The 47,753-nt window shown below is 70.2% G+C and carries 43 protein-coding genes (1 of these 43 only partly in view); 29 read left to right on the forward strand and 14 right to left on the reverse strand.

The features are described 5' to 3' along the window. Together H7I41_RS17355 and H7I41_RS17360 are read left to right on the forward strand one after the other, a co-directional pair. Positions 1-90 carry the final stretch of a hypothetical protein gene (locus H7I41_RS17355; RefSeq protein ID WP_264013840.1) on the forward strand. 1,311 nt of this gene lie to the left of the window's left edge, so only the last 90 of its 1,401 coding nucleotides appear in the window; the start codon falls outside the window, past its left edge; the stop codon is at positions 88-90. Beyond that, on the forward strand, positions 91-1,422 hold the full coding sequence (locus H7I41_RS17360; RefSeq protein ID WP_264013841.1) for a hypothetical protein: 1,332 nt from the start codon (positions 91-93) through the stop codon (positions 1,420-1,422). Here the strand turns inward: H7I41_RS17360 and H7I41_RS17365 are convergent. Next, positions 1,397-2,665, reverse strand: coding sequence for a glycosyltransferase (locus H7I41_RS17365; protein WP_264013842.1), 1,269 nt, complete (start codon positions 2,663-2,665; stop codon positions 1,397-1,399). The genes H7I41_RS17360 and H7I41_RS17365 overlap by 26 nt on opposite strands. Before the next feature lie 123 nt (positions 2,666-2,788). Here H7I41_RS17365 and H7I41_RS17370 point away from each other — a divergent pair, with 123 nt between their 5' ends. Beyond that, positions 2,789-5,965, forward strand: a complete 3,177-nt coding sequence (locus tag H7I41_RS17370; RefSeq protein ID WP_264013843.1) for an MMPL/RND family transporter — start codon at positions 2,789-2,791, stop codon at positions 5,963-5,965. On the opposite strand, the gene H7I41_RS17375 is transcribed toward H7I41_RS17370, so the two are convergent. Genes H7I41_RS17375 through H7I41_RS17390 form a run of 4 tightly spaced genes read right to left on the reverse strand, consistent with a single transcriptional unit; the run spans position 5,962 to position 10,166 of the window. Then, positions 5,962-6,765: an ABC transporter permease gene (locus H7I41_RS17375; protein WP_264013844.1), complete on the reverse strand. Its 804-nt coding sequence runs from the start codon at positions 6,763-6,765 to the stop codon at positions 5,962-5,964. The genes H7I41_RS17370 and H7I41_RS17375 overlap by 4 nt on opposite strands. Next, positions 6,762-7,502, reverse strand: a complete 741-nt coding sequence (locus tag H7I41_RS17380; RefSeq protein ID WP_264013845.1) for an ABC transporter permease — start codon at positions 7,500-7,502, stop codon at positions 6,762-6,764. Before H7I41_RS17380 ends, H7I41_RS17375 begins: the two co-directional genes overlap by 4 nt. After that, positions 7,499-8,428, reverse strand: a complete 930-nt coding sequence (locus tag H7I41_RS17385; RefSeq protein ID WP_264013846.1) for an efflux ABC transporter ATPase subunit, DrrA-related — start codon at positions 8,426-8,428, stop codon at positions 7,499-7,501. Before H7I41_RS17385 ends, H7I41_RS17380 begins: the two co-directional genes overlap by 4 nt. A 7-nt stretch (positions 8,429-8,435) precedes the next feature. Continuing rightward, complete coding sequence (locus tag H7I41_RS17390; RefSeq protein WP_264013847.1) at positions 8,436-10,166, reverse strand: AMP-binding protein; 1,731 nt, start codon at positions 10,164-10,166, stop codon at positions 8,436-8,438. Between the two features lie 201 nt (positions 10,167-10,367). On the opposite strand from H7I41_RS17390, the gene H7I41_RS17395 reads away from it, so the two are divergent. Further along, positions 10,368-11,996, forward strand: coding sequence for an ABC-F family ATP-binding cassette domain-containing protein (locus tag H7I41_RS17395; protein WP_264013848.1), 1,629 nt, complete (start codon positions 10,368-10,370; stop codon positions 11,994-11,996). Positions 11,997-12,100: 104 nt separating this feature from the next. Then, entirely contained in the window at positions 12,101-12,295 is a 195-nt protein-coding gene (locus H7I41_RS17400; protein ID WP_264013849.1) for a helix-turn-helix domain-containing protein, read from the forward strand. Here the strand turns inward: H7I41_RS17400 and H7I41_RS17405 are convergent. After that, positions 12,288-12,854 carry a TetR/AcrR family transcriptional regulator gene (locus H7I41_RS17405; RefSeq protein WP_264013850.1) on the reverse strand — a complete coding sequence of 189 codons (567 nt, stop codon included), beginning with the start codon at positions 12,852-12,854 and terminating at the stop codon, positions 12,288-12,290. The genes H7I41_RS17400 and H7I41_RS17405 overlap by 8 nt on opposite strands. A 35-nt stretch (positions 12,855-12,889) precedes the next feature. Then, positions 12,890-15,703: an aconitate hydratase gene (locus H7I41_RS17410; protein WP_264013851.1), complete on the reverse strand. Its 2,814-nt coding sequence runs from the start codon at positions 15,701-15,703 to the stop codon at positions 12,890-12,892. A 237-nt stretch (positions 15,704-15,940) separates the two neighbouring features. Between H7I41_RS17410 and H7I41_RS17415 the strand changes: the two genes are divergently transcribed. The 9 genes from H7I41_RS17415 to H7I41_RS17455 all read left to right on the forward strand — a co-directional run bounded on the left by H7I41_RS17415 (position 15,941) and on the right by H7I41_RS17455 (position 24,962). After that, entirely contained in the window at positions 15,941-16,534 is a 594-nt protein-coding gene (locus tag H7I41_RS17415) for an Rv1476 family membrane protein (protein ID WP_264013852.1), read from the forward strand. A 229-nt stretch (positions 16,535-16,763) separates the two neighbouring features. After that, positions 16,764-18,173 (forward strand): NlpC/P60 family peptidoglycan endopeptidase RipA, encoded by a 1,410-nt coding sequence (gene ripA, locus H7I41_RS17420; protein WP_264013853.1) that lies wholly within the window; start codon positions 16,764-16,766, stop codon positions 18,171-18,173. A 53-nt stretch (positions 18,174-18,226) separates the two neighbouring features. Next, a complete protein-coding gene (gene ripB, locus H7I41_RS17425; protein WP_264013854.1) occupies positions 18,227-18,895 on the forward strand; it encodes an NlpC/P60 family peptidoglycan endopeptidase RipB in 669 nt (222 codons plus the stop codon). 156 nt (positions 18,896-19,051) lie between these two features. Next, positions 19,052-20,200, forward strand: coding sequence for a chaperone MoxR1 (moxR1, locus tag H7I41_RS17430; protein WP_264013855.1), 1,149 nt, complete (start codon positions 19,052-19,054; stop codon positions 20,198-20,200). Beyond that, complete coding sequence (locus tag H7I41_RS17435) at positions 20,197-21,144, forward strand: DUF58 domain-containing protein (RefSeq protein WP_264013856.1); 948 nt, start codon at positions 20,197-20,199, stop codon at positions 21,142-21,144. Before moxR1 ends, H7I41_RS17435 begins: the two co-directional genes overlap by 4 nt. A gap of 24 nt (positions 21,145-21,168) precedes the next feature. Beyond that, positions 21,169-22,176: a VWA domain-containing protein gene (locus H7I41_RS17440; RefSeq protein WP_264013857.1), complete on the forward strand. Its 1,008-nt coding sequence runs from the start codon at positions 21,169-21,171 to the stop codon at positions 22,174-22,176. Between the two features lie 73 nt (positions 22,177-22,249). Then, entirely contained in the window at positions 22,250-23,017 is a 768-nt protein-coding gene (gene fabG1 / locus H7I41_RS17445; protein ID WP_264013858.1) for a 3-oxoacyl-ACP reductase FabG1, read from the forward strand. 47 nt (positions 23,018-23,064) lie between these two features. Further along, positions 23,065-23,874 (forward strand): NADH-dependent enoyl-ACP reductase InhA, encoded by an 810-nt coding sequence (gene inhA / locus H7I41_RS17450; protein ID WP_264013859.1) that lies wholly within the window; start codon positions 23,065-23,067, stop codon positions 23,872-23,874. Positions 23,875-23,891: 17 nt separating this feature from the next. After that, a complete protein-coding gene (locus H7I41_RS17455) occupies positions 23,892-24,962 on the forward strand; it encodes a ferrochelatase (protein ID WP_264013886.1) in 1,071 nt (356 codons plus the stop codon). Here H7I41_RS17455 and H7I41_RS17460 read toward each other — a convergent pair. Next, positions 24,934-25,785, reverse strand: coding sequence for an Rv1486c family protein (locus H7I41_RS17460; RefSeq protein ID WP_264013860.1), 852 nt, complete (start codon positions 25,783-25,785; stop codon positions 24,934-24,936). The two genes, H7I41_RS17455 and H7I41_RS17460, sit on opposite strands and share 29 nt — an antisense overlap. Before the next feature lie 59 nt (positions 25,786-25,844). Between H7I41_RS17460 and H7I41_RS17465 the strand changes: the two genes are divergently transcribed. From H7I41_RS17465 to H7I41_RS17475, 3 genes are read left to right on the forward strand one after another with little or no spacing between them, the layout of a single operon-like run. Continuing rightward, positions 25,845-26,279, forward strand: a complete 435-nt coding sequence (locus H7I41_RS17465) for an NfeD family protein (protein WP_264013861.1) — start codon at positions 25,845-25,847, stop codon at positions 26,277-26,279. Positions 26,280-26,295: 16 nt separating this feature from the next. Further along, on the forward strand, positions 26,296-27,519 hold the full coding sequence (locus H7I41_RS17470) for an SPFH domain-containing protein (RefSeq protein WP_264013862.1): 1,224 nt from the start codon (positions 26,296-26,298) through the stop codon (positions 27,517-27,519). Further along, entirely contained in the window at positions 27,519-27,890 is a 372-nt protein-coding gene (locus H7I41_RS17475) for a DoxX family protein (RefSeq protein WP_264013887.1), read from the forward strand. The genes H7I41_RS17470 and H7I41_RS17475 overlap by 1 nt, the downstream gene beginning before the upstream one ends. 3 nt (positions 27,891-27,893) lie before the next feature. Here H7I41_RS17475 and H7I41_RS17480 read toward each other — a convergent pair whose 3' ends face one another. Beyond that, positions 27,894-28,673 carry a TVP38/TMEM64 family protein gene (locus tag H7I41_RS17480; RefSeq protein WP_264013863.1) on the reverse strand — a complete coding sequence of 260 codons (780 nt, stop codon included), beginning with the start codon at positions 28,671-28,673 and terminating at the stop codon, positions 27,894-27,896. A gap of 138 nt (positions 28,674-28,811) precedes the next feature. On the opposite strand from H7I41_RS17480, the gene mutA reads away from it, so the two are divergent. The 4 genes from mutA (at position 28,812) to lipL (ending at position 35,283) form a co-directional block, all read left to right on the forward strand. Beyond that, a complete protein-coding gene (mutA, locus tag H7I41_RS17485) occupies positions 28,812-30,668 on the forward strand; it encodes a methylmalonyl-CoA mutase small subunit (RefSeq protein WP_264013888.1) in 1,857 nt (618 codons plus the stop codon). Between the two features lie 2 nt (positions 30,669-30,670). Beyond that, on the forward strand, positions 30,671-32,944 hold the full coding sequence (gene scpA, locus H7I41_RS17490) for a methylmalonyl-CoA mutase (RefSeq protein WP_264013864.1): 2,274 nt from the start codon (positions 30,671-30,673) through the stop codon (positions 32,942-32,944). Between the two features lie 21 nt (positions 32,945-32,965). Further along, positions 32,966-33,943 carry a methylmalonyl Co-A mutase-associated GTPase MeaB gene (gene meaB / locus H7I41_RS17495; protein ID WP_264013865.1) on the forward strand — a complete coding sequence of 326 codons (978 nt, stop codon included), beginning with the start codon at positions 32,966-32,968 and terminating at the stop codon, positions 33,941-33,943. Between the two features lie 74 nt (positions 33,944-34,017). Further along, the gene (lipL, locus tag H7I41_RS17500; protein WP_264013866.1) at positions 34,018-35,283 is read left to right on the forward strand and encodes an esterase/beta-lactamase LipL; all 1,266 of its coding nucleotides are present in this window, start codon (positions 34,018-34,020) and stop codon (positions 35,281-35,283) included. A gap of 16 nt (positions 35,284-35,299) precedes the next feature. Here the strand turns inward: lipL and H7I41_RS17505 are convergent, their stop codons facing one another. Together H7I41_RS17505 and H7I41_RS17510 are read right to left on the reverse strand one after the other, a co-directional pair. Next, a complete protein-coding gene (locus tag H7I41_RS17505) occupies positions 35,300-36,034 on the reverse strand; it encodes a hypothetical protein (protein WP_264013867.1) in 735 nt (244 codons plus the stop codon). A 44-nt stretch (positions 36,035-36,078) separates the two neighbouring features. After that, positions 36,079-36,441: an XRE family transcriptional regulator gene (locus H7I41_RS17510; RefSeq protein WP_264013868.1), complete on the reverse strand. Its 363-nt coding sequence runs from the start codon at positions 36,439-36,441 to the stop codon at positions 36,079-36,081. Between the two features lie 136 nt (positions 36,442-36,577). On the opposite strand from H7I41_RS17510, the gene H7I41_RS17515 reads away from it, so the two are divergent. Both H7I41_RS17515 and ileS read left to right on the forward strand, forming a co-directional pair. Next, positions 36,578-37,237: a hypothetical protein gene (locus H7I41_RS17515; RefSeq protein WP_264013869.1), complete on the forward strand. Its 660-nt coding sequence runs from the start codon at positions 36,578-36,580 to the stop codon at positions 37,235-37,237. Between the two features lie 248 nt (positions 37,238-37,485). Next, entirely contained in the window at positions 37,486-40,632 is a 3,147-nt protein-coding gene (gene ileS / locus H7I41_RS17520) for an isoleucine--tRNA ligase (RefSeq protein ID WP_264013870.1), read from the forward strand. Between the two features lie 19 nt (positions 40,633-40,651). Here ileS and H7I41_RS17525 read toward each other — a convergent pair whose 3' ends face one another. Beyond that, positions 40,652-40,864 (reverse strand): RNA-binding S4 domain-containing protein, encoded by a 213-nt coding sequence (locus H7I41_RS17525; protein ID WP_264013871.1) that lies wholly within the window; start codon positions 40,862-40,864, stop codon positions 40,652-40,654. A 33-nt stretch (positions 40,865-40,897) separates the two neighbouring features. On the opposite strand from H7I41_RS17525, the gene H7I41_RS17530 reads away from it, so the two are divergent. Beyond that, on the forward strand, positions 40,898-42,274 hold the full coding sequence (locus H7I41_RS17530; protein ID WP_264013872.1) for a DNA polymerase IV: 1,377 nt from the start codon (positions 40,898-40,900) through the stop codon (positions 42,272-42,274). Here the strand turns inward: H7I41_RS17530 and H7I41_RS17535 are convergent. Both H7I41_RS17535 and H7I41_RS17540 read right to left on the reverse strand, forming a co-directional pair. After that, complete coding sequence (locus tag H7I41_RS17535) at positions 42,256-42,735, reverse strand: hypothetical protein (protein WP_264013873.1); 480 nt, start codon at positions 42,733-42,735, stop codon at positions 42,256-42,258. The genes H7I41_RS17530 and H7I41_RS17535 overlap by 19 nt on opposite strands. A gap of 12 nt (positions 42,736-42,747) precedes the next feature. Then, complete coding sequence (locus tag H7I41_RS17540) at positions 42,748-43,692, reverse strand: asparaginase (RefSeq protein WP_264013874.1); 945 nt, start codon at positions 43,690-43,692, stop codon at positions 42,748-42,750. A 43-nt stretch (positions 43,693-43,735) separates the two neighbouring features. Here H7I41_RS17540 and lspA point away from each other — a divergent pair, with 43 nt between their 5' ends. The 5 genes from lspA to H7I41_RS17565 form a co-directional block, all read left to right on the forward strand. Continuing rightward, positions 43,736-44,362 (forward strand): signal peptidase II, encoded by a 627-nt coding sequence (gene lspA, locus H7I41_RS17545; RefSeq protein ID WP_264013875.1) that lies wholly within the window; start codon positions 43,736-43,738, stop codon positions 44,360-44,362. After that, the gene (locus tag H7I41_RS17550; protein WP_264013876.1) at positions 44,362-45,291 is read left to right on the forward strand and encodes an RluA family pseudouridine synthase; all 930 of its coding nucleotides are present in this window, start codon (positions 44,362-44,364) and stop codon (positions 45,289-45,291) included. The genes lspA and H7I41_RS17550 overlap by 1 nt, the downstream gene beginning before the upstream one ends. Further along, on the forward strand, positions 45,288-46,220 hold the full coding sequence (gene rarD, locus H7I41_RS17555; RefSeq protein WP_264013877.1) for an EamA family transporter RarD: 933 nt from the start codon (positions 45,288-45,290) through the stop codon (positions 46,218-46,220). Before H7I41_RS17550 ends, rarD begins: the two co-directional genes overlap by 4 nt. 41 nt (positions 46,221-46,261) lie before the next feature. Then, positions 46,262-46,642, forward strand: a complete 381-nt coding sequence (locus H7I41_RS17560) for a YciI family protein (RefSeq protein ID WP_264013889.1) — start codon at positions 46,262-46,264, stop codon at positions 46,640-46,642. Then, positions 46,614-47,753 (forward strand): RNA polymerase sigma factor (locus tag H7I41_RS17565; RefSeq protein ID WP_264013878.1); only part of this gene is annotated, 1,140 nt, incomplete at its 3' end. The genes H7I41_RS17560 and H7I41_RS17565, both read left to right, overlap by 29 nt.

Raw genomic sequence — 47,753 nt, forward strand, 5'->3', positions numbered from 1 at the left:
CAGGCGGGTGCGCCGAATTCGAAGGCCGGCCTGCGCCGGCTCGTCGAGCACACGCTGTCCGAATTCGGACTCGACGGCGTGGTCTTCTAGATGACCGACCACCGGCTGGCCTACCTCGACCAGGCGACGTTCCTCTCGCAGCAGGCGACCGGCCGCGCGCAGCTCACCCAGTTGGTCTGGCTCTACGAGCATCCGGTGGACCACGCCGGGCTGAAGGCCTTCCACCAGAACTTCGGCTACGGTCTCGCGGGCCGGCGCATCGAGCGGTCGGCCCTGCCCTTCGGCAGGCACCGGTGGGTGAGCTCGACGGGACCTGCCACCGACCTCGCCATCGCCGACGGCGTCCGGCCTCGCTCCGACCTCAGCGACTGGATCGACGAACGCGCCCAGGTGCCGGTCGATCCCGAGTCGGGCCCCGGCTGGCACCTCGGCGTGCTGCCGATGTCCGACGGCTCGACCGCGGTCAGCCTGGTCGGCTCGCACTGCCTGTTCGACGGTGTCGGGGTGCTGCAGACGGTGGCGCAGGCGGCCGACGGCGCGGTGCGCGAACTCGACTACCCGCCACCGGATGCCCGTACCCGCCGGCGCCTGCGCGCGAAGGAGGTCGCGCTGACGGTGCGGGAGCTGGGGCCTGCGGGCCGCGCTCTGCTCGCCGGCGCGAAACTGGCCCTGCGGCGCCGCCGCGACAGCCCGAAGACCCCGGCGTCACCGGCCGGTGAGCATGCGGTGGGCGAGGACACCGTCGTCATCCCGGCGATCTCGGTCTTCGTCGACCTCGCCGACTGGGATCGCGCCGCCGAACAGCTTGGTGGCAACAGTTATTCGATGCTGGCCGGATACGCGGCGGTGCTGGCCGCACGGATCGAGCGCTGCCACGCCGAACATGGGACCGTGGCGCTGCTGATCGCGCTCAGCGACCGCACCGAGCACGACACCCGGGCCAACGCACTGCGATTCGCCCGCGTCGACGTCGATCCGAAGGGGGTCAGCACCGACCTCTCGGCGGCGAGAACGGCGATCCGCGGTGCGCTCGCGACGTTGCGGGAGGTGCCCGACGAGACGTTCGCGCTGCTGCCGCTGACCCCGTTCATCCCGAAACGGGCGGTGCGGGGGATGAGCACCGCGGTGTTCGGCGGCCTGCCGGTGTCGTGCTCGAACGTCGGCGACCTGGATCCGGCGGTGTCGCGCGTCGACGGCACCGACGCCGAGTACTTCCTGTTGCGGCCGGTGGACCAGAATCTCCGCAGGGCCGAGATCGAGCGCGCCGGTGGTCATCTCGTGGTCGTCGCGGGCCGGATAGGCGGCCGGATGAGCATCGGCGTGGTCGCCTACCAGCCCGGGGCGGTCAACACCAAGGCCCGGCTCTCGGCACTGGCCACCGAGGTGCTCGGCGAGTTCAGGCTCGCCGGGGTGGTCGTCTGACCGGTGTGTCACGGCGATCCGCGGCCGCCTCGAGGAGATCGGCTGCCGTGGCGACGCTCTGAGCCGGCGTGGTCATCCGGGCCGCGAAGTCACGCGCGTTGGCCGCGTGGCGAGGCGTCAGCGTGGCGCGCAGACCTTCGCGCAACGAGTCCGTGGTGACCTTCGAGAAGCGCTGAGCCGTACCGACTCCCAGGCGTTTCACCTGTGCCGCCCAGATCGGCTGCTCGGCCCCGATCCACAGGATCATCGTCGGGGCACCGGCGCGCAGGCCTGCCGCCGTCGTGCCCGCACCACCGTGATGGACGACGGCGCGGCACTTCGGGAACACGGCTGCGTGCTTGACCGTCGGCACCACCTTGACGTGATCGGCAGTTGCGGCGCGCAGATCCCAGACCCCCGAGCACACCAGCGCGCGCTCACCGAGGTCGGCACACACCCGGGTGATCATGGCCAGCGCATCCGCCGGCGATTCGACCGGCATGCTGCCGAAACCGAAGTAGATCGGCGGCGTCCCGGCGTCGATCCACGACGATGTGGCGGCGTCGACATCGGTTCCGAGTTCCAGTGTCAGTCCGCCGATCACCGGGCGGATCCCGGCCCACTCCTCGGCCAGGCCGGGGAAGAACAGCGGGTCGTAGGCCTGGATCTCGACCGCGCCGCGCTCGATGATCCTGCGGATCGGGCGCACCCGGGTCGCGGGCAGGCCGAGGGCCCGGCGCTGGGCGTCCTCGGCGGGTTTCACCAGCCGCCAGTGCAGCGACTCCGCGGCCGGCCACACGGCGTGCACCAGCCGGCCGGGCAACCGGACCGGAATGATCTGGGTGTTCGCCCGGAAAGGGAAGTAGTGCAACGCCGCAAGGGGTATGCCGAGGTGTTCCGCGACGTTCGCGGCCACGTCCTCGTAGGTGGTTCCGGTCAGCAGGAGATCGGCGTCATGCGCCAAATCAACCAGGGCATCGCTCATTTCGGACCAGCCCTCGGACATGTACTCCCTGAGCTGGCGCAGCGCCGTCAGCGGGTTGCGCAGACCCCATGATTCGCGGAAGATCTCGGCCTCGAGTTGTTGCTGTGAGTCCACACCGTAGGGCACCGCAACGTCGAGTCCGGTTGCTGCGACGAACCCGACGAGGTTGGGCGGCACCGCGATTCGCACCTGATGTCCCCGGCGTTGCAGTTCGAGTGCGACGGCCGCGCAGGGCTCCACGTCGCCACGGGTCCCGTGGACCGCGATTGCGATTCTCATCGGGCTGCGCGTCCAACGAGCACAGCCGATTACATCACGCGATCCACCGCGGTGGGTGGTCAGCCTCCAGCCGAAAGTCACCGGGGCGCACCGGTCGCAGCCCGTCCCATGTAGCGTTGTGAAATGTTCTTGCGCGCCCCTTCTCGAGGCGTGTTCGAACACGGCGGCCTGCCCGCCCTCGGCCGGTTGATCGTGCGTCATCCGGTGCTGGTGATCGTCGCGTGGGTGGCGACCGCGGTGGTGTTCCTGCTCACCGTGACACCGCTGGCCGTCGTCGCGCAGAAGAACCCGCCGCCCTTCCTGCCGGAACAGTCCCCGGTCCTCATCGCCGGCGAGAAGATGCAGGAGGCCTTCGGCGAGGCCGGGTCGGGCAACGTCGCCGTGGTGGTGCTGAGCAACGAGAGCGGCCTGACGCAGGCCGACGAGGCCGTTTACGCCGACCTCGTCGCGAAGCTCAAGGCGGACACCCCCTGGGTCGAGTCCACGCAGGACTTTCTGGAGACGCCCGAACTGCGCCAGGTGATGACCAGCGAGGACGGCAAGGCCTGGAATCTGCCGATCAGCCTGTCCGGCACGATGGGCACCCCGTCGGGTCAGGAGGCCTACCGCGAGGTCATCGCGCTCGTCAAGGAGACCACCGCCGGGACCACCCTGACCGCGAACGTCGTCGGGGCCGCCGCGACGCTCGACGACATCAACGCGATCGGCGCGCGTGACCAGGTGGTCATCGAGATCTCGACGGTGGTCACCATCCTGATCATCCTGACGCTGGTGTATCGCAACCTGGTGGCGATGCTGATGCCGGTGCTCACCATCGGCGTCTCGCTGGTGGTGGCCCAGCAGGTGGTCGCCGCGCTCGGCGAGGTGGGGCTGGGGCTCGGCCCGCAGACCCTGGTGCTGATGACCGGGATGATCATGGGCGCGGGCATCGACTACGCGGTGTTCCTGTTCAGCCGGTACCAGGAGCTGGTCAGGTCGGGCATGGAGTCCGACGACGCGCTGGTCGAGGCGCTCCGGTCGATCGGCGAGGTGATCGCCGGTTCGGCCGGGACGGTCGCGCTGACCTTCCTCGCACTCTCCTTCGCCACGCTCGGTGTCTTCTGGACCGTGGGACCGGCGCTGGCCGTCACCATCGCGATCGGGTTCCTGGCGTCGATCACGCTGTTGCCCGCGCAGATCGTGCTCGCCGGCAGGCGGGGCTGGGTCAAGCCGCGGCGCGATGACCGCACCCGGCGGTTCTGGCGGCGGACCGGGGTGCAGATCGTCCGCAAGCCGGTCATCCACCTGACTGCCAGCCTGGCGGTGCTGATGGTGTTCGCCGGGTGCACGGCCTTCGCCAAGTTCAACTTCGACGACCGGCAGAGCCTGCCCGCCGACGCCGAGAGCAACCTCGGATACGAGGCGATGACCAAGCACTTCCCGATCAGCACGACGCTGCAGCAGTTCATCCTCATCCGGTCGCCCGACCAGGACCTGCGAACCCCGCAGGCGCTGGCCGACATGGAACAGATGGCCGCACGGATCGCCCAGCTCCCGGACATCGACATGGTGCGGGGCATCACCCGACCGTCGGGCGAGATGCTCGAACAGGCACGGGCCACCTACCAGGCCGGGGAGGTCGGCGGGAAGCTCCGCGAGGCCTCCACCACGATCACCGACAACGACGGCAACCTCACCACCCTCACCGACGGCGCCGATCAGCTGGCCGACGTCCTCGACCAGATGCGCAACGGCGTCGTCGGCGCGCTGGGCAGCATCCGCGGACTGGCCGGCGCGCTGGACGAGATGGGCAGCACCGAGGGCGGCGGCAGCACACTCGACGAGATCGACAAGGCGGCCACGCTCGTGGGCAGCATGCAGGGCCTCGGGGACTCGCTGCGCGACAGCGTCACCCGGATGAACGACCTCTACGCCTGGGCGACGCCCGTGGTGAACGGCCTGAACCGGAGCATTGCGTGCAACGTCGATCCCGCGTGCGTCGCCGCCCGCAACGACCTGCGGCGCATCGTCGACGCGCGCAACGACGCCGCGCTCGACAGCCTCGGCGCGCTCAGCGCGCAGCTGGAGTCCACCAGCGGGACCGACACCGTCGACGAGACGCTGAAGGGCCTCAGCGAGAACCTGACCCGTGCCACCCAGGCCGCCCGGGAACTCGGCCTCGGCGAACCGGGGGAGGCGGAGACGCGGCTGAACGACCTGCTGAACGGCGCGAACACTCTTGCCGACTCGAGCCGCAGACTCGCCGACGGCGTGCGGCTGCTGGTCGACCAGACCCGTCAGATGGGCGGGGGACTGGACCAGGCGTCGTCGTTCCTGCTGGCGATGCGCAGCGACGCGGCGGAACCGCCGATGTCGGGTTTCTACATCCCGCCGGAGGTACTCACCCAGGCCGAGTTCGAGAAGGCCGCCAAGCTCTTCGTCTCCGAGGACGGCCGGACGGCGCGCTATCTGGTGCAGACCGCGCTGAACCCGTTCGGAACCGAGGCGATGGACCAGGTGGCGGAGATCCTCGCCGCGGCCGAGAGCGCACGCCCGAACACGACGCTGGCCGGGGCCGACATCGAGATGGTGGGGTTCTCTCCGGTCAACCGCGACGTGCAGCACTACTACAACGGCGATTTCCGCTTCATCGTGGTCGTCACACTGGTCGTGGTCTTCCTCATCCTCGCGCTGCTGCTGCGGGCGATCGTGGCGCCGATCTACCTGGTGGCCACGGTGATCCTGTCCTACGCCTCCGCGCTCGGCATCGGCGTCGTGCTGTTCCAGTTCATCCTCGGCCAGGAATTGCACTGGAGCATCCCGGGTCTGGCGTTCCTGGTGCTCGTCGCGGTGGGCGCCGACTACAACCTGTTGCTGATATCCCGGATCCGTGACGAGTCGTGGCGCGGGGTGCGCTCAGGGGTGATCCGCACCGTCGGCGCGACCGGCGGCGTCATCACCTCTGCCGGCCTGATCTTCGCCGCGTCGATGCTGGCTCTGACCGTCAGCAGCATCACCACGATCGTCCAGATGGGCTTCGTGATCGGCGTCGGACTGCTGCTCGACACGTTCGTGGTGCGCACCGTCACCGTTCCCGCGTTGTGTGTGCTGGTGGGCAACGCGAACTGGTGGCCGTCGGCGCGGCCCACCGAGAAGCCGCATGAGATATCACACAGACCGCGACCGAAGAAACGTCCGACAGCGACCCCGGCTCGACCGGATCCGGCCGGCGAGCACGACGACGACTGTGGCGACTGCGAATTCGCGGTCGCCGCCCAGGCGGCCGACCGGGTGGCCGAAGCCTGGACCGGCAGGCCCTAAGCCGGGCCGCCGGACTCCGCGGCCGCGCGGTAGCGCCGGACCGCCAGCGGACCGAACACCGCCAGGAGCACGACGAGCCAGGCAACGGCCGCGAGGAACGAGGCGCCGGCAGGCTCGCCCTCGGCCAGCGCGCGCATCGACTCCACGACGGGGGTCAGCGGCTGCACCCGCAGCGCGGGCTGCAACCACTCGGGGAACAGCTCGATGGGCGCCACGCCGCCGGTGCAGAACGCCATGCCGATGGACGCCGCACCGAGCACGGTGAGCAGAGCGGTGCTGCGGGACCGCACCGCGACGGCGATCACCAGGGTGGCGAAGACGGCGACCACGAGCACCGGGATGAGCAGGAACGGGACCACCGCCAGCCAGCTGCCCTGGAACCGCAGTCCGAGCAGGAGCCCGACCAGCAGGATGACGCTGCCCGCACCGAGGGTCCGGACGGCCTCGGCGAGCACGCTGCCCGCCACGAAGCTGCGCCGGTCGACCGGCAGCACCCAGAAGCGGCTCAGCAGGCCGCTGTCCCGTTCGTACGGCAGCTGCAGACCCGCCCCGACCGCGCCCATCATCGCGCCGGCCACGGTGCACATCGGTACCAGGGCGGTCAGGTTGTCGCCACCGGTCAGGCGCACCATCGACGTGCTGACCACCAGGTAGTAGATGAGCAACAACACGGTGGGCAGCAGCAGCGACTGCAGCGGGACCATCGGGTGGCGCCGCCAGTGCGTCAGCATGCGCCCGGCGACGATCACCGTCGCCATCGGGAACGAGATGCGGTGGCCGGTGGCCGTCGGACTGCTCACCGCGGCCTCCGCTGCATGCGCACCGCGATCGCGCCGAGTGTCACCAGCAGGCCGAGGCACCACGCCGCGGTGAGCGCCAGACCGCCCGTGCCGACGTCGCCGCCGGCCAGGCCGCGCATGGTGTCGGTGATCTGGGACACGGGCTGGTGCACAACGAACGGCCGCACCCAGCCGGGGAACGACTCGGCGGGCGCCAGACCCGTGGACACCAGCACCAGCACCAGCTGCGGGACCAGCAGCAGCTGACCGGCTCCCGGGCGGCGCATCCATGTCCCGGCCGCATCGGCGCCCAGCGACAGCGCCAGCGTCAGCACCAGGGGGCACAGCAGGAACGCGACCGCCGGGCCGGGACCGCCGGTGAACCGGAAGCCCAGCGCGAACGCGGTCGCCATCGCCGCGGCGAGCGCCAGCACACCGCGGATCATGCAGTAGTTCATCCTGGCGATCATCGGGGCCAGCACGGTGATCGGCTGGGTGCGGAGCCGCGTCGAGAACCCCGATGCCTGTTCCCAGGCCGCCCGGTCGGCGGTCGTGACGGCGCCGAGGAGCATGGCCTGCAGGATGACGGCGGGCAGCACGTAGGTGGCGTAACTCATGTCGCCGGTGTCGATCACGTGCTGCAGCGCCACGTTGAGTCCCAACAGCGTCACCACCGGCGCGAGAACACCCAGCGCCAGGTCGAAGTCGCGAACCGCGACCTGGACGGTCCGCTCGGTCAGCGCGGCGATCGCCGTCATCGGCTCAGCGCCGCCCGGGTCATGTGCAGGAAGACCTCATCGAGCGTCGGCTTGCGCAGGGAGATGTCGATCAGCTCCACGCGCAGCTCGTCGGTGCGGCGGCACACCTCGCTCAACGTCGCGACGCCGCCGAGCGCGCGGACCGAGACGGTGTTGGCGTCCTCGTCGGTGTCGATCTCGTCGATGTCGCCCAGCACGGCGCACACGCGTGCCATGTCGGCGGCGTGCACGAGGGTGACCTGGCAGTAGCTGCCACCGGCCCGCTGCTTCAACTCCTCGGCGGTGCCGCGGGCGACCACCCGCCCCGAGTCGAGGATCACGATGGCGTCACTGAGCACATCGGCCTCTTCGAGGTACTGCGTGGTCAGCAGCACCGTGACGTCCTGCGCGGCCAGCGACGACACCAGCGTCCACACCTGCCTGCGGCTGCGCGGGTCGAGCCCGGTGGTGGGTTCGTCGAGGAAGAGCACCTTCGGCGGCACCACCAGCGCCGCGGCGATGTCGATGCGGCGGCGCATCCCGCCCGAATAGGTCTGCACGGGACGGTCGGCCGCCGACTCGAGGTCGAACTGGTCGATGAGTTCGTCGGCCCGCAGCAGCGCGGCCCTGCGCCGCAGCCCCTGCAGCCGGCCGAACAGGGTGAGGTTCTCCCGCCCGGTCAGCAGCAGATCGAGGCAGGCGTCCTGGCCGGTCACCCCGATGCTCTCGCGCACCTGCGCGGCCTGTTCGACGACGTCGTAGCCGGCCACCCGTGCGTGCCCCGATGTCGGCGAGACCAACGTCGACAGGATCTGGACGGTCGTCGTCTTGCCGGCACCGTTGTGGCCGAGCAGCGCCAGCACCGAACCGGTCGGCACCGAGAAGCTGACGTCCTCCAGCGCGGTCAAGCCGGGATAGGTCTTGGTCAGGCCGCTGCACTCGATCATCGGGTGCTCAGCCTCCGATGCGGGCCAGGCCGTTGCCGAGGTACTGCTCGGCACACTTCTGCCTGCGGATCTTCCCGCTCGTCGTGGTCGGCAGCGAGCCCCGCGACACCGGCACCAGGTCGGCGACGGTGAGGCCGTGGGTGTTCGCGACGGCGGCGGTCACCTCGTTCACCACCGAATCGAGCCGCTGTTGCGCCTCGGCGGCGCCGCCCGGGTCCTTCACCTCCGCCACGATCACCAGCTGCTCGGTCCCGTTCTGCTCCACCGCAATCGCCGCGACCCGGCCACCCGAGACGGCGCTCACGGTGGCTTCGATGTCATCGGGGTAGTGGTTGCGCCCGCGCACGATCAGCAGGTCCTTGAGGCGGCCGACGATGAACAGTTCGCCTTCGGAGATGAAGCCGAGGTCCCCGGTGCGCAGCCACCCCTCGGCCGGCGTGCCCGCGCTCGGCTGCTCGATCCGGCCGCCGAAGGTGTGTGCGGTCGCGTCGGGCTTGTTCCAGTAGCCCAGGCAGACGTTCTCGCCGCGCGTCCAGATCTCGCCGACGGCGCCCGCTTCGCACTCGCGTGCGGACTCCGGGTCGACGATGCGCACCGCCGGCGAGTCGGGGGTGCCGTAACTGATCAGGCGGGTGCCGGCCGGGCTGCGTTCGGCGATGCCGTCGGACAGCTTGTCGGCGTCGAACGCGACGACGGTCGGCGGAGCGCCCGGGGCGTCGGTCGCCACGTACAGCGTCGCCTCGGCCAGGCCGTAGGACGGCCGGATCACGTTGTCCGGCAACCCGTGCTGGGCGAACCGCCGGGTGAACCGGTCGACCGTGGCGGGGTGGACCCGTTCGGCCCCACTCATGATGGCCAGCACGTCGGTCAGGTCGGCGCCGGCGAGGTCGGCGTCGGTGGTGCGGGCGGCGGCCAGGTCGAAGGCGAAGTTCGGAGCGGCGCTGAGCGCGCGCTGGTGGCTGCCGAGCTGCTGCATCCAGCGGGCGGGCCGGGTGAGGAACGCGACGGGGCTGGTGAACACGGTCTCCCAGCCGCCGAGGATGGGTGTGCAGATGCCGAGCAGCAGGCCCATGTCGTGATAGAAGGGCAGCCACGACACGACGGTGGTGCCCGCCGGTGCGACCCCGCCGTGGTGGGCGAAGAAGTACGTGGTCATCTGCTCGAAGTTGGTGGACAGATTGCCGTGCGACACGATCACACCTGCGGGGGTGCGGGTCGAGCCCGAGGTGTACTGCAGGTACGCCACCTCCGGACGAGCCTCGCGGCGACGATCCGGGCGCCGCCTGGCGTCCAGGTCGATGGTGTCCAGCTCGATGATCGTCGGCTCCGGGCCGTCGATGTCCTTCACGCACTGCCGGACCCCGTCGACGGCAGTCGAGGTCGTCAGGATGATCCGGGGTCGCGCGTCGGCGAGGACGGCCTTCACGCGTTCGTCGCCTGCGGCCGACGGCATCGGCGGCGACAGCGGGACCGCGATCAGGTTCGCCTCGAGCGCGGCGAGGAAGCCGGTCACGTACTCCATGCCCTGCGGGGCGGTGATCACCACACGGTCGCCGACCTCCGCGCAGGCCCGGAGCTGGTCGGCGAGGTTGACCGTCCGGCGATGGAGTCCCGCCCATGTCACGCTGTCCGGAACGCCTTCAGGGTCCTTGTCGAAGTCCAGATAGGTGAAGGCGACGTCGTGGGGTTGCAGGCTCGCGCGCTCCCTCAGGACAGCAGGGATGGACGACTCGATCACATGTTCCCCCTCCGTGAACGCGCTCGAAATATTCGCGTTTGCAAAGTTTAGGCTAGGTTCTGCGCCCGCCGACCGCGTCCCTCGGGCGGTGTGACGCGGGCAAACGGTTGGCGTCCCCGGCGCGCCTGCGACTACCCTTGACGGGCTCACGATGATTCGTGTGCACCCCGCCATGTCAGCGAACCCCGCTTAGGAGCAGCCGTGATCACCGCAACGGACCTCGAGGTCCGCGCCGGGGCGCGCACCCTGCTCTCCATCGAAGGATCCGCGCTGCGGATCCAGCCCGGCGACCGGATCGGCCTGGTCGGCCGCAACGGCGCAGGCAAGACCACCACCATGCGCATCCTGGCCGGGGAGGGCGAGCCGTACGCCGGTTCCGTCGTCCGCAGCGGCGAGGTCGGCTACCTGCCCCAGGATCCGCGCGAGGGCGACCTCGACATGCTGGCGCGCGACCGGGTGCTCTCGGCGCGCGGACTGGACACCTTGCTGTCCGAGCTGGAGAAGCAACAGGTCCTGATGGCCGAGGTCGCCGACGACGCCACCCGGGACAAGGCGGTACGCCGCTACGGCGTGCTCGAGGAGCGGTTCGCCGCGCTGGGCGGCTACGCCGCCGAGAGCGAGGCGGGCCGGATTTGCGCCAGCCTCGGTCTGCCCGAGCGCATCCTCACCCAACCGCTGCGGACGCTGTCCGGCGGCCAGCGCCGTCGCGTGGAACTGGCCCGCATCCTGTTCGCCGCGTCGGACACGGGGTCGGGTTCGGACACCACCCTGCTGCTCGACGAGCCGACCAACCACCTCGACGCCGACTCGATCGGCTGGTTGCGCAGCTTCCTGCAGAACCATGCCGGCGGGCTGGTGGTGATCAGCCACGACGTGGACCTGCTGGCCGACGTCGTCAACCGGGTGTGGTTCCTCGACGCCGTACGTGGCGAGGCCGACGTCTACAACATGGGCTGGCAGAAGTACCTCGACGCCCGCGCGACCGACGAGCAACGCCGGCGCCGGGAACGGGCGAACGCCGAGAAGAAGGCGTCCGCGCTGCGCACCCAGGCCGCCAAGATGGGCGCCAAGGCCACCAAAGCCGTTGCCGCACAGAACATGTTGCGGCGCGCCGAGCGGATGATCGCCGAGCTCGACGATGAGCGGGTTGCCGACAAGGTCGCCAAGATCCGGTTCCCGACGCCTGCGGTCTGCGGCCGGACGCCGTTGGTGGCCAAGGGTCTCACCAAGACCTACGGCTCGCTGGAGATCTTCACCGGTGTCGACCTGGCGATCGACAAGGGCTCGCGCGTCGTCGTACTCGGACTCAACGGTGCGGGCAAGACGACACTGCTGCGGATCCTGGCCGGGGTGGAGAAGGCCGACGCCGGCGCCATCGAACCCGGTCACGGTCTGCGGATGGGGTACTTCGCCCAGGAGCACGACACCATCGACGGCAACGCCACGGTGTGGGAGAACATCCGCCACGCCGCACCCGACACCGGCGAGCAGGATCTGCGCAGCCTGCTCGGGGCGTTCATGTTCACCGGTCCGCAGCTCGATCAGTTCGCGGGCACCCTGTCCGGCGGTGAGAAGACCCGCCTGGCGCTGGCCGGGTTGGTGGCGTCGACGGCCAACGTGCTGCTGCTCGACGAGCCGACCAACAACCTCGATCCGGCGTCTCGAGAGCAGGTTCTCGACGCGCTGCGCAGCTATCAGGGTGCAGTTGTCCTCGTCACCCACGATCCGGGAGCGGCCGAAGCACTCGACCCGCAGCGGGTGGTGCTGCTGCCCGACGGCACCGAGGACTTCTGGTCCGACGAGTACCGCGATCTCATCGAACTGGCGTAGCCAGAAAGCGAACCCTTTGTGGAATTTGCCCCGCCGCTTGGTTGACAGTTCCTAACCTGGGTACTCGTCGGGACAGTCGGGGCAGATACGGCGGGGAGATGTCGATGAAAGATGCCAACAAGTCCCGGGAGCAGTTGCTGACGGAACTTCGGAGGGCTTACGAGAGCGGAGCGAGCATTCGCTCTCTGGTGGCCACCACGGGCCGGTCCTACGGGTCGGTGCACAGCATGCTGCGCGAGGCGGGGGTCACCATGCGCAGCAGGGGCGGGCCGAATCACCGGACCCGCCGGGCTAGTTGACCTGGCGGACGGACGCCTCGACGAGGTCGAGGACCGCACTGAGTTTCTCCGGATCGTCACCGGAGGCGAGACGCGCGACGATGCCGTCGAGCACCAGATCCAGGTACATGTGCAGCACCTCGCTGGGAACGTCGTCGCGCAACCGCCCGGCCTGCTTCTGACGGCGCAGCCGGGCGGTGATCGCGGTCGTCAACTCGGCGGACCGCTCCGACCAGCCGCGGTGGAACGCCGGATCGTTGCGGAGTTTGCGGGCGATCTCCAGCCGGGTGGCCAGCCAGTCGAATTGTTCGGGCGCCGCCAGTAAGTCGCGCATCACCTGGATGAGGCCTTCGCGCGAGGCCACCTCGGCCATCCGCTCGGCATCCTCACGGGCCAGTTCGAAGAACAGCGTGTCCTTGTCCCGGAAGTGATGGAAGATCGCGCCGCGCGACAGCCCGATGGTTTGTTCGAGCCGCCGCACGGTCGCGTTCTCGTATCCGTTCTCGGCGAAGCACCGTCGAGCGCCGTCGAGGATCTGGCGGCGGCGTGCCGCCAGATGGTCGTCGGTTACCCGCGGCAAGGGTCAACTCCTCGTGCAGCGCTCGCCGGCACGTGCTACTTGGACCGCAGCATGTTGCGCAGCACGTACTGCAGGATGCCGCCGTTGCGGTAGTAGTCCGCCTCCCCGGGGGTGTCGATGCGCACCACGGCGTCGAACTCGATCGGATCGCCACCGTCCTTGGTGGCCTTGACGTGCACGGTCTTGGGCGTCTTGCCCTCGTTGAGGTCCTCGATCCCGGTGATGTCGAAGGTCTCGGTGCCGTCCAGCTTCAGCGACGCCGCCGATTCGCCCTCCGGGAACTGCAGCGGGATCACGCCCATGCCGATCAGGTTCGACCGGTGGATGCGCTCGAAGGACTCGACGATCACCGCGCGCACCCCGAGCAGCGAGGTGCCCTTGGCCGCCCAGTCCCGCGACGACCCCGACCCGTACTCCTTGCCGCCCAGCACGACCAGGGGAGTGCCCTGCTCCGCGTAGTTCTGCGCGGCGTCGTAGATGAACGCCTGCGGCGCGTCATCCTGGGTGAAGTCGCGGGTGTAGCCGCCCGACACATCGTCGAGCAACTGGTTCTTCAGCCGGATGTTGGCGAAGGTGCCGCGGATCATCACCTCGTGGTTGCCGCGGCGCGACCCGTAGGAGTTGTAGTCCTTCTTGTCCACGCCGTGTTCGTCGAGGTACTGCGCCGCAGGGGTGCCGGGCTTGATGCTGCCCGCCGGCGAGATGTGGTCGGTGGTCACCGAGTCACCCAGCAGCGCGAGGACACGGGCGCCGCTGATGTCGGTGACCGGCTCGGGCTCGGCGGGCATCCCGTCGAAGTACGGAGGCTTGCGCACGTACGTCGAATCCTGATCCCAGTCGAACGTGTCACCGCTGGGGGTGGGCAGGTTGCGCCACCGCTCGTCGCCCTTGAACACGTCGGCGTAGTTCTTGACGAACATCTCGGTGTTGATCGCCGAGGCGATGGTGTCGGTGATGTCCTGCTGCGACGGCCAGATGTCCTTGAGGAACACCTCGTTGCCGTCGTCGTCCTTGCCGAGGGCCTCGGACTCGAAGTCGAAGTCCATGGTGCCCGCAAGCGCGTAGGCGATAACCAGCGGCGGTGACGCGAGGTAGTTCATCTTCACGTCGGGATTGATGCGGCCCTCGAAGTTGCGGTTGCCGGACAGCACCGCGGTGACCGAGAGGTCATTGTCGTTGATGGCCTTGCTGGTCTCCTCGGGCAGCGGGCCCGAGTTGCCGATGCACGTGGTGCAGCCGTACCCGACCAGGAAGAAGCCCAGCTTCTCCAGGTAGGGCCACAGGCCGGCCTTGTCGTAGTAGTCGGTGACCACCTGCGAGCCGGGAGCCATGGTGGTCTTCACCCACGGCTTGGACGTCAGGCCCTTGTCGACGGCGTTCTTGGCCAGCAGTGCCGCCCCGATCATCACCTCGGGGTTCGAGGTGTTGGTGCACGAGGTGATCGCCGCGATCACCACCGCGCCGTGGTCGAGGACGAATTCGCCGAGCTCGTCGGACTTCACGGTGATCGGGTTGGTCGGCCTGCCCTCGGCGCCGTTGGCCGCGGAGACCACGTCGACGGCGTCCTCTTCGGCGAACGACAGCGACACGGGGTCGCTGCCCGGGAACGTCTCCTCGACCGCCTCGTCGATGTTGGAGTGCGCGGCGGAGTTGCCGTTCTCCACGTAGTTGTGGATGTCCTTGCGGAACGCCGACTTCGCGTCGTCGAGGGCGATGCGGTCCTGCGGGCGCTTCGGCCCGGCGATCGAGGGCACCACGTCGGCCAGGTCGAGCTCCAGGTATTCGGAGAACTTCGGCTCGCGCGACGGGTCGTGCCACATGCCCTGCTCTTTGGCGTAAGCCTCGACCAGTGCCAGCTTCTCCTCGCTGCGACCGGTCATCCGCAGGTAATCGATGGTCACCTCGTCGATCGGGAAAATCGCTGCGGTGGAACCGAACTCAGGGCTCATGTTGCCCAGCGTGGCCCGGTTGGCCAGCGGCACCTCGGCGACGCCCTCGCCGTAGAACTCGACGAACTTGCCGACCACGCCGTGCTTGCGCAGCATCTCGGTGACCGTGAGCACCACGTCGGTGGCCGTCACGCCGGGGCGACGCTCGCCGGACAGCTTGAATCCGACGACGCGGGGGATGAGCATCGACACCGGCTGGCCCAGCATCGCGGCCTCGGCCTCGATGCCGCCGACGCCCCAGCCCAGCACGCCGACGCCGTTCTCCATCGTGGTGTGGCTGTCGGTGCCCACGCAGGTGTCGGGGTAGGCCACCCCGTCACGCTCCATGACGACACTCGCCAGGTACTCGATGTTGACCTGGTGGACGATGCCGGTGCCGGGCGGGACGACCTTGAAGTCGTCGAAGGCGCCCTGCCCCCAGCGCAGGAACTGGTAGCGCTCGCCGTTGCGCTCGTACTCGATCTCCACGTTGCGCTCGAAGGCGTTCGCGGTGCCGAACAGGTCGGCGATCACCGAGTGGTCGATCACCAGGTCGGCCGGCGCCAGCGGATTGACCTGCTGGGGGTCGCCGCCCAGGTCGCCGACGGCCTCGCGCATGGTGGCCAGGTCGACGATGCAGGGCACGCCGGTGAAGTCCTGCATGATGACGCGCGCCGGGGTGAACTGGATCTCGATGCTGGGATCGGCCTCCGGGTCCCACTTCGCGATCGCCTCGATGTGGTCCTTGGTGATGTTCGTGCCGTCCTCGGTGCGCAGCAGGTTCTCCGCGAGCACCTTGAGGCTGTAGGGCAGCTTGTCGGTGCCCTCCACCGCGTCGAGGCGGTAGATCTCGTAGTTTTTGTCCCCGACTTTCAGCGTGTCGCGGGCTCCGAACGAATTCTCCGAATCCTTGCTGCTCACTTCAACTCCCGGCTGTCAACGTGCCGCGACGGGCTGTGTCGGCGGCGTTTCGATTCTAACAGTACGCTTGTCCTGCAAAGAACCCAAGGGGGTGTCACCCAGTCTTGTCGCCCCCGGTGGCGCGTGCCACCGGACGGATACCCACGCACGGGGGAGGAGATTCCCGCTCCTGCCCGCCGGATCCTTTCCCGGGTCGCTCCGCTCCTGCCCGCCGGAGCGATTGGGTACCTTCCTCCTGTGACCGGACCGCACGTGCCGCCGTTCCTGCCCGCATTCGTCCCGCGGGAGCTGTGTGACACCGTCGGCGTCGACCCCGCCCAGCCCGGCGCTCCCGCCACGTGCGTGGACATCGTCCGCGCCGACGTGGACGGCGACGGCGTGAGTGCCCGCGGCGCCTCGCCGGAGCAGGTCGCCGCGCTGCAACAGGTGGTCGCCGACGCCCGCGACGACGGCATCGACCTCAAGATCGTCGTCATGAACCGCGACCCCGCGATCGACACCCCGCTGCGCGACGTCGCGACCGAGGTCGGCGAGGCATACCCGGATTCGACCGTGCTGGTCCTCAGCCCCTCCCACGCCGGCACGTACAGCACGACCTTCGACCGGGCAACCCTCGAGGCGGGCCAGGACCTCGCCAAGACCGGCGACCCGGTGCAGTCGTCCGCCAATTTCGTCAGCCAGTTGGAAACCGGGGATTTCCCCTGGACGGCATTGACCATTGTGCTCGTCGTCGGGGTCCTCGTGGCGACCGTGGCCACCCGGTTGCTGCAGATACGCGGCAAACGCGCTCATGCCGACAAGACCGCCGAAAGCGCTGTCCCGCAAGTTTGATGGTGTCGCCGCGCTAACGGCGGCAAATTACAAACATCACAATTCGGTCACGCCTATTTCAATTACAAGCTTGTAATTTGTGACTTAAGTTTCTTTGGCGTCCATTGTGACGTACGGTGCGTTCGGTGCCTATTGATGCAGTTGTGCAGGATGTGACTGGTGCGATCAGAGGTGCCGCTGTGACTGCGTATCGCCGCGCATCCTTGATCTCGAGGAGACCTGAGTCGACATGAGACCCTTCTCTCGCGCCTCGGCGTACCGGATCTGCGCACTGCCCCTCGCCGCGGGCATGCTGCTCGCCACCGCACTGTGGAGCGGCCCGGTGGCCGCGGCGGACCCCAACGGCGCCGCCGGAGTCGCCGGCCTGGTGGCCGCGGTCGCCAACGCCGACCAGGAACTGCAGGAACTCGGCGCCGCCGTGCAGACCCAGCAGGAGAGCGTCAACAAGGCGATCGTCGAGGTCTCGGCCGCCCGCGACGCGGCCGCCGCTGCCCAGCGCGACGTCGAGGCCAGCCGCACCGGCATAGAGGACGCCAACATCGCCATCGCCGCTGCCCAGCAACGCTTCGACACCTTCGCGGCCGCCACCTACGTCAACGGCCCGTCGAGCTCCTATCTGACCGCATCCGACCCGGCCGACGTCATCTCCACCGCCGCCACCGGCCAGGCGCTGTCGACCAGTTCGCAGCAGGTGCTCGCGAATCTGCAGCGGGCCCGCACCGAGCAGGTGAACAAGGAGTCGGCGGCACGGCTGGCCAAGCAGAAGGCCGACGAGGCCGCGACCGCCGCGCAGACCAGCCAGGACGCCGCAGTGGCGGCGCTGACGCAGGCGCAGAGCACCTTCGGATCGCAGCAGGCGGAGCTGACCCGGCTCACCGCCGAGCGCGGTGCGGCCCAGGCGCGGCTCGAGCAGGCCAGGGCGGCGAATCCGGGTCCGGCGCCCGCGGGCACGCCCGCCCCGCTCGCCAGGACCGCCGATCCCGCGGGCAACTGGGACCGCGCCGCAGCGGCGGCACCCGGAGGCGCGAACTGGGACACCCAATGGGACCCCACCCTGCCTGCGATCCCCAGCGCGTTCGTCAGCGGCGACCCGATCGCGATCATCAACACGGTGCTCGGTATCGGGTCGACCTCGGCTCAGCTCACCCAGCAGATGGGCCGCGGCTTCCTGCAGAAGATGGGCCTGCTGCCCACGCCCTCCGGCTACACCAACGGGGCGATCCCGCGCGTCTACGGCAGGCAGGCCACCGAGTACGTCATCAAACGCATGGGGTCGCAGATGGGCGTGCCCTACTCGTGGGGCGGCGGCAACGCCAACGGCCCGAGCCGTGGCATCGACTCCGGTGCGGGCACCGTGGGGTTCGACTGCTCCGGACTGATGCTGTACGGCTTCGCCGGTGTCGGCATCAAGCTCGACCACTACTCGGGTTCGCAGTACAACGCGGGCCGAAAGGTCCCGTCATCGCAGATGCGCCGAGGCGACATGATCTTCTACGGACCCAACGCCAGCCAGCACGTGGCGATGTACCTCGGCAACGGCCAGATGCTGGAGGCGCCCTACACGGGTTCCCATGTCAAGGTCTCGGCGGTCCGGACGAGCGGTATGACGCCCTACGTGACGCGCCTCATCGAGTGGTGAACCGGGTGAAATTGTTCTTCCGCAATACTTTCGGCTGCGCAAAAGGCCTCGCCGTGTTCATCGCGGCCCTCGCGCTGGCACTCGGGCTCGCGTTGCCCGCCGCCGCCGCGCCCGACGACGGCCAGTGGGATCCCACGCTGCCCAAGCTGATCAGCGCCGGCGCGCCCGGTGACCCGCTCGCCATCGCCAACGCCTCGCTGGCGGCCACCGCGCAGGCCACCGAGGTCACCATGGGCCTTGGCAAGAAGTTCCTGCAGAACATCGGACTGGCACCGAAGGACGCCGTACCCGCCGGTGTCGCGCCCGGCGTGGTGCGCGGCCCGCAGGCCGTCGAGTACGTCATCCGCCGCGGCGCCTCCCAGATGGGCGTGCCCTACTCGTGGGGCGGTGGCAAGCCCAACGGCCCCAGCCGGGGCATCGACTCCGGCGCGAACACCGTCGGCTACGACTGCTCGGGATTCACCCAGTTCTCGTTCGCCGGGGTCGGCGTGCTGATCCCGAAGTACTCCGGCGACCAGTACGACGCCGGCCGCAAGGTGCCGCTGGCCCAGGGCAAGCGGGGCGATCTGTTGTTCTGGGGGCCCGGAGGCAGCCAGCACGTGGCCATCTACCTCGGCGGCGGGCAGATGCTCGAGGCGTCGGGCAGCGCGGGCAAAGTGACCGTGAGCCCGCTGCGCAAATCCGGTCTGCAGCCCTACGTCGCGCGGATCATTGAGTACTGAGCGCAACCTGAGGGCAGCCTGAGGCATCGTGGGCGACGTCGACGGATTCCTGACTGCCTGGAATAGTTGACGGCGGGCACCTGACCGGCCCGGCAGAATGCGTGTTGACGCAGTGAGAACGGCGTCGTGACCAGACAGCACATTGGGAGGATCTTGATGACGTCACCGAGTGGTCCGCCGCAGGGCGCCGGAGCGCACCCCGGCTCGGCCCCGGCGCAGGGTTACGCTCCCGCCCCGACCGGAACCCAGCCCCCCGCGCCGCCCGGACACAACGGCGGCCTCCAGGGCGAGGTGCACACGCTGGAACGGGCCATCTTCGAGGTCAAGCGGATCATCGTCGGCCAGGACCGGCTCGTCGAGCGGATGCTCGTCGGTCTGCTCGCCAAGGGTCACGTGTTGCTCGAGGGTGTTCCCGGCGTCGCCAAGACCCTCGCGGTGGAGACCTTCGCCAAGGTCGTCGGCGGCACCTTCGCGCGCATCCAGTTCACCCCCGACCTGGTGCCCACCGACATCGTCGGCACCCGGATCTACCGCGTGGGCAAAGAGGAGTTCGACATCGAACTCGGCCCCGTCGTGGTGAACTTCCTGCTGGCCGACGAGATCAACCGCGCGCCCGCCAAGGTGCAGTCCGCGCTGCTCGAGGTGATGGCCGAGCGCAAGATCTCCATCGGCGGCAAGACCTTCCCGCTGCCCAACCCGTTCCTGGTGATGGCCACGCAGAACCCCATCGAGCAGGAGGGCGTCTACGCACTGCCCGAGGCGCAGCGCGACCGGTTCCTGTTCAAGCTGAACATCGACTACCCCACGCCGGAGGAAGAGCGGGAGATCATCTACCGGATGGGCGTGAAGCCCCCGGAGCCCAAGCAGATCCTCAACCCCGGTGACCTGATCCGCCTGCAGGACGTGGCCGCCAACACCTTCGTGCACCACGCGCTGGTCGACTACGTCGTGCGGATCGTCACCGCCACCCGTGAGCCGGAGAAGTTCGGCATGCCCGACGCCAAGGCCTGGATCGCCTACGGCGCCTCGCCGCGCGCATCGCTGGGCATCATCGCCGCGTCGCGGGCACTCGCGCTGATCCGCGGTCGCGACTACGTCGTCCCGCAGGACGTCGTCGAGGTCATCCCCGACGTGCTGCGGCACCGCCTCGTGCTGACCTACGACGCGCTCGCCGACGAGGTCTCCGCCGAGACGGTGATCAACCGCATCATGCAGACCGTGGCGCTGCCCCAGGTGAACGCCATTCCGCAGCAAGGCCATTCGGTGCCGACTGCCGTACCCGCCGCAGCGGCCAGCGGTCGGTGACCGGCGACGAAGGCCGTTCGGTCGACCCGCCGTCCCTGCAGCGGGGCCAGATCCGCGATCCCGCGCTGTCGGCGGCGCTGCGCAAGCTCGAGCTGACCGTCCGGCGCAAGCTCGACGGGGTGCTGCACGGCGACCATCTCGGGCTGATCCCGGGACCCGGCTCCGAGCCGGGCGAATCGCGGGTCTACCAGCCCGGCGACGACGTGCGCCGGATGGACTGGTCGGTGACCGCCCGCACCAACGCGCCGCACGTCCGGCAGATGATCGCCGACCGCGAGCTGGAGACGTGGCTGGTGGTGGACGTGTCCGCCAGCCTCGACTTCGGCACGGCCCGTTGCGAGAAGCGCGATCTCGCCGTCGCCGCCGCGGCCGCCATCGCGTTCCTCAACAGTGGCGGCGGCAACCGGCTTGGCGCCGTCATCTCCAACGGCGACACCGTGCGCCGGGTGCCGGCCCTGTCGGGCCGCATCCACGAGCAGGAGCTGCTGCGGGCGATCGCGACCACGCCGCGGGCGCCGGTCGGTGTGCGCGGCGACCTGGCCGCCTCGATCGACGCGCTGCGCCGTCCGGAACGGCGGCGGGGGATGGCCGTGATCATCAGTGACTTCCTCGGCCCGATCGACTGGATGCGGCCGCTGCGGGCCATCGCGGGCCGCCACGAGGTGCTCGGCATCGAAGTGCTCGACCCGCGCGACGTCGAACTGCCCGAGGTGGGTGACGTGATCCTGCAGGACACCGAGACCGGCGTCACCCGCGAATTCACCATCGACCATCAGCTGCGCAGTGACTTCGAGCAGGCCGCGGCGGCCCACCGCGCGGAGGTCGCCCGGACGCTGCGCCGCTGCAACGCGCCGCTGCTCACCCTGCGCACCGACCGGGACTGGATCGCCGACGTGGTCCGCTTCGTCGCGAACCGGCGACGCGGCGCGCTGGCGGGCCGGTAAACACGACGAAATGACAAGCCGTACATGACTTTGCCGCTCCTGGGTCCGATGACGCTCTCGGACTTCAAACATCCGTGGTTCTTCGCGTTCCTGCTGGTGGTGCTCGGGCTCGTCGCGCTCTACATCATCGTGCAGGCGGCGCGGCAGAAGCGGATCCTGCGCTTCGCCAACATGGAGCTGCTGGAGAGCGTGGCGCCCACGCGACCCAGCCGGATGCGGCACCTGCCCGCGATCCTGCTGATCCTGTCGCTGACGCTGCTGACCGTCGCGATGGCCGGTCCCACCCAGGACGTCCGGATTCCGCGCAACCGCGCGGTGGTGATGCTGGTGATCGACGTCTCGCAGTCGATGCGCGCCACCGACGTGGCGCCCAGCCGGCTCGCGGCCGCGCAGGAGGCGTCCAAGCAGTTCGCCGACGAGCTCACCCCCGGGATCAACCTCGGCCTCATCGCCTACGCGGGCACCGCGACGGTGCTGGTCTCGCCGACCACCAACCGCGACGCCACCAAGAACGCCATCGACAAGCTGCAGCTCGCCGACCGCACGGCGACCGGTGAGGGCATCTTCACCGCGCTGCAGGCGATCGCCACCGTCGGCGCGGTGATCGGCGGTGGTGACGAAGCGCCCCCGGCCCGCGTCGTGCTGTTCTCCGACGGCAAGGAGACCGTGCCGTCGAATCCCGACAATCCCAAGGGCGCCTTCACAGCGGCGCGCACCGCCAAGGACCAGGGCGTCCCGATCTCGACGATCTCCTTCGGCACCCCCTACGGCTACGTCGAGATCAACGAGCAGCGCCAGCCGGTCCCGGTCGACGACGAGATGCTCGAGCGGATCGCCGACCTGTCCGGCGGGGAGGCCTACACCGCCTCGACGCTCGAACAGCTGCGCGAGGTCTACAGCAACCTGCAGCAGCAGATCGGCTACGAGACGATCAAGGGCGACGCGAGTGTCGGCTGGCTGCGGCTGGGCGCGCTGCTGCTGGCCGTGGCGGCACTGGCGGCGCTGCTGATCAACCGCCGACTGCCGAACTAGGCGCCGCGGTGCGTCCGTGTGACGCCTTCGGGCGATTTCTGGCTGGTGGCGGCGAGGCGTTAAGTTGGCCGTCATGACTGTGACCGACAATCCCGCGCAGGCCGGCGCCGAGGCCGCCGGGGGCCGCCCGTCCTTCGTCTCGCGTTCGGTGCTGGTCACCGGCGGTAACCGCGGCATCGGACTGGCCATCGCGCAACGGCTGGCCGCCGACGGCCACAAGGTGGCCGTGACCCACCGCGGCTCCGGCGCCCCCGAGGGCCTGTTCGGCGTCGTCTGTGACGTCACCGACAACGAGGCCGTCGATCGCGCGTTCAAAGAGGTCGAGGAACACCAGGGCCCGGTCGAGGTGCTGGTCTCCAACGCCGGCATCTCCCAGGACGCGTTCCTGATGCGGATGACCGAGGAGCGCTTCGAGAACGTCATCAACGCGAACCTCACCGGGGCGTTCCGGGTGGCTCAGCGCGCCTCGCGCAGCATGCAGCGCAAACGCTTCGGCCGGATCATCTTCATCGGTTCGGTGTCGGGCATGTGGGGGATCGGCAACCAGGCCAACTACGCGGCGGCCAAGGCGGGCCTGATCGGGATGGCACGCTCGATCTCCCGGGAACTGTCCAAGGCAGGCGTCACCGCGAACGTGGTCGCACCCGGCTACATCGACACCGAGATGACCCGCGCGCTGGACGAGCGGATCCAGGAGGGGGCGCTGCAGTTCATCCCGGCGAAGCGGGTCGGCACCGCCGAGGACGTCGCCGGCGCGGTCAGCTTCCTGGCGTCCGAGGACGCGGGCTACATCGCCGGTGCGGTGATCCCGGTCGACGGCGGAATGGGCATGGGCCACTGAGCCACCCGCTCCCGCCCACCACGAACTTTGAAGAAGGAGTCAGCACAATGACAGGTCTGCTCGAAGGCAAGCGCATCCTCGTCACGGGGATCATCACCGACTCATCCATCGCGTTCCACATCGCCAAGGTGGCGCAGGAGGCCGGCGCGGAGGTCGTCTGCACCGGCTTCAACCGCCTGCGGCTGATCGAGCGCATCCTCGACCGGCTGCCGGCCAAGCCGCCGCTGCTCGAGCTCGACGTGCAGGACGAGAAGCACCTCGACACGCTCGCCGACCGGATCACCGAGGTCATCGGCGCCGGCAACAAGCTCGACGGCGTGGTGCACTCGATCGGCTTCATGCCTCAGACCGGCATGGGCGTCAACCCGTTCTTCGACGCGCCCTACGAGGACGTCGCCAAGGGCATCCACATCTCGGCCTACTCCTACGCCTCGCTCGCCAAAGCGGTGCTGCCGGTGATGAATTCCGGCGGCGGGATCGTAGGCATGGACTTCGACCCGACCCGCGCGATGCCCGCCTACAACTGGATGACGGTCGCCAAGAGCGCGCTGGAATCGGTGAACCGGTTCGTCGCGCGTGAGGCGGGCCCGTTCGGGGTTCGGTCGAATCTCGTTGCCGCCGGTCCGATCCGGACGCTGGCCATGAGCGCCATCGTCGGTGGCGCCCTCGGTGACGAAGCCGGCGCCCAGATGCAGCTGCTCGAGGAGGGCTGGGATCAGCGGGCGCCGCTGGGCTGGAACATGAAAGACCCGACGCCCGTGGCGAAGACGGTCTGCGCACTGCTGTCGGACTGGCTGCCCGCCACCACCGGCACCATCGTCTACGCCGACGGTGGCGCCAGCACCCAGCTGCTGTAGCCGGGGTGACACAGCTCGTGGATTTCGACGCCGTCCTACTGCTGTCCTTCGGCGGACCGGAGGGCCCCGAGCAGGTCCGGCCCTTCCTGGAGAACGTCACCCGGGGCCGTGGCATCCCGCCCGAGCGCCTCGACGCCGTCGCCGAGCACTACCAGCACTTCGGCGGCGTGTCGCCGATCAACGGCATCAACCGCCGGCTGATCGAGGTGTTGCGCACCGAGCTGGCCGAGCGCGGCAACCCGCTGCCGGTCTACTTCGGTAACCGCAACTGGGAGCCCTACGTCGAGGACACCGTGACGGCCATGCGGGACAACGGAGTTCGCCGCGCCGCGGTGTTCACTACCTCCGCGTGGGGCGGGTACTCGAGCTGCACCCAGTACATCGAGGACGTCGCCCGCGGCCGCGCGGCCGCCGGTGAAAGGGCTCCCGAGCTGGTCAAGCTGCGGCACTACTTCGACCACCCGCTGTTCGTCGAGATGTTCGCCGACGCGATCGCGGCCGCGGCCGCCACGCTGGCACCCGACCTGCGTGACGACGCGCGACTGGTGTTCACCGCGCACTCCATCCCGGTCGCCGCCGACGAGCGGCACGGCCCGAATCTGTACAGCAGGCAGGTCGCCTACGCGGCGCGGCTGGTGGCCGCCGCCGCGGGCTACGGCGACGGCGCGGGCTACGACCTGGTCTGGCAGTCGCGATCCGGCCCGCCGCAGATCCCTTGGCTCGAGCCCGATGTCGGCGACCACCTGGCGACGCTGGTCGAGGCGGGCACCAGGGCCGTCATCGTCTGCCCGATCGGCTTCGTCGCCGACCACATCGAGGTGGTGTGGGATCTCGACAACGAGCTGCGCGAACAAGCCGACGAGGCGGGCGTCGTGCTGGCGCGCACGACGACACCCAACGCCGACCGCCGATTCGCCCGGCTGGCCGCCGATCTCATCGACGAACTGCGCACCGGCGCAGATCCCGCCCGGCAGTCGGGACCGGATCCCGCGCCGGGCTGTGGTCACAGCGTCAACGGTGAGGTCTGCCCGGTGTCGCCGCGGTGTCTGGCGACGATCGTCACCACGCCGAGTAGAGGATCGCGCTGAGCGCGGCGACGCGCGCCCGCCGGACCACCTGACCCAACGGCCGCAGCGCATCGCTGGCGATCTGCACCTCCGAGGACGTCTGCAGCCCGATCGGCATCAGGCCGGAGCTGACGGTGATGATCGCGTCGACGTGCGCGGCGTTCTCCAGCACCCGAAGTGCCCGCGGCGGTGCATGGTCGGGCGCCCGGTGCACCCGCGAGGACTCCAGCACGTCCTCGACCAGTCCACGGGGGTCGTCGATGTCGGCCCCGGCCGCGCCCGCGCGCAGCGCACCCAGGGCGTCGGCCGCCGAACGCACGGCAGAACGCAACGCGTACTCGGCCTCGCCGAGCTCGACGTACTCGGAGCCGGGCGCGCCGGGCACCGAGTACACCGTCCAGGCCAGCGCGGTCGGTTCGGGATCGAAGTCCGAATCGTCGAAGCCCTCGTCGTATTCGAATTCCGGCACCAGCCCCACCACCGCGGAGGGGTCGCGGGAATCGGTGACCAGCACCGCCTCGCCGGAGGTGACGGCGTCACGCTGGAACTGCGTGCCCGCGGGCAGGCCGCGCACGTCGCCGGGCACCGGCAGCGCGATGCCGAGCGCCGGGCCGGTGCGCGCCGGGCCTGCGGCGGTGCGCAGCGTCTGCAGCAGCGAGACCGCACCCGAATCGTTGAGGTCCGGCCACGGCAGGCCGGTGGCGCCGGCTGCGACCGAATCGTAGGCGGTCACCGAATGTCTTGGCGCCCACAGGGATAGCGAGTCGAGGACATCGTCGGGCGCGGCGGCACCTGAGAGCCAGGCGTTGGCCCACGCCGCGAGCGTTGCACTGGGACACCACATGATGCTCGCAGTGTAATTGTTCAGCGCTGTGCGGGTCGGTTACGCGATAGGGTGACCGCGTGCCCCTTCCATTGATCTGGGTGATCCTGGCCCTGGTACTGGCCGGGGCCGAGGCGCTGACCGGCGACCTGTTCCTGCTGATGCTCGCGGGCGGGGCGCTCGCCGCCGCCGGCTCGAGCTGGCTGCTGGACTGGCCGATCTGGGCCGACGGCGCGGTGTTCCTGGTGGTGTCGGTGCTGCTCCTGGCGTCGGTCCGGCCGGCGCTGCGCCGCCGCTTGTCCGCAGGCAAGGGACTGCCCGAACCCGCGAAGGCGCTCGAGGGCAAGCAGGCGCTGGTGCTCGACCGGGTGGCACGCCACGAAGGTCAGGTGAAACTCGAGGGCGAGGTCTGGACGGCGCGCCCGCTGAACGACAACGATGTGTACGAGCCGGGCGACAACGTCACCGTCATGCACATCGACGGCGCCACCGCCGTCGTCTGGAAGAACCCCTAAGCAGGAGGGACTCGTCATGGATGGTGCCGTAGCCGGCCTCGTCTTTCTGATCGTGCTGGTCGTGTTCGCGGCGATCGTCGTCGCCAAGTCGGTGGCGCTGATCCCGCAGGCCGAGGCGGCGGTGATCGAACGCCTCGGCCGCTACAGCAAGACCGTGTCCGGTCAGCTCACGCTGCTCATCCCGTTCATCGACAAGATCCGCGCCCGGGTGGACCTGCGCGAGCGCGTGGTGTCCTTCCCGCCGCAGCCGGTCATCACCGAGGACAACCTGACGGTCAACATCGACACCGTCGTGTACTTCCAGGTGACCAATCCACAGGCCGCGGTCTACCAGATCAGCAACTACATCGTCGGCGTCGAGCAGCTGACCACCACGACGCTGCGCAACGTGGTCGGCGGAATGACGCTCGAGCAGACGCTCACCTCACGCGACAAGATCAACGGACAGCTGCGCGGAGTGCTGGACGAGGCGACCGGCCGCTGGGGCCTGCGCGTGGCCCGGGTCGAGCTGCGATCCATCGACCCGCCGCCGTCCATCCAGGACTCGATGGAGAAGCAGATGCGCGCCGACCGGGAGAAGCGCGCGATGATCCTGACCGCCGAGGGCAGCCGCGCGGCGGCGATCATGCAGGCCGAGGGCCAGAAGCAGGCGCAGATCCTCGCCGCCGAGGGAGCCAAGCAGGCCGCCGTGCTCGCGGCCGAGGCCGACCGGCAGTCGCGGATGCTGCGCGCCCAGGGCGAGCGGGCGGCCCAGTACCTGGTGGCCCAGGGCCAGGCGAAGGCGATCGAGAAGACGTTCGCCGCCATCAAGGCCGGCAGGCCCACCCCGGAGATGCTGGCCTACCAGTACCTGCAGACGCTGCCGCAGATGGCCAAGGGCGAGGCGAACAAGGTGTGGCTGGTGCCCAGCGATTTCGGCTCGGCGCTGCAGGGCTTCACCAAGATGCTCGGCGCGCCGGGGGAGGACGGCGTCTTCCGCTACCAGCCGTCGCCGGTGGAGGAGAACCTGCCCAAACCCGAGGACGACACCGACGAGGTCGCGGAGTGGTTCACCACCCAGACCGACCCCGAGATCGTGCGGGCCGTGGCGAAGGCCGAGGCCGAGGCCCGCACGCCGGTGCAGTCCGCAATTCCGTCGGCGCCGCCGGAGCCCGAGCCGATGCAGTACCCGCCGCTGTCACAGCAGCAGCAGGACTCGCTGCCGCCGACGTTCGGACGGCACGCAGGCAGCCCGGAGTGATCGCCGACACGCTCACCGCGCCACGCGCGTACGTGGCTCTCGCCGCGTTCCAGGCCGGCGACGCGGTGGCGTGTGGCATCCCGTTGCCGCAGATCGCGAAGGCGCTCGACAGCTACGGCGTACCGGACCGGATCCGGTGGGTGTTGCCGACGGCCAAGGCGGCCTCGGCGGTCGGGCTGCTCTCGGCGCCCCGCTACCCGCGGCTGGCCCGGCTGACCAGCGCGATGCTGGCGGTGTACTTCGTCCTCGCGGTCGGGGCGCACCTGCGGATCCGGGACAAGGCGGTCAACACGCTGCCCGCGGCCACGTTCCTGCTGCTGCACACCGTGATGGCCGTCCGCGGTCCGCGACGGGTCGACGACCGCCGCTGAGCGTCAGCGTGCGGTGGGGGTCACTTCGACGCTCGGCTCGTCCTCGTCCTCGTCCTCGTCCTCGGCCACGTCCTCGGCCACGTCGTCGGCGACGGGTGAGCGGTGCTGGCGCACCTCGTAGAGCAGCCCCACCATCCCGACGGCCGCCGTCACCACCGACACCACCACCAGCAGCGGATCGACGCGCCCGGTGAGCGCGTCGCCGAGGATCACCACCGCGGCCGTACCGGGCAGCAGCCCGGCCAGCGTCGCCCACGTGTAGGGCCACACCCGGACCGTCGACGCGCCCGCGGCGTAGTTGAGCACCGAGAACGGCACCGCCGGGATCATCCGCATCGACATCACCACCGGCCAGCCGCGCTGCCGCAGCCGGGTGTCCAGGGCGTCCACCCGCGGATGCGGGAACAACCGGTTGAGCTGCAGCCCCGCCGCGCGCACCAGCAGCAGCGCGATCACCGCGCTGACGGTGCTGGCCACCACGGCCAGCGTGACGCCGAGCGCCGGACCGAACAGCAGTCCCGCGGCGAGCGTGAACGCCGTGCGGGGAAACGGCAGGATCGTGAGCACGATGTGGGCGGTCAGGAACGCCAGCGGGAACCACGGCCCGACCGAGGTGGCCCAGTCCCGCAGTTGCACCGCGGTCGGCATCGGGACGACGAGCGCGGCTGCGACGAGAATCACACTTCCCAGCACGACGGCCAGGAAGCGGCGCGGGGGCACCTGCGCGGCCGTCGCGATCAGCGCGGCGCGCAGTCGGCGCACGGTGCTGACGACGGGGTTCACGGTTTTCCAGACTACGGGCCGGCACCGACGCCCGGCGCCCGGCGCGCCTGCCGAACCGGCCGACCGGGGCGCATCACCGTGACGGCGATCATTTAGCCTGATGGACGGGTGGAAGCTCACACGCTGCGACAACAGGAGATGCCGGTGTCCGTGCAGGGGTCGAGTGCGGTCGAAGCCGACCGCGAGCAGTGGCGCAGCGCGGTCGCCGGGGTGCTTGCCAAGAGCACCCGGCGCGATCCCGCGGACCTGCCCGTCGAACCGGAACGGCTGCTCGATTCGCCCACCTACGAGGACTTCGTCATCCGCGCGCTCTACACCGGCGACGATGCACTGCCCGAGCATCCGCTTCCCGGCCGGTGGCCGTACGTCCGTGGCGCCGACGCGCGGCGCGACGTCAAGGCCGGCTGGCGCGTCGCCGAGGCGTTCCCCGCCGCGCCTGCCGCGGTCGGCGAGGTGAACGGGTCGGTGCTGGTGGCCCTCACCGAAGGGGTCAGCGCGCTGGCGCTTCGGATCGGCGACCCCGACGGGATCGCCGCCGCGGAACTGGACCGGCTGCTCGACGGCGTCTTCCTCGACCTGGTGCCGGTGATTCTCGACGCCGGTGCCGAGTTCACCGCGGCCGCCGCGGCCATCGTGCCGCTGCTCGGTAGCCTCGACGCCGACCAGCGGAGCCGGCTGTCGGTCGATCTCGGGGCCGACCCACTGACGGCGGCGCTGAGCGGGCGGCCCTCGCCCGAGGTGGGCGACGTGCTCACCACGGCGGCGGGCCTGACGGAGTTCGACGGCGGCGTGCGCGCGATCACCGTCGACGGTCCCGCCCTGCACAACCTCGGCGCCAACGTGTCGTGGGAGCTGGCGGGCGCGGTGGCCGCCGGCGTCGACTATCTGCGGCTCCTCGGCGATGCGGGTGTCGCGGCGCCGGACGCCGTGGCGCAGATCAGCTTCCGCTACGCCGCCGACGACGACCAGTTCATGACGATCGCCAAGCTGCGCGCCGCCCGCCGGCTGTGGGCCCGGGTCGCGGAGGTGGTGGGTGCGCCCGACGCCGGCGACGCGACCGTGCACGTGGTCACCTCGCTGCCGATGATGACCCGCCGCGACCCCTGGGTGAACATGTTGCGCACCACACTGGCGGCGTTCTCGGCCGGGGTGGGCGGCGCCGACACGGTGCTCGTGCAGCCCTTCGACGTCGCGATCCCCGAAGGCTTCCCCGGGACGTCGCGCAGCTTCGCCCGCAGGATCGCCCGCAACACCCAGCTGCTGCTGCTCGAGGAGTCGCATCTGGGCCGCGTGCTCGACCCCGCAGGCGGATCGTGGTTCGTCGAGGACCTCACCGAGCAGCTGGCCGAACAGGCGTGGCGGCACTTCCAGGAAATCGAGGCGAGCGGCGGGTTCGCGGCCGCCCGCGACGTCGTCACCGCCGGCATCGCTGAGGTGGCGGCCCGCCGCCAGGACGACATCGCGCACCGGCGCACGGCGGTCACCGGCGTCAACGAGTATCCGAACCTCGCGGAACCGTCACTGCCGCAGGGCGATTCGTTCACCGCCGTGGCTCCCTACGCCGCCGGGTTCGAGAAGCTGCGCGACCGTTCCGACGCGTTCCTCGATCGCACCGGTGCGCGGCCGAGGGTGCTGCTGCTGCCGATCGGTCCGCTGGCCGAACACAACATCCGCGCGACGTTCGCGGTGAACCTGCTGGCCTCCGGCGGCATCGAGGCCGTCAATCCCGGTCCGCTGGACGCCGCCGGGGTGGCCCACGCCGTCGCCGATGCGGGTGCGCCGGACATCGCGGTGATCTGTGGCACCGACAGCCGCTACGCCGCAGAGGCGGCGGGCGTGGTGAGCGCTGCCCGCGAGGCCGGGATATCCCGGGTGTACCTGGCCGGGCCGGAGAAGGCCGTCGCGGAGGCGGACCCGAAACCCGACGACTTCCTCACCGCGAAAATCGATGCGGTCGGCGCACTGTCGGACCTGCTCGGCAGATTGGGGGCCTGAACATGACTGCGACCACGAACGTCGGCAAGGGTATCGGCAGCTTCGCGGACGTGCCGTTGCGCGGTGAGCGCAGCGGCGAGGAGCCCACCGCCGCGGCGGTCGAGGAGCACGTCGGCGCGGCCGCCGCCGCGCACGGCTACACCCCGGAGCAACTCGACTGGCTGACACCGGAGGGCATCGAGGTCAAGCCGGTCTACATCGCGGCCGACCGCGACGAGGCCGTCGCCGCGGGATATCCGCTCGACTCGTTCCCCGGCGCCGCCCCGTTCGTCCGCGGCCCGTACCCGACGATGTACGTCAACCAGCCGTGGACCATCCGTCAGTACGCCGGCTTCTCCACCGCCGCGGAGTCCAACGCGTTCTACCGGCGCAACCTCGCCGCAGGCCAGAAGGGCCTGTCGGTGGCCTTCGACCTGGCCACCCACCGCGGGTACGACTCCGACCATCCGCGCGTGCAGGGTGACGTCGGAATGGCCGGTGTCGCCATCGATTCCATCCTCGACATGCGCCAGCTGTTCGACGGCATCGACCTGTCACAGGTCTCGGTGTCGATGACGATGAACGGCGCGGTGCTGCCGATCCTGGCGTTGTACGTCGCCGCCGCGGAGGAGCAGGGGGTACCGCCGGAGAAGCTGGCGGGGACCATCCAGAACGACATCCTCAAAGAGTTCATGGTCCGCAACACCTACATCTATCCGCCCAAGGCGTCGATGCGGATCATCTCCGACATCTTCGGCTACACCAGCACCAAGATGCCGAAGTACAACTCGATCTCGATCTCCGGCTACCACATCCAGGAGGCCGGGGCCACAGCCGATCTCGAGCTCGCCTACACGCTCGCCGACGGGGTGGAGTACATCAAGGCCGGGCTCGACGCCGGGCTGTCGATCGACAAGTTCGCGCCCCGGCTGTCCTTCTTCTGGGGCATCGGCATGAACTTCTTCATGGAGGTCGCCAAGCTGCGGGCCGGCCGGCTGCTGTGGAGCGAGCTGGTCTCACAGTTCGAGCCGCGCAACGAGAAGTCGCTCTCGCTGCGCACGCATTCGCAGACCTCCGGCTGGTCGCTGACCGCGCAGGACGCGTTCAACAACGTCGCCCGCACCTGCATCGAGGCGATGGCCGCGACGCAGGGCCACACCCAGTCGTTGCACACCAACGCGCTCGACGAGGCGCTGGCGCTGCCCACCGATTTCTCCGCGCGCATCGCCCGCAACACCCAGCTGGTGCTGCAGCAGGAGTCCGGCACCACCCGCCCGATCGACCCGTGGGGCGGCTCGTACTACGTCGAGTGGCTGACCCACCAGCTCGCCGAGAAGGCCCGCGCCCACATCCGTGAGGTGGCCGAGCACGGAGGCATGGCTCAGGCCATCGACGACGGCATCCCAAAGCTGCGCATCGAGGAGGCGGCCGCCCGCACGCAGGCCCGCATCGACTCCGGGGCGCAACCGGTGATCGGGGTGAACAAGTACCAGGTCGAAGAGGACCACGAGATCGAGGTGCTCAAGGTCGAGAACAGCCGGGTGCGCGCCGAGCAGCTGGCCAAACTCGAACAGCTGCGGGCCGATCGGGATCCGGCGGCGGTCGAGGCCGCGCTCGCCGACCTGACCCGCGCTGCGGGTGAACATGGGCCCGCAGGGGAGGACGGCCTGGGCAACAACCTGCTGGCGCTGGCGATCAACGCCGCGCGCGCCAAGGCCACCGTCGGCGAGATCTCCGACGCGCTGGAGAAGGTGTACGGCCGCCACCAGGCCGAGATCCGGACGATCTCCGGGGTCTACCGTGACGAGGTCTCGGGAGGAGGCGGAAACATCAGCCCTTATTCCTCTGCCACCGAGTTGGTGGAGAAATTCGCCGACGCCGACGGCCGCCGGCCGCGCATCCTGGTGGCCAAGATGGGCCAGGACGGTCACGACCGGGGGCAGAAGGTCATCGCCACGGCGTTCGCCGACATCGGTTTCGACGTCGACGTCGGCTCGCTGTTCTCCACCCCGGACGAGGTGGCCCGCCAGGCCGCCGACAACGACGTGCACGTCGTCGGGGTGTCCTCGCTGGCCGCCGGGCACCTCACCCTGGTGCCCGCGCTGCGGGACGCGCTGGCCGAGGTGGGCCGTCCGGACATCATGGTCGTCGTGGGTGGCGTCATCCCACCCGGCGACTTCGACGAGCTCTACGCGGCGGGCGCGACCGCGATCTTCCCGCCCGGCACCGTCATCGCCGACGCGGCCATCGGCCTGCTGCAGAAGCTGGCCGAGCGGCTGGGCTACGAACTCGGCTAGGGCCCGACCACCATCGGCTCGATGAGCACCAGTCCCGAGGACCTCGCCAACGCCGTCCGCAGCGGCGACCGGTCAGCGCTCGCGCGGGCCATCACACTCGTCGAGTCGACGCGCGCCGACCACCGCCGACGGGCGCAGGAACTGCTGCTGGAGCTGATGGCAGAAGCGGGCAATGCACTGCACGTCGGGATCACCGGCGTGCCGGGGGTGGGGAAGTCGACGACCATCGAGGCGCTCGGCATGCACCTGATCGAACAGGGACACCGCGTCGCGGTGCTGGCCGTCGACCCGTCGTCCACCCGTACCGGCGGCTCGATCCTCGGCGACAAGACCCGGATGGCGAAGCTGGCCGTGCATCCCGAGGCGTACATCAGGCCGTCGCCGACCTCGGGCACCCTCGGCGGGGTCGCCAAGGCGACGCGCGAGACGATCGTGCTGCTCGAGGCGGCCGGCTTCGACGTCATCCTGGTGGAGACCGTCGGGGTGGGCCAGTCGGAGGTGACGGTGGCCAACATGGTCGACACCTTCGTTTTCCTGACCCTGGCCCGCACCGGCGATCAGCTCCAGGGCATCAAGAAGGGCGTGCTCGAACTCGCCGACGTCGTGGTGGTGAACAAGGCCGACGGTGACCACGCCGTCGAGGCCAAGGCCGCCGCACGTGAGCTCGCCGGTGCGATCCGGCTGATCTATCCGCGCGAAACGCTATGGCGGCCACCGGTTCTCACGATGAGCGCACTGACGGGCGCCGGGCTGACCGAGCTGTGGGACACCGTGCTCGAACACCGCCGGGTGCTCACCGAGGCCGGCGAGTTCGACGCGAAACGCCGCACCCAGCAGGTCGAGTGGACCTGGGCCATGGTGCGCGACACCGTGCTCGACCGCGTGCTGTCGCACCCCGACGTGAAGGCGGGCCGCAGGGAGATCGAGCGCCGGGTGCGCGACGGCGAGCTCACCCCCGCGCTGGCGGCACAGGAGATCCTCGACGCCGCCGGGTGGTGACGGCGAAGAATTCGCTGGTTAACGACTCGGTAACGCCTGGTTTATTTGCCGGGGGTGCGAGTAAATTCAATTCTGTGACGGACGTACCCAAACGGGATCGCAACGCAGCGCTCCCGCACGGCGTTCAGGGCGCGGCGGACCGGAATTTCGCCTGCACCCTGCGCGGTTTCTCCCAGCTGTTCCCCGGCAGGCGGTTCGGCGGCGGGGCGCTGTCGATCTACCTGCACGGCGAGCCGGTGGTCGACGTGTGGACCGGGTACTCCGACCGCCGCGGCACCCAGTACTGGACGGCCGACACCGGCGCCATGGTGTTCTCCGCGACCAAGGGCATGGCCTCGACGGTGATCCACCGCCTCGTCGACCGCGGCCTGATCGACTACGACATGCCCGTCGCCGAGTACTGGCCCGACTTCGGCGCCAACGGCAAGTCGCACATCACCGTGCGGGACGTGATGCGCCACCGGGCCGGGTTGTCACAACTCAACGGCGTCGGCAGGGTCGACCTGCTCGACCATCTCGCAATGGAGCAACGGCTGGCCGACGCCCCGGTCAACCGGCTGCTCTACGGACACTCGGCCTACCACGCGCTCACCTACGGGTGGCTGATGTCGGGCCTGGCCCGCGCGGTCACCGGCCAGGGGATGGGCGACCTCATCCGCACGGAGCTGGCGGAGCCGCTCGGCACCGACGGCCTGCACCTGGGCCGCCCTCCCGCGGGCTCGGCCACCCGCGTCGCGCAGATCCTGGTGCCGCAGAACCGGATCGCCAACCCGGTGTTCAACTTCGTCGCGCCCAAGGTGGCCAAGCTGCAGTTCTCCGGCGGCTTCGGGTCGCTGTACTTCCCCGGCATGAAAGCCGTCGTGCAGGGAGACATCCCGTTCCTCGACGCGGAGATCCCCGCGGCCAACGGCGTCGCCACCGCCCGCGGGCTGGCCCGGATGTACGGCGCGATCGCCAACGGCGGGTCGATCGACGGCGCCCGCTTCCTGTCCACCGAGACCACGGCGGCCCTGACGGGCGAGCCGGATCTGCGTCCGGACCGCAACATCATGGTGCCGCTGGCGTTCCACCTGGGTTACCACTCGCTGCCGTTCGGGGTGATGCGCGGCTTCGGCCACGTCGGCCTCGGCGGATCACTGGGATGGGCGGACCCGGAGAGCGGTCTGGCGATCGGCTTCGTGCACAACCGCCTGCTGACACCGATGCTGCTGGACATGGGGTCGTTCGCCGGCCTCAACGTGCTGATCCGGCGTGACGCGGCGCGCGCAGGCCGGCGCGGCTACCAGCCGGTGCAGGACTTCGGTTCGTCGTTCGCCGTGGCCGAGACGGCGACCGGCTAGTAGCGGACGCCCAACCTCAGCGGTCGGCGGGGGTGAACCACTTGGTTCTGATGCGCCAGGAGTGCGCCGAGGCCAGCGCGAACCCGGCGCCGCATCCACAGGCGAAGATCCACACCAGCGTGCCGCCCTCGACGGCCTGCAGGCTGGGCACGAAGGCGGTGGTGATGCGGACGATGCAGGCGATGATCCCGCTGGCCGACGCCGCCAGGTAGACGTTGGCGATCCGGCGCGACCGCGGGTCCTTGCGCAGGATCAGCAGCGCCCGCGACCCGTACGCCAGCAGGTAGATCAGTGTCCCGCAGAGCAGCAGCCAGTACAGGCTGAGCCAGAAGTCGGTCGGCACGTCGAAGAAGTCGGGCCGGTAGATGGCCGCGCCGTTGCCGATGGAGAACGTGGCCAGCAGCAGCGGGATGCACAGCGTCGCGGGCCGCTCCACGTACTGCTTGAACGACACCTGCATCGCGTGATCGTCGGCGAGGCGGCCGAGCGCGTTGTAGACGATCGCCGAGGCGGCCACGATGTAGCAGTCGTGGCCGATGTAGTCCTCGAGGTTCCACTTGCCGGTCAGCGCGTAGAGCCAGTGGCCGACGGTCTCGGACGCGAACGGCGACATGAGGAACACCGCCATGCCCTGCAAAGCGATGTTGAGGGTGGCCGCGACCTCCCACCGGCAGCCCCAGGTGACACGGCGGATCCACAGGCTCCACGCGATACACAGGAGTGTGATCGCGATCAGCGTTGCGAGGGCCATGGAACCGCTTTCCGGGCTGGGGATCGTCCAGCAAATTGTACGGCTTAGAGCGGCGGTGCGTCCGGGCGCGGCGCCATTTCCGACAATTTGATCGGCCGGGCCTCGGTCCTGGTCGCCTCGGTTACCGCCGTCGTCACCGAGAACGGGGCGGACTCGATGTAGCTCCACACCTCTTGGCGGCTCATCAGCCCGAACCGGATCTGCAGGTCCGGATAGCTCAGGGCGAACCGGTCGGAGACTCTGCGCAGCTCCTCGGCGTCGGGGTAGTCCTGCTCCTTGATGCGGCGGTAGTACGTGCTGCTCGAGATGCCGAGCGCGTCGTAGATGTCCTTGGCCTCGACATCGCCGTCCAGCAGGTAGTCGAGCAACGCCTTCAGCTGTCTGCCGTTCTCGTCAGTCCTGGGCACGTGTCCACCTTAGCGGCAGTTCCCGACATTGGGCAGTGGCAACCAAGAATAAGACGACAATGCCTTTATTGACAGTGCCGTCACAGTTTTGGCACGGGTCTCCCAAATTTGGGACACGCGGCGTAGCGTGGTCCGCATGGTCGCCCCATATCTCGCCCATTCGGCCCTCAACTCGACGGATTCGGTCGATCCCGCGAACATCCGCCTACGGATCGCGGACCGCGATGCGCCCGGCAGTCCGCAGGCCACCACCCGCCTGGCGATGCCGCTCACCGACATGCTGACGATGGAACTCGACGGCGCCGCCGGCAGCCTCGGCCTGGCGGCCGACGAACTGCTGCTCGCCGCGCTCGGCCGGACCATCGCCCGCACCATCGGCCACGGCGTGGTCGCCGTCGACGTCGCCCGCAACGGCAGGGCCGTGCTGCAACCGGTCGACCTGACGTGCGCCACCGAACGTCAGGTGAGCGCCGACGACGCGGTCGGCGCGGTGCACCGCGCACTCGCGGCGATGCCGCACCGCACCATCCGGCACGGCATCCTGCACTACTTCGGGTCCGCCCATCCCGCGTCGGAGCTGTTCTTCAACGATCTCGGTGAGCGCGCCGAGGCTCCGGCGGGGCAGCCCGTCGCCGGGCATGCGCTGGAACTGCGGCTGTACCGCACGGCCGCCGGCATCCAGCTGGAGTGGTGGTACGACAGCAGCCGGTTCGACCGGGTGACGGTGCTCGAACTCACCGAGCAGTTCCCGTTCGCGCTCATCGAGCTGACCTCGGAAGCCACCGCCGCGGCCTGACGCTAGAATCGCCTCCATCGGCGCGGATCCGGACATCACCGGGGAGCCTCCGGAAGAACGGTCCCCGGCACGCGCCGGGTCCCAGTAGAACCGGACGGATGGGCCCGTCACAGCCCACAACGAGCGGCGCATCGCGAGGTGCGCAAGCGGGGTGGTACCGCGGCGTTCGCGCACCGGCGCGACGTCGTCCCCGTGCCTGAACGTGGCTTCCTCGGCGGAGGCCACCACGTGGCACAGGAGACTACGCAGTGACTGCCTATCCCAAGCCGGCCGGTGGCGCGCCGAACTTCCCGGCGCTGGAAGCCGACGTCCTGGACTACTGGGACCGTGACGACACCTTCCGGGCGAGCCTCGCCCAGCGCGACGGCGCCCCGGAGTACGTCTTCTACGACGGCCCGCCGTTCGCCAACGGGCTCCCGCACTACGGCCACCTGCTGACCGGATACGTCAAGGACATCGTGCCGCGCTACCGGACGATGCAGGGCTGCCAGGTCGAGCGCCGGTTCGGCTGGGACACCCACGGTCTGCCCGCCGAACTCGAGGTGCAGCGCCAACTCGGCATCACCGACAAGGCGCAGATCGAGGCGATGGGCATCGAGAAGTTCAACGACGCCTGCCGCGCGTCGGTGCTCAAGTACACCGACGAGTGGCGCGACTATGTCACCCGCCAGGCCCGCTGGGTGGACTTCGACAACGACTACAAGACCCTCGACATCGGCTTCATGGAGTCGGTCATCTGGGCGTTCAAGCAGCTGTGGGACAAGGGCCTGGCCTACGAGGGAAACCGCGTCCTGCCGTACTGCTGGAACGACGAGACCCCGCTGTCCAGCCACGAACTGCGGATGGACGACGACGTCTACCAGAGCAGGCAGGACCCGGCGCTGACGGTCGGATTCCGGCTCAACGGGGGCGACTTCGCCGACGCCCACCTGCTCGTCTGGACGACGACCCCGTGGACGCTGCCGTCCAACCAGGCCGTCGCGGTGAACCCCGACGTCACCTACGCCCACATCCGGGCCGCGGACGGCCGGCGATACGTCCTCGCCGAGGCCCGGCTGCCCGCCTACGCCCGCGAGTTCGGTGACGAGCCGGAGATCCTCGGCACCTGCGCCGGGCGCGAGCTCCTCGGCACCGGCTACCTGCCGCCGTTCCCGTACTTCGCCGACGCGCCGGGTTCCTTCGTGGTGCTGCCGGGCGACTTCGTCAGCACCGACGACGGCACCGGCATCGTCCACCTGGCCCCGGCCTACGGCGAGGACGACATGGCGACCTGCCGGGCGGCGGGAATCGACGCCGTCACCCCGGTCGACGCGAAGGGCCGTTTCGACGCCACGGTGCCCGACTACGCCGGTCAGCACGTCTTCGACGCCAACCCGCAGATCATCCGTGACCTGAAGAACGGCAGCGGTTCGGCGGGCGTCAACGGCGCCGTGCTGCTGCGGCACGAGACCTACGACCACTCCTATCCGCACTGCTGGCGCTGCCGCAATCCGCTGATCTACCGCGCCGTGTCGTCCTGGTTCATCAGGGTCAGCGCGTTCCGGGACCGGATGGTCGAACTCAACCAGGAGATCACCTGGTACCCGGAGCACGTGCGCGACGGCCAGTTCGGCAAGTGGCTGCAGGGCGCGCGGGACTGGTCGATCTCGCGGAACCGCTACTGGGGCACGCCGATCCCGGTGTGGACCTCCGACGATCCGGCCCACCCGCGGGTCGACGTGTACGGCAGCCTCGACGAACTCGAACGCGACTTCGGGGTGCGGCCGGACAATCTGCACCGGCCCTACATCGACGAACTGACCCGGCCCAATCCCGACGACCCCACCGGGCGCTCGACGATGCGGCGGATCGAGGACGTGCTCGACGTGTGGTTCGACTCCGGGTCGATGCCGTACGCGCAGGTGCACTATCCGTTCGAGAACCAGAAGTGGTTCGACGGCGTCAGCGGAGCCGACAGACACGGCGGCGCCGACGCGCACTTCCCGGGTGACTTCATCGTCGAGTACATCGGCCAGACCCGCGGCTGGTTCTACACACTGCACGTGCTGGCCACCGCGCTGTTCGACCGGCCGGCGTTCAAGACCTGTGTGGCCCACGGCATCGTGCTCGGCAACGACGGGCAGAAGATGAGCAAGTCGCTGCGCAACTACCCCGACGTCACCGAGGTGTTCGACCGCGACGGCTCCGACGCGATGAGGTGGTTCCTGATGGCGTCGCCGATCCTGCGGGGCGGCAACCTGGTCGTCACCGAGCAGGGCATCCGCGAAGGGGTCCGGCAGGTGCTGCTGCCGCTGTGGAACGCCTACACGTTCCTGGCGCTCTACGCCCCGGAGCGGGGCAGCTGGCGCACCGACTCGCCGCACGTGCTGGACCGCTACATCCTTGCCAAGCTGGCGCAGTTGCGCGACGACCTCACCGATTCGCTCGACACCTGCGACATCTCGGTGGCCTGCGACCAGCTGCGGCAGTTCACCGAGGCGCTGACGAACTGGTACGTGCGACGGTCGCGGTCGCGGTTCTGGGAAGAGGACGCCGACGCGATCGACACGCTGCACACCGTGCTGGAGGTGACCGGCCGGCTGGCCGCGCCGCTGCTGCCGCTGATCACCGAGGTGATCTGGCGCGGAGTGACCGCTGAACGGTCGGTGCACCTCACCGACTGGCCCTCGGCCGGTGACCTGCCGCGCGATCCCGACCTGGTGGCCGCGATGGACCAGGTCCGTGAGGTGTGCTCGGCCGCGTCGTCCCTGCGCAAGGCCAACAAGCTGCGGGTGCGGCTGCCGTTGCCGAATCTGACGGTCGCCGTTGACAATCCGGCGGCGCTGGCGCCGTTCACCGATCTGATCGCCGACGAACTGAACGTCAAGGCCGTGCAGTTGAGCGACGACATCGCCGCATACGGCCGGTTCGAGTTGACCGTCAACGCGCGCGTCGCCGGTCCCCGGCTCGGCAAGGACGTCCAGGCCGCGATCAAAGCGGTGAAAGCCGGTGCCGGAGTGGTGAACCCGGACGGCACGCTGACCGCCGGACCCGCCGTGCTGCAGCCAGGTGAGTTCAGCTCCCGCCTGGTGGCCGCCGACCCGGACTGGACGGCCGCACTCGCCGACGGCGCCGGGCTGGTGGTGCTCGACGGCGACGTCACCCCGGAGCTGGAGGCCGAGGGGTGGGCCAAGGACCGCATCCGCGAACTCCAGGAGCTGCGCAAGTCGACCGGGCTGGAGGTGTCCGACCGGATCTCGGTGGTGATGTCGGTGCCGGCCGGGCAGGCCGAGTGGGCGCAGGCGCACCGCGACCTGATCGCGCGGGAGATCCTGGCCACCCGGTTCGACTTCGGTGACGCCGCGGACGGCGCCGAGATCGGCGACGGGGTGCGGGTCGCGATCGCCAAGGCGTGATCGGCGGGCGGCCTGCGATTCAACCGCGCACGACGCGGGCGGACTCCGTGCCGATCGACACGGTGTCGCCGGGGCGCAACTGGCGGCCGCGGCGCACCTCGACGTCGCCGTTGACGCTGACCAGACCGTCGGCGATCGCGGCCTTGGCATCGGACCCGGAGTCGAGCAGCGAGGCCAGCTTCAGGAACTGGCCGAGCCGGATCGACTCGTCGACGATCGGCACCTCGTGCATGGACGTCAGGCTAGCGCCCTAGCATCGGCGGGTGTGGGCGCGCGGTGGGTGCTGCACCTGGACATGGACGCGTTCTTCGCGTCGGTCGAGCAGCTGACCAGGCCGACGCTGAAGGGCAGGCCCGTGCTCGTCGGCGGGCTCGGCGGGCGCGGCGTGGTGGCCGGCGCCAGCTACGAGGCCCGGGTGCACGGCGCGCGTTCGGCGATGCCGATGCACCAGGCGCGCCGTCTCGTCGGCGCACCTGCGGTCGTGCTGCCGCCGCGCGGGGTGGTCTACGGCGTCGCCAGCCGCCGGGTGTTCGACGTCGTCCGCGCGGTGGTGCCCGTGCTGGAGCAGCTTTCGTTCGACGAGGCCTTCGCCGAACCCGCCGAACTCGTCGGCGCCGCCACCGCGGAGGTGAACGCCTACTGCGAGGCGCTGCGGGCGCGGGTGCGCGAGGAGACCGGGCTGGTCGCCTCGGTGGGGGCCGGGTCGGGGAAGCAGGTCGCCAAGATCGCCTCCGACCTGGCCAAGCCCGACGGTGTGCGGGTGGTCGGACGGGACGAGGAGCGGGCGGTGCTCGACGGTCTGCCGGTGCGGCGGCTGTGGGGCATCGGGCCGGTTGCCGACGAGCGGCTGCACCGCCTGGGCATCGGCACCATCGGCCAGTTCGCGGCGCTGTCGGACGCCGAGGTGGCCAACGTGCTCGGCGGCACGGTGGGTCCGGCGCTGCACCGGCTGGCCCGTGGCATCGACGACCGGCCGGTCGCCGAGCGCGCCGAGGCCAAGCAGATCAGCGCCGAATCCACCTTCCCCGCCGACCTCACCACGCTGGACCAGCTGCGGGAGGCCGCCGGACCGATCGGCGAGCACGCCCACCGGCGGCTGGAGAAGGACGGCAGGGGAGCGCGCACGGTCACCGTGAAGCTGAAGAAGTCCGACATGAGCACGCTGACCCGCTCGGCCACCCTGCCCTACGCCACGGCCGATGCCGCGACACTGATCGCCATGGCCCGCCGGTTGCTGCTCGATCCGGTCGAGATCGGGCCCATCCGCCTTGTCGGCGTCGCCTTCTCGGGTCTGACCGAGGTGCGCCAGGAGTCGCTGTTCCCGGACCTCGACCTCGTTGCCGACGACAGCGGCGCACCGGTACCGGCCATTCCCGTGCCGCCGTCGGTGAGCGACGCCGCCTCCACCGCACCGGCCTGGCGGGTCGGCGACGACGTGGCGCACCCCGAACACGGGCACGGCTGGATCCAGGGCGCCGGGCACGGCGTCATGACGGTGCGCTTCGAGACCCGCGGCACCGGACCCGGCATCGCCCGCACCTTCCCCGAAGGGTCACCGGAGGTGGTGCGCGCCAACCCGATCGACAGCCTCGACTGGCCGGACTACGTCGAGGGGCTGGCGGCTCACCAGAACACGGTGTAGAGCGCCGACAGCACGAAACCGCGCTGTCCGTACGTCTGACACGTCACCGCGCCCTGGAAACCCATGGCACAACTGGCACCCATGTTTTCCAACCGGTGGCCCTCCGGCAGCACGTCGACATCGCGGGTGAACGTCGTCGCTGTGGACCTGCGATGCTGGCCGGGACCCCAGGGATTGACCACGGTCTGGTTCAGCCCTGCGGGGGCGTCGAGCGCCACCGCGTCGCACCCCACCGGCCCGCCGTTCGGACCGACGCCGCAGGACCGGCCGTCCGGGGTCTTGAAGTACACCCAGCCGTAGTCGTCCGTCGTGGTGTAGCGCCCCTCGGCGAGGGGATACGCGTCGACGGCGGCCACACCCGGTGGCGGCACGCCGGGCGGTGGTTGTGCCACAGCCACGGGCGCGCCCCAGACGCCGGCCACCGCGATCAGTGCCGACGCGGACAGGTATCGCGACCCCATGTCGTCAGCTTGTCATCCCCAGCGGCCCAGGACGTCGGGAACCGGCGCTCCGGCCGCCAGTGCGGCCATCACCAGCACCCGTGCCTGCGACGGGCGCACCCGGGGGACCGGAACGGCGCCCGCGTCGATCAGCGCACGCCCGGGGCCGTAGCCGGGGCTGACCCGGCCGCCCGGCACCCGGGTGGACACCGCGACCGTCAGCCCCGAGCTGCACAGCCGCCGCACCTCGTCGACCACCGCCCGGCCGGCATTCCCGGCGCCGAGCGCCTCGAGCACGATCGCGTGCGCCCCGGCGTCCGCGCACGCCGCCATCGCCACGCCGTCACTGCCCGGGTACACCGCGACGATGTCGACCCGCGGGGCCGCGCCCGCCGACACCGGGCCCAGGTACGGCCTGGTCTTGTCGGCGGTGCGGACGAACGCACCGTCGTCCACCGCGCCCACCGCCCGCCCCGCGAAGCCCCGCAGGTCACCGGTCGCCACCTTCTGCAGGCCGAGCGGCTGCCACACCGCGCCCGCGAAGCTCAGGACCACGCCGGCGTCGCGGGCATCCGGGTGCGCCGCAACGGCCAGCGCGTCGCGCAGGTTGCCCGGGCCGTCGGCGTCGGGCGCGTCGGCACTGCGCTGCGCACCGGTCAGCACGACGGGAACCGTTCCGTCATAGGTGATCTCGAGCCACAGCGCCGTCTCCTCCATGGTGTCGGTGCCGTGCGTGACGACGACGCCGGAGGCGCCCGCGTCGACCGCGTCGCCGACGGCACTCCGGATGGTGTCCCAGTCGGGCGGGGTCAGCTCGGAGCTGTCCAGCGAGAGCGCGTCGACCCAGCGCACGCCGTCGACGGCCGCGGCCCCCAGACCGGTCAGCAGGTCGGCGCCGCCGCGGGTCGGCCGCCGGACACCGGCGTCGTCGACGCTGGTCGCGATGGTTCCACCGGTGGTGATGACGACGAGGCTCACGTGCGGAATTCTTCCCCATCGGCCGGTTTGGGATGATGGTCCGGTGACTGACGAAACACCGGGCCCCCTCGACCGGGCGACCGGCGCCGCAGCCGGCGGCGCCGCGGCGCCTGACGAGGCGCCGCCGAGGCGCCGGGTGCGGCTGCTGGTGAGCGTGGCCGCGGTGGTGCTGATCTGCGACATCGTCACCAAGGTGCTCGCCGTCAAGCTGCTGACACCGGGGCAGCCGGTGTCGATCATCGGTGACACCGTGACCTGGACGCTGGTTCGCAACTCCGGCGCGGCGTTCTCGATGGCCACCGGCTACACCTGGGCGCTCACCCTGGTCGCGACCGGCGTGGTGATCGGCATCATCTGGATGGGCAGGCGGCTGGTGTCGCCATGGTGGGCGCTGGGCCTCGGCATGATCCTGGGCGGCGCGACCGGCAACCTCGTCGACCGCTTCTTCCGCTCACCCGGCCCGCTGCGCGGCCACGTGGTGGACTTCTTCTCGGTGGGCTGGTTCCCCGTGTTCAACGTCGCCGACCCGTCGGTGGTCGGCGGCGCGATCCTGCTGGTGGCGCTGTCGCTGTTCGGCTTCGACTTCGACAGCCCGACGCGCCGCACACCCGAGTCGGCTGCCGCGACGCCGGCCGACCGTCCCGCCGACCCGCCCGCCGACAACGCGTAGTGGCCACCAGGTCGATGCCGGTCCCCGAGGGGCTGAGCGGTATGCGGGTCGACGCCGGTCTGTCACGGCTGCTGGGGCTGTCACGCACCGCCGCCGCGGCGCTCGCCGAGGACGGCGGAGTCGACCTCGACGGCGCCCCGGCCGGCAAGTCCGACCGGCTCACGGCGGGGGCGTGGCTGGAGGTGCGGCTGCCCGAGGCGCCGGCGCCGGTGGAGAACACTCCGGTCGACATCGAGGGCATGGACATCCTGTACTCCGACGACGACATCGTGGCGGTCGACAAGCCGCCGGGAGTGGCCGCGCACGCCACCGTCGGCTGGCACGGGCCCACGGTGCTGGGCGGGCTGGCCGCCGCGGGATTCCGGATCAGCACCTCGGGCATCCACGAACGCCAGGGCATCGTGCACCGGCTCGACGTCGGCACCTCCGGTGTGATGGTCGTCGCGCTGTCCGAACGCGCGTACACCCTGCTCAAGCGGGCGTTCAAGGAGCGCACGGTGCACAAGCGCTACCACGCGCTGGTGCAGGGTCACCCGGATCCGAGCAGCGGAACCATCGATGCGCCCATCGGCAGGCACCGCGGGCACGACTGGAAGTTCGCGGTCACCGAGGGCGGCCGGCACAGCGTCACGCACTACGACACCGTCGAGGCGTTCCAGGCCGCCAGCCTGCTCGACATCGAGCTCGAGACGGGGCGCACCCACCAGATCCGCGTGCACTTCGCCGCGCTGCACCACCCGTGCTGCGGTGACCTGACCTACGGCGCCGACCCCACCCTCGCCCGCAGGCTCGGCCTGGAACGACAGTGGCTGCATGCGCGGTCGCTGGCGTTCGCGCATCCCGCGGACGGCAGGCGCGTCGAGATCACCAGCCCCTATCCCGCGGACCTGCGGCACGCCCTCGAGGTGCTGCGCGACCACGCGCTGTGACCGGCGAGGCCCGCGCGGGGCGCGCCGGCACGCTGTTCGGCGTCGGCGCCTTCACCTGGTGGGGCCTGTGCCCCGGATATTTCCCGCTGCTGCTGCCCGCCGGGTCGGTGGAGGTGCTCGCCCACCGGATCGTGTGGAGCGCGGTGTGCATGGCGCTGGTGCTGCTGGTGGTCCGTCGCTTCGGCGACCTGCGCAGGCTCGGTGGGCGCGCCTGGCTGCTGCTGACGGCCGCCTCGGTGCTGATCGCCCTCAACTGGGGGGTCTACATCTACGCCGCGACCAACGGTCACGTCGTGGACGCCGCGCTCGGCTACTTCATCAACCCGTTGGTGACTGTCGCCCTCGGCGTGCTGGTGTTCCGGGAGCGCATCGGCAGGTGGCAACTCGTCGCGCTGGCGCTCGCCGTGGTGGCGGTGGTGGTGCTCACGGTGGGCGTGGGCACCCCGCCCTACATCGCCGGTGTCCTCGCGGTGTCGTTCGCGCTGTACGCTGTGGTGAAGAAGGTCGTGGTGGCCGACCCACGCGTCAGCGTGGCCGTCGAGAACTTCATCTCGCTGCCCGTGGCGGGTGGCTATCTCATCGTGCTCGCGGTGCTGGGGCAGGGACACTTCCCGCACGAGGGGACCGCGCACTCCGTGCTGATGGTGCTGTCGGGTCCCATCACCGCCGTCCCGCTGCTGCTGTTCGCCGCGGCCGCGCAACGGTTGCCGCTCGTGACGATCGGCCTGCTGTTCTACCTGAACCCGGGCTTGCAGATGGTGTGGGGCGTGCTGATCGGCCACGAACCGATGCCGGTCGCCCGGTGGGTCGGCTTCGCGCTGATCTGGACGGCGCTCGCAGTGATGACGTTGGACGCACTGCGCAGTAAACCGGCCACGGGGGATCCGGTGCCTGTCGATCCGGCGGCGTCCGGATCGTCATCACGGTGACACCGCAAGACCACGGTGCGCACCGCGACCCAGGAGGAGCCATGCAGTACTGCCTGATCACCCACTACCAGGAGGCGTCGGAGGCCGGCGTGCCCGAGGAGGCGCTGGCCGAGGGCCGGGCCGCCTTCGCCCGCTACGCCGACGACCTCGACGCCGCGGGCGTGCTCGTCGGCACGCAGGTGCTGCAATCCGCCGCGGCCACCACCACCGTGACCGCGAGGACCGGCACCGTCGACATCCAGGACGGTCCGTTCGCCGACACCCGGGAGCGGCTGGGCGGCATCTTCGTGATCGACGTGCCGGACCTCGACGCGGCGATCGGGTGGGCGCAGCGCAATCCGGCGGCGCACTTCGGTTCGGTCGAGATCCGTCCGGTGGCCGTCACCTATGCCCGTGGCCGCGGCTGGTACACCCCTGAGTGAGAGCCAGCCCGCCGTACGGCTCGCCCAGCTCACCCGCGAGTCGTACGGCAGGCTGCTCGCTGTGCTGGCCGCGCCGGGCCGCGACATCGCCGCCGCGGAGGACGCGCTGGCCGACGCCCTCGAACGCGCCCTGCGGCGCTGGCCCGACGACGGTGTGCCGGCCAATCCGGAGGGCTGGGTGCTCACCGTCGCGCGAAACCGGCTGCGCGACACCTGGAAGTCCGCGGCCCACCGGAACACCCGGCCGCTCACCGGGGCCGAGGAGCCGGTGGCGGACGCCGGCGAGCCGGTCACGATCCCGGACCGCCGCCTCGAGCTGATGCTGGTGTGCGCGCATCCCGCGATCGCAGCCGACGTCCGCACGCCGCTGATGCTGCAGACGGTGCTCGGCGTCCGGGCCGCCGACATCGCCGCGGCGTTCGCCATCGAGCCGGCGACGATGGCGCAACGGTTGGTGCGGGCGAAGAAGCGCATCCGGGATGCCGGGATCCCGTTCGCCATACCGGATCCCGCAGAGCTGGCGGTCCGCCTGCCCGCTGTGCTCGAGGCGGTCTACGGGGCATACGCCATCGACTGGCCGGCCATCGACTGGCCGGCCGGCGCCGTTTCGCAGACGCTGTCCGCCGAGGCGCTGCACCTGGCCGACGTGCTGGCCGAACTGATGCCCGACGAGCCGGAGGTGCTCGGCCTGGCAGCCCTGATCTGCCTCGGCGAGGCACGCCGCCCGGCCAGGCGTGGCCGGGACGGGTCGTTCATCCCGCTCGATGAGCAGGACACCGCACTGTGGGACGCCCGGCTCATCGCGCGCGGCGAGGAGATGCTGCGGCGTGCGCACACGCGGGGCAGGCCGGGCCGGTTCCAGTACGAGGCGGCGATCCAGTCGGCGCACTGCGCGGGCAGGCATGGGCCGGTGGACCTCGAGGCGCTGCGGCGGTTGCACAGGGCGCTCATGCGCGTGGCGCCGTCGCTCGGCGCGGCGGTGGCGACCGCGGCCGTCGAGGCGCGGATCGATGGGCCCGCGGCGGGTCTGCGGGTGCTCGACGCGATCACCGAACCGGCGGTCGTCCGATTCCAGCCGGCGTGGGCGACCCGCGGCCATCTGCTCGCCGCG

Source organism: [Mycobacterium] manitobense (assembly GCF_025821665.1).
Taxonomy (GTDB): domain Bacteria; phylum Actinomycetota; class Actinomycetes; order Mycobacteriales; family Mycobacteriaceae; genus Mycobacterium; species Mycobacterium arseniciresistens.

Coding starts and splice junctions, on each gene's coding strand:
- H7I41_RS17360 (WP_264013841.1), top strand. CDS start 91: ATGACCGACCACCGGCTGGCCTACCTCGACCAGGCGACGTTCCTCTCG.
- H7I41_RS17365 (WP_264013842.1), bottom strand. CDS start 2,665: ATGAGAATCGCAATCGCGGTCCACGGGACCCGTGGCGACGTGGAGCCC.
- H7I41_RS17370 (WP_264013843.1), top strand. CDS start 2,789: ATGTTCTTGCGCGCCCCTTCTCGAGGCGTGTTCGAACACGGCGGCCTG.
- H7I41_RS17380 (WP_264013845.1), bottom strand. CDS start 7,502: ATGACGGCGATCGCCGCGCTGACCGAGCGGACCGTCCAGGTCGCGGTT.
- H7I41_RS17385 (WP_264013846.1), bottom strand. CDS start 8,428: ATGATCGAGTGCAGCGGCCTGACCAAGACCTATCCCGGCTTGACCGCG.
- H7I41_RS17400 (WP_264013849.1), top strand. CDS start 12,101: ATGAAAGATGCCAACAAGTCCCGGGAGCAGTTGCTGACGGAACTTCGG.
- ripA (WP_264013853.1), top strand. CDS start 16,764: ATGAGACCCTTCTCTCGCGCCTCGGCGTACCGGATCTGCGCACTGCCC.
- moxR1 (WP_264013855.1), top strand. CDS start 19,052: ATGACGTCACCGAGTGGTCCGCCGCAGGGCGCCGGAGCGCACCCCGGC.
- H7I41_RS17440 (WP_264013857.1), top strand. CDS start 21,169: ATGACTTTGCCGCTCCTGGGTCCGATGACGCTCTCGGACTTCAAACAT.
- fabG1 (WP_264013858.1), top strand. CDS start 22,250: ATGACTGTGACCGACAATCCCGCGCAGGCCGGCGCCGAGGCCGCCGGG.
- inhA (WP_264013859.1), top strand. CDS start 23,065: ATGACAGGTCTGCTCGAAGGCAAGCGCATCCTCGTCACGGGGATCATC.
- H7I41_RS17460 (WP_264013860.1), bottom strand. CDS start 25,785: ATGTGGTGTCCCAGTGCAACGCTCGCGGCGTGGGCCAACGCCTGGCTC.
- H7I41_RS17470 (WP_264013862.1), top strand. CDS start 26,296: ATGGATGGTGCCGTAGCCGGCCTCGTCTTTCTGATCGTGCTGGTCGTG.
- mutA (WP_264013888.1), top strand. CDS start 28,812: ATGCCGGTGTCCGTGCAGGGGTCGAGTGCGGTCGAAGCCGACCGCGAG.
- scpA (WP_264013864.1), top strand. CDS start 30,671: ATGACTGCGACCACGAACGTCGGCAAGGGTATCGGCAGCTTCGCGGAC.
- meaB (WP_264013865.1), top strand. CDS start 32,966: ATGAGCACCAGTCCCGAGGACCTCGCCAACGCCGTCCGCAGCGGCGAC.
- H7I41_RS17505 (WP_264013867.1), bottom strand. CDS start 36,034: ATGGCCCTCGCAACGCTGATCGCGATCACACTCCTGTGTATCGCGTGG.
- H7I41_RS17515 (WP_264013869.1), top strand. CDS start 36,578: ATGGTCGCCCCATATCTCGCCCATTCGGCCCTCAACTCGACGGATTCG.
- H7I41_RS17525 (WP_264013871.1), bottom strand. CDS start 40,864: ATGCACGAGGTGCCGATCGTCGACGAGTCGATCCGGCTCGGCCAGTTC.
- H7I41_RS17535 (WP_264013873.1), bottom strand. CDS start 42,735: ATGGGGTCGCGATACCTGTCCGCGTCGGCACTGATCGCGGTGGCCGGC.
- H7I41_RS17560 (WP_264013889.1), top strand. CDS start 46,262: ATGCAGTACTGCCTGATCACCCACTACCAGGAGGCGTCGGAGGCCGGC.